Source organism: Stenotrophomonas sp. SMYL41, from assembly GCF_036319965.1.
Lineage (GTDB): Bacteria > Pseudomonadota > Gammaproteobacteria > Xanthomonadales > Xanthomonadaceae > Stenotrophomonas > Stenotrophomonas maltophilia_R.
The window spans coordinates 54,182-108,646 of sequence record NZ_JAWIRX010000015.1; the positions used below are offsets into that span (position 1 = coordinate 54,182).

The 54,465-nt window shown below is 61.4% G+C and carries 56 protein-coding genes, 1 other RNA gene and 1 pseudogene (2 of these 58 only partly in view); 36 read left to right on the forward strand and 22 right to left on the reverse strand.

The window, feature by feature from the left end:
* The 4 genes from V3B30_RS16630 to V3B30_RS16645 all read left to right on the forward strand — a co-directional run.
* Window positions 1-656: the 3' end of a metallophosphoesterase family protein gene (locus tag V3B30_RS16630; RefSeq protein WP_262083951.1), read on the forward strand. It extends 694 nt beyond the left edge of the window; the window shows 656 of its 1,350 coding nt (coding positions 695-1,350); its start codon lies off the left edge, out of view; it ends in the stop codon at window positions 654-656.
* A gap of 10 nt (window positions 657-666) precedes the next feature.
* On the forward strand, window positions 667-1,281 hold the full coding sequence (locus tag V3B30_RS16635) for an inorganic diphosphatase (protein WP_262083911.1): 615 nt from the start codon (window positions 667-669) through the stop codon (window positions 1,279-1,281).
* Window positions 1,282-1,370: 89 nt separating this feature from the next.
* On the forward strand, window positions 1,371-2,786 hold the full coding sequence (locus tag V3B30_RS16640) for a deoxyribodipyrimidine photo-lyase (RefSeq protein ID WP_262083910.1): 1,416 nt from the start codon (window positions 1,371-1,373) through the stop codon (window positions 2,784-2,786).
* Window positions 2,787-2,926: 140 nt separating this feature from the next.
* Window positions 2,927-3,622 (forward strand): OmpA family lipoprotein, encoded by a 696-nt coding sequence (locus V3B30_RS16645; RefSeq protein WP_010484399.1) that lies wholly within the window; start codon window positions 2,927-2,929, stop codon window positions 3,620-3,622.
* Between the two features lie 201 nt (window positions 3,623-3,823).
* On the opposite strand, the gene V3B30_RS16650 is transcribed toward V3B30_RS16645, so the two are convergent.
* Window positions 3,824-4,855: a LysR family transcriptional regulator gene (locus V3B30_RS16650; RefSeq protein ID WP_005409107.1), complete on the reverse strand. Its 1,032-nt coding sequence runs from the start codon at window positions 4,853-4,855 to the stop codon at window positions 3,824-3,826.
* Window positions 4,856-5,002: 147 nt separating this feature from the next.
* Here V3B30_RS16650 and V3B30_RS16655 point away from each other — a divergent pair, with 147 nt between their 5' ends.
* The 6 genes from V3B30_RS16655 to V3B30_RS16680 all read left to right on the forward strand — a co-directional run bounded on the left by V3B30_RS16655 (window position 5,003) and on the right by V3B30_RS16680 (window position 12,832).
* Window positions 5,003-5,230 carry a hypothetical protein gene (locus V3B30_RS16655; protein WP_262083909.1) on the forward strand — a complete coding sequence of 76 codons (228 nt, stop codon included), beginning with the start codon at window positions 5,003-5,005 and terminating at the stop codon, window positions 5,228-5,230.
* Entirely contained in the window at window positions 5,227-5,997 is a 771-nt protein-coding gene (locus tag V3B30_RS16660) for an SDR family NAD(P)-dependent oxidoreductase (protein ID WP_262083908.1), read from the forward strand. Before V3B30_RS16655 ends, V3B30_RS16660 begins: the two co-directional genes overlap by 4 nt.
* Window positions 5,998-6,088: 91 nt before the next feature.
* Window positions 6,089-7,315 carry an efflux RND transporter periplasmic adaptor subunit gene (locus V3B30_RS16665; RefSeq protein ID WP_262083907.1) on the forward strand — a complete coding sequence of 409 codons (1,227 nt, stop codon included), beginning with the start codon at window positions 6,089-6,091 and terminating at the stop codon, window positions 7,313-7,315.
* A gap of 127 nt (window positions 7,316-7,442) precedes the next feature.
* A complete protein-coding gene (locus tag V3B30_RS16670) occupies window positions 7,443-10,613 on the forward strand; it encodes a multidrug efflux RND transporter permease subunit (protein ID WP_100471985.1) in 3,171 nt (1,056 codons plus the stop codon).
* 66 nt (window positions 10,614-10,679) lie between these two features.
* Window positions 10,680-11,417, forward strand: coding sequence for an SDR family oxidoreductase (locus tag V3B30_RS16675; RefSeq protein ID WP_014036829.1), 738 nt, complete (start codon window positions 10,680-10,682; stop codon window positions 11,415-11,417).
* Entirely contained in the window at window positions 11,411-12,832 is a 1,422-nt protein-coding gene (locus V3B30_RS16680; protein WP_100471986.1) for an efflux transporter outer membrane subunit, read from the forward strand. Before V3B30_RS16675 ends, V3B30_RS16680 begins: the two co-directional genes overlap by 7 nt.
* 41 nt (window positions 12,833-12,873) lie before the next feature.
* Here V3B30_RS16680 and V3B30_RS16685 read toward each other — a convergent pair whose 3' ends face one another.
* Window positions 12,874-13,251, reverse strand: a complete 378-nt coding sequence (locus tag V3B30_RS16685; RefSeq protein WP_100471987.1) for a VOC family protein — start codon at window positions 13,249-13,251, stop codon at window positions 12,874-12,876.
* Window positions 13,252-13,393: 142 nt separating this feature from the next.
* Between V3B30_RS16685 and V3B30_RS16690 the strand changes: the two genes are divergently transcribed.
* Window positions 13,394-13,657, forward strand: coding sequence for a hypothetical protein (locus V3B30_RS16690; protein WP_049414598.1), 264 nt, complete (start codon window positions 13,394-13,396; stop codon window positions 13,655-13,657).
* Between the two features lie 19 nt (window positions 13,658-13,676).
* Here the strand turns inward: V3B30_RS16690 and V3B30_RS16695 are convergent, their stop codons facing one another.
* The 4 genes and pseudogenes from V3B30_RS16695 to hchA all read right to left on the reverse strand — a co-directional run bounded on the left by V3B30_RS16695 (window position 13,677) and on the right by hchA (window position 16,146).
* Complete coding sequence (locus tag V3B30_RS16695) at window positions 13,677-14,531, reverse strand: endonuclease/exonuclease/phosphatase family protein (protein WP_262083906.1); 855 nt, start codon at window positions 14,529-14,531, stop codon at window positions 13,677-13,679.
* Window positions 14,532-14,679: 148 nt separating this feature from the next.
* Window positions 14,680-14,922 carry a hypothetical protein gene (locus V3B30_RS16700; RefSeq protein WP_100475184.1) on the reverse strand — a complete coding sequence of 81 codons (243 nt, stop codon included), beginning with the start codon at window positions 14,920-14,922 and terminating at the stop codon, window positions 14,680-14,682.
* Between the two features lie 206 nt (window positions 14,923-15,128).
* Window positions 15,129-15,269, reverse strand: a pseudogene (locus V3B30_RS16705) (LuxR family transcriptional regulator); the annotation flags it as partial.
* Between the two features lie 4 nt (window positions 15,270-15,273).
* The gene (gene hchA, locus V3B30_RS16710) at window positions 15,274-16,146 is read right to left on the reverse strand and encodes a glyoxalase III HchA (RefSeq protein WP_262083905.1); all 873 of its coding nucleotides are present in this window, start codon (window positions 16,144-16,146) and stop codon (window positions 15,274-15,276) included.
* Window positions 16,147-16,525: 379 nt separating this feature from the next.
* Here hchA and V3B30_RS16715 point away from each other — a divergent pair, with 379 nt between their 5' ends.
* Window positions 16,526-17,749, forward strand: coding sequence for a cytochrome P450 (locus V3B30_RS16715; protein WP_262083904.1), 1,224 nt, complete (start codon window positions 16,526-16,528; stop codon window positions 17,747-17,749).
* Window positions 17,750-17,767: 18 nt separating this feature from the next.
* Here V3B30_RS16715 and V3B30_RS16720 read toward each other — a convergent pair whose 3' ends face one another.
* A complete protein-coding gene (locus V3B30_RS16720) occupies window positions 17,768-19,789 on the reverse strand; it encodes an alpha/beta fold hydrolase (protein WP_262083903.1) in 2,022 nt (673 codons plus the stop codon).
* A 146-nt stretch (window positions 19,790-19,935) separates the two neighbouring features.
* Between V3B30_RS16720 and V3B30_RS16725 the strand changes: the two genes are divergently transcribed.
* On the forward strand, window positions 19,936-20,397 hold the full coding sequence (locus V3B30_RS16725; protein ID WP_100471992.1) for an isoprenylcysteine carboxylmethyltransferase family protein: 462 nt from the start codon (window positions 19,936-19,938) through the stop codon (window positions 20,395-20,397).
* Between the two features lie 14 nt (window positions 20,398-20,411).
* On the opposite strand, the gene V3B30_RS16730 is transcribed toward V3B30_RS16725, so the two are convergent.
* Window positions 20,412-20,894: a hypothetical protein gene (locus tag V3B30_RS16730; protein WP_262083902.1), complete on the reverse strand. Its 483-nt coding sequence runs from the start codon at window positions 20,892-20,894 to the stop codon at window positions 20,412-20,414.
* A 27-nt stretch (window positions 20,895-20,921) separates the two neighbouring features.
* A complete protein-coding gene (locus tag V3B30_RS16735; RefSeq protein ID WP_075076051.1) occupies window positions 20,922-21,368 on the reverse strand; it encodes a lipoprotein in 447 nt (148 codons plus the stop codon).
* 346 nt (window positions 21,369-21,714) lie between these two features.
* On the opposite strand from V3B30_RS16735, the gene V3B30_RS16740 reads away from it, so the two are divergent.
* The 5 genes from V3B30_RS16740 to V3B30_RS16760 all read left to right on the forward strand — a co-directional run bounded on the left by V3B30_RS16740 (window position 21,715) and on the right by V3B30_RS16760 (window position 25,223).
* Complete coding sequence (locus tag V3B30_RS16740; RefSeq protein ID WP_262083901.1) at window positions 21,715-22,728, forward strand: hypothetical protein; 1,014 nt, start codon at window positions 21,715-21,717, stop codon at window positions 22,726-22,728.
* A 36-nt stretch (window positions 22,729-22,764) separates the two neighbouring features.
* Window positions 22,765-23,037 (forward strand): hypothetical protein, encoded by a 273-nt coding sequence (locus tag V3B30_RS16745; protein WP_262083900.1) that lies wholly within the window; start codon window positions 22,765-22,767, stop codon window positions 23,035-23,037.
* 11 nt (window positions 23,038-23,048) lie between these two features.
* A complete protein-coding gene (locus V3B30_RS16750; protein ID WP_262083899.1) occupies window positions 23,049-23,882 on the forward strand; it encodes an abortive infection family protein in 834 nt (277 codons plus the stop codon).
* Between the two features lie 9 nt (window positions 23,883-23,891).
* Window positions 23,892-24,692 (forward strand): hypothetical protein, encoded by an 801-nt coding sequence (locus tag V3B30_RS16755; RefSeq protein WP_262083898.1) that lies wholly within the window; start codon window positions 23,892-23,894, stop codon window positions 24,690-24,692.
* 237 nt (window positions 24,693-24,929) lie between these two features.
* Window positions 24,930-25,223 carry a hypothetical protein gene (locus tag V3B30_RS16760; protein WP_074726086.1) on the forward strand — a complete coding sequence of 98 codons (294 nt, stop codon included), beginning with the start codon at window positions 24,930-24,932 and terminating at the stop codon, window positions 25,221-25,223.
* Window positions 25,224-25,820: 597 nt separating this feature from the next.
* Here the strand turns inward: V3B30_RS16760 and V3B30_RS16765 are convergent.
* The 4 genes from V3B30_RS16765 to V3B30_RS16780 all read right to left on the reverse strand — a co-directional run bounded on the left by V3B30_RS16765 (window position 25,821) and on the right by V3B30_RS16780 (window position 31,073).
* Window positions 25,821-26,591 (reverse strand): NYN domain-containing protein, encoded by a 771-nt coding sequence (locus tag V3B30_RS16765; RefSeq protein WP_262083897.1) that lies wholly within the window; start codon window positions 26,589-26,591, stop codon window positions 25,821-25,823.
* A 51-nt stretch (window positions 26,592-26,642) separates the two neighbouring features.
* Window positions 26,643-28,208, reverse strand: a complete 1,566-nt coding sequence (locus tag V3B30_RS16770; protein WP_262083896.1) for a DUF4365 domain-containing protein — start codon at window positions 28,206-28,208, stop codon at window positions 26,643-26,645.
* Between the two features lie 56 nt (window positions 28,209-28,264).
* Window positions 28,265-29,662: a site-specific integrase gene (locus V3B30_RS16775; RefSeq protein ID WP_262083895.1), complete on the reverse strand. Its 1,398-nt coding sequence runs from the start codon at window positions 29,660-29,662 to the stop codon at window positions 28,265-28,267.
* Window positions 29,663-30,041: 379 nt separating this feature from the next.
* Complete coding sequence (locus V3B30_RS16780) at window positions 30,042-31,073, reverse strand: ankyrin repeat domain-containing protein (RefSeq protein WP_262083894.1); 1,032 nt, start codon at window positions 31,071-31,073, stop codon at window positions 30,042-30,044.
* Window positions 31,074-31,297: 224 nt separating this feature from the next.
* On the opposite strand from V3B30_RS16780, the gene V3B30_RS16785 reads away from it, so the two are divergent.
* The 4 genes from V3B30_RS16785 to V3B30_RS16800 all read left to right on the forward strand — a co-directional run bounded on the left by V3B30_RS16785 (window position 31,298) and on the right by V3B30_RS16800 (window position 36,767).
* Window positions 31,298-31,687 (forward strand): H-NS family nucleoid-associated regulatory protein, encoded by a 390-nt coding sequence (locus V3B30_RS16785; RefSeq protein ID WP_262083893.1) that lies wholly within the window; start codon window positions 31,298-31,300, stop codon window positions 31,685-31,687.
* A 130-nt stretch (window positions 31,688-31,817) separates the two neighbouring features.
* On the forward strand, window positions 31,818-32,939 hold the full coding sequence (locus V3B30_RS16790) for a DUF4062 domain-containing protein (RefSeq protein ID WP_262083892.1): 1,122 nt from the start codon (window positions 31,818-31,820) through the stop codon (window positions 32,937-32,939).
* A gap of 87 nt (window positions 32,940-33,026) precedes the next feature.
* Window positions 33,027-34,199: a hypothetical protein gene (locus tag V3B30_RS16795; RefSeq protein WP_329809757.1), complete on the forward strand. Its 1,173-nt coding sequence runs from the start codon at window positions 33,027-33,029 to the stop codon at window positions 34,197-34,199.
* A 165-nt stretch (window positions 34,200-34,364) separates the two neighbouring features.
* Window positions 34,365-36,767: a UvrD-helicase domain-containing protein gene (locus V3B30_RS16800; protein WP_262083890.1), complete on the forward strand. Its 2,403-nt coding sequence runs from the start codon at window positions 34,365-34,367 to the stop codon at window positions 36,765-36,767.
* Between the two features lie 194 nt (window positions 36,768-36,961).
* Here V3B30_RS16800 and V3B30_RS16805 read toward each other — a convergent pair whose 3' ends face one another.
* The gene (locus V3B30_RS16805) at window positions 36,962-37,294 is read right to left on the reverse strand and encodes a helix-turn-helix transcriptional regulator (protein ID WP_164222068.1); all 333 of its coding nucleotides are present in this window, start codon (window positions 37,292-37,294) and stop codon (window positions 36,962-36,964) included.
* Between the two features lie 117 nt (window positions 37,295-37,411).
* Between V3B30_RS16805 and V3B30_RS16810 the strand changes: the two genes are divergently transcribed.
* The 6 genes from V3B30_RS16810 to V3B30_RS16835 all read left to right on the forward strand — a co-directional run bounded on the left by V3B30_RS16810 (window position 37,412) and on the right by V3B30_RS16835 (window position 42,163).
* Window positions 37,412-37,870, forward strand: a complete 459-nt coding sequence (locus tag V3B30_RS16810; RefSeq protein ID WP_262083889.1) for a hypothetical protein — start codon at window positions 37,412-37,414, stop codon at window positions 37,868-37,870.
* 13 nt (window positions 37,871-37,883) lie between these two features.
* Window positions 37,884-38,183 carry a hypothetical protein gene (locus tag V3B30_RS16815; RefSeq protein WP_208043997.1) on the forward strand — a complete coding sequence of 100 codons (300 nt, stop codon included), beginning with the start codon at window positions 37,884-37,886 and terminating at the stop codon, window positions 38,181-38,183.
* Between the two features lie 34 nt (window positions 38,184-38,217).
* Complete coding sequence (locus V3B30_RS16820; RefSeq protein ID WP_262083888.1) at window positions 38,218-38,739, forward strand: hypothetical protein; 522 nt, start codon at window positions 38,218-38,220, stop codon at window positions 38,737-38,739.
* Between the two features lie 430 nt (window positions 38,740-39,169).
* The gene (locus V3B30_RS16825) at window positions 39,170-39,847 is read left to right on the forward strand and encodes a DUF5343 domain-containing protein (protein ID WP_262083887.1); all 678 of its coding nucleotides are present in this window, start codon (window positions 39,170-39,172) and stop codon (window positions 39,845-39,847) included.
* Complete coding sequence (locus V3B30_RS16830) at window positions 39,844-40,428, forward strand: Swt1 family HEPN domain-containing protein (protein WP_262083886.1); 585 nt, start codon at window positions 39,844-39,846, stop codon at window positions 40,426-40,428. Before V3B30_RS16825 ends, V3B30_RS16830 begins: the two co-directional genes overlap by 4 nt.
* 163 nt (window positions 40,429-40,591) lie before the next feature.
* Window positions 40,592-42,163, forward strand: a complete 1,572-nt coding sequence (locus tag V3B30_RS16835; protein WP_262083885.1) for a MobA/MobL family protein — start codon at window positions 40,592-40,594, stop codon at window positions 42,161-42,163.
* 485 nt (window positions 42,164-42,648) lie between these two features.
* On the opposite strand, the gene V3B30_RS16840 is transcribed toward V3B30_RS16835, so the two are convergent.
* The 3 genes from V3B30_RS16840 to V3B30_RS16850 all read right to left on the reverse strand — a co-directional run bounded on the left by V3B30_RS16840 (window position 42,649) and on the right by V3B30_RS16850 (window position 45,031).
* Window positions 42,649-44,073 carry a site-specific integrase gene (locus V3B30_RS16840; RefSeq protein WP_329809758.1) on the reverse strand — a complete coding sequence of 475 codons (1,425 nt, stop codon included), beginning with the start codon at window positions 44,071-44,073 and terminating at the stop codon, window positions 42,649-42,651.
* A gap of 300 nt (window positions 44,074-44,373) precedes the next feature.
* Window positions 44,374-44,727, reverse strand: a transfer-messenger RNA (tmRNA) gene (gene ssrA, locus V3B30_RS16845).
* A 133-nt stretch (window positions 44,728-44,860) separates the two neighbouring features.
* Window positions 44,861-45,031, reverse strand: a complete 171-nt coding sequence (locus tag V3B30_RS16850; protein WP_329809759.1) for a hypothetical protein — start codon at window positions 45,029-45,031, stop codon at window positions 44,861-44,863.
* A 119-nt stretch (window positions 45,032-45,150) separates the two neighbouring features.
* Between V3B30_RS16850 and V3B30_RS16855 the strand changes: the two genes are divergently transcribed.
* From V3B30_RS16855 to V3B30_RS16870, 4 genes are all read left to right on the forward strand, one after another.
* Window positions 45,151-45,459, forward strand: coding sequence for a hypothetical protein (locus V3B30_RS16855; RefSeq protein WP_262083883.1), 309 nt, complete (start codon window positions 45,151-45,153; stop codon window positions 45,457-45,459).
* A complete protein-coding gene (locus tag V3B30_RS16860) occupies window positions 45,456-46,334 on the forward strand; it encodes a hypothetical protein (RefSeq protein ID WP_262083882.1) in 879 nt (292 codons plus the stop codon). The genes V3B30_RS16855 and V3B30_RS16860 overlap by 4 nt, the downstream gene beginning before the upstream one ends.
* A gap of 741 nt (window positions 46,335-47,075) precedes the next feature.
* Window positions 47,076-47,507, forward strand: a complete 432-nt coding sequence (locus tag V3B30_RS16865) for a GNAT family N-acetyltransferase (protein WP_262083881.1) — start codon at window positions 47,076-47,078, stop codon at window positions 47,505-47,507.
* 128 nt (window positions 47,508-47,635) lie between these two features.
* Entirely contained in the window at window positions 47,636-48,208 is a 573-nt protein-coding gene (locus V3B30_RS16870) for a hypothetical protein (protein WP_262083880.1), read from the forward strand.
* A 28-nt stretch (window positions 48,209-48,236) separates the two neighbouring features.
* Here V3B30_RS16870 and V3B30_RS16875 read toward each other — a convergent pair whose 3' ends face one another.
* Together V3B30_RS16875 and smpB are read right to left on the reverse strand one after the other, a co-directional pair.
* On the reverse strand, window positions 48,237-48,668 hold the full coding sequence (locus V3B30_RS16875) for a GNAT family N-acetyltransferase (RefSeq protein ID WP_100471996.1): 432 nt from the start codon (window positions 48,666-48,668) through the stop codon (window positions 48,237-48,239).
* Window positions 48,665-49,168, reverse strand: a complete 504-nt coding sequence (gene smpB, locus V3B30_RS16880; protein WP_005409231.1) for an SsrA-binding protein SmpB — start codon at window positions 49,166-49,168, stop codon at window positions 48,665-48,667. Before smpB ends, V3B30_RS16875 begins: the two co-directional genes overlap by 4 nt.
* A gap of 57 nt (window positions 49,169-49,225) precedes the next feature.
* Here smpB and V3B30_RS16885 point away from each other — a divergent pair, with 57 nt between their 5' ends.
* Together V3B30_RS16885 and V3B30_RS16890 are read left to right on the forward strand one after the other, a co-directional pair.
* Entirely contained in the window at window positions 49,226-49,651 is a 426-nt protein-coding gene (locus tag V3B30_RS16885) for a type II toxin-antitoxin system RatA family toxin (RefSeq protein WP_087922269.1), read from the forward strand.
* Window positions 49,652-49,654: 3 nt separating this feature from the next.
* Window positions 49,655-49,912 (forward strand): RnfH family protein, encoded by a 258-nt coding sequence (locus V3B30_RS16890; RefSeq protein WP_087922270.1) that lies wholly within the window; start codon window positions 49,655-49,657, stop codon window positions 49,910-49,912.
* Between the two features lie 34 nt (window positions 49,913-49,946).
* Here V3B30_RS16890 and bamE read toward each other — a convergent pair whose 3' ends face one another.
* The gene (gene bamE / locus V3B30_RS16895; protein WP_005409234.1) at window positions 49,947-50,339 is read right to left on the reverse strand and encodes an outer membrane protein assembly factor BamE; all 393 of its coding nucleotides are present in this window, start codon (window positions 50,337-50,339) and stop codon (window positions 49,947-49,949) included.
* A gap of 103 nt (window positions 50,340-50,442) precedes the next feature.
* Between bamE and fur the strand changes: the two genes are divergently transcribed.
* A complete protein-coding gene (fur, locus tag V3B30_RS16900; RefSeq protein ID WP_005409235.1) occupies window positions 50,443-50,850 on the forward strand; it encodes a ferric iron uptake transcriptional regulator in 408 nt (135 codons plus the stop codon).
* Window positions 50,851-50,913: 63 nt separating this feature from the next.
* On the opposite strand, the gene V3B30_RS16905 is transcribed toward fur, so the two are convergent.
* The gene (locus V3B30_RS16905) at window positions 50,914-52,179 is read right to left on the reverse strand and encodes an SGNH/GDSL hydrolase family protein (RefSeq protein WP_262083879.1); all 1,266 of its coding nucleotides are present in this window, start codon (window positions 52,177-52,179) and stop codon (window positions 50,914-50,916) included.
* A 97-nt stretch (window positions 52,180-52,276) separates the two neighbouring features.
* On the opposite strand from V3B30_RS16905, the gene V3B30_RS16910 reads away from it, so the two are divergent.
* Complete coding sequence (locus V3B30_RS16910; RefSeq protein ID WP_262083878.1) at window positions 52,277-53,194, forward strand: LysR family transcriptional regulator; 918 nt, start codon at window positions 52,277-52,279, stop codon at window positions 53,192-53,194.
* Window positions 53,195-53,278: 84 nt separating this feature from the next.
* Here V3B30_RS16910 and recN read toward each other — a convergent pair whose 3' ends face one another.
* Window positions 53,279-54,465, reverse strand: the 3' portion of a protein-coding gene (gene recN / locus V3B30_RS16915) for a DNA repair protein RecN (RefSeq protein ID WP_262083877.1). Its footprint extends 475 nt past the window's final position; 1,187 of the gene's 1,662 nt are visible here — the last part of the coding sequence; the start codon falls outside the window, past its right edge; its stop codon occupies window positions 53,279-53,281.

Sequence of the window (54,465 nt, forward strand, 5' to 3'; positions counted from 1 at the left end):
TGGGCAAGCATTGGCCGGTGACGTTCGCGCTGCCTGGCAATGGCGCCAACGCCGCGCAGCAGACCAGCTACTGGTTCGATGCGCAGGGCGTGCGCGTGGCCGTGGTCGATGGCACCTCGGCGCTCGATCTCGGCACGGCCAAGGCGCAGGCACAGTGGCTGGACAGGGTACTGACCGGCAACCCGCAGCCGTGGACCATCGTGCTGCTGCACCAGCCGTTCTACTCGCCGCGCGAAGGCCGCGAGAACGCTGCGCTGCGTGACGTGCTGCTGCCGGTGGTACGCCGCCACAACGTCGATCTGGTGCTGCAGGGCCACGATCACACCTACGGCCGTCGTGGCGAAGGACGGGCCGCGACGCCGCAGTACGTGGTGACCGTGGCAGGTCCGAAGCAGTACCGCCTTTCCGACGAAGCGCGCAGGACGATGGATCCGGTAGCCGAGGACACCCAGCTGTTCCAGGTGTTGAACATCGACCCGCAGCACCTGCGCTATGAAGCACGCACGGTGACCGGTCGTCTGTACGACGCCTTCGAACTGCGCCGCGACGCCAAGGGCGCAAAGCAGCGCACGGAACTGACCGAGGGCCGCATCGCACCGCGCGACTGCCCGCGTGCGCAGACCGCCAAGGGTCGCGCCGACCGCTGCTGGGAATGACGAGATGCCAATGACCACGCCCCGACGCATCCTTCCTCTCGCTGCCATCGGCGCGGCCCTGCTGTTGCTGGCCAGTGCGGTAACGGCCGCCGATACCGTGCTGCATCCGTTCCTGGTCGCCCAGCCGAAGCAGGCCCCGCAGGAGGTGAATCTGGCGGTGGAGATTCCGGCAGGCAGCTTCACCAAGTACGAGATCAAGGAGGACGGCCTGGTGCACGTGGATCGCTTCCAGTCGATGCCGGTGGCCTATCCGGCCAACTACGGCTCGATGCCGCGCACCCTGGCCGGTGACAACGATCCGCTGGATGCGTTGGTGCTGACCCGCGAACCCCTGCACCCAGGCGTGATCGTGCGCTTCCGGCCGATCGGTTACCTGAAGATGATCGATGGAGGCGAGCACGACGAGAAGATCATCGGCGTCCCGACCGACAAGGTGGACCCGACTTACGCCAACATCCGCGACCTGGCGGATCTGCCGGAGGTCGAGCGCCAGCGCATCGAGGCGTTCTTCCGGGTCTACAAGGACCTGCCGGCCGGTCGCAATCCGGTGCAGCTCAACGGTTGGGGCAACGCCGCCGAGGCGCGTGCGCTGATCAGTGAAGCGATGCAGCGGTTCAAACAGTAGATACACGCCACGCGTGGATGGCCTGGCGCGCGCATCTCCTTCACCGCCGCTGGCTATCATGTCCGCCTTCCACAACGAAGGCGGTGCATGTGTCGGTAGCGTTGGTGTGGTTCCGCCGTGATCTGCGGCTGCAGGACAATCCGGCCCTGCAGGACGCGCTGGACGCGGGCCACGATGTGGTGCCGGTCTACGTCCACGCGCCGCACGAGGAGGGCGAGTGGGTACCCGGCGCGGCCTCGGATGCGTGGCGGCATCGCTCACTGGGCGCATTGGATGCCGACCTGCGCGTGCGTGGTTCTTCGCTGGTGCTGCGCAGTGGTGACAGCCTGCCGACGCTGCAGTTGCTGATCGAGCAGACCGGCGCCGAGGCGGTGTACTGGAACCGCAAGTACGAGCCGGCCACCCAGCCACGCGACGCCACCATCAAGCGCACGCTGCGCGAGGTCGGCATCGACGCGCAGAGCTGCAATGGCAGCCTGCTGTTCGAGCCGTGGGATATCGCCACCCAGCAGGGCCAGCCGTACAAGGTGTTCACGCCGTACTGGCGCAACGTGCTCAGCCACTGGCGCCTGCCCGCATTGCAGGCCGCGCCGAAGGCACTGGCGGCGCACACGGTCGGCAGCCTCGCATTGGATGATCTCCAGCTGGTACCGGCGCTGGGCTGGGATGCCGGGTTCTGGGAGCACTGGCAGCCGGGCGAGGCCGGTGCGCTGGAGGCACTGTCCGTGTTCGAGGATGGCGCGTTGCGCGGTTACCGCGAGCAGCGCGACCTGCCGGATCGCGTGGGCACCTCGCGGATGTCGCCGCACCTGCATTTCGGCGAGATCGCACCATGGCGCATCGCCCATGTGCTGGAGGGCTTGCGTAGTGCGGGCACCGACGCCGACATCGACGGCTATCTGCGCCAGCTCGGCTGGCGTGATTTCGCCCATCACCTGCTGCATCACTTCCCGAAGACGCCGACCGAGAACCTCAACCCGCGCTTTGACCGCTTCCCGTGGGCCACGCCGGGGGCCGCGCAGCTGCTGGACTGGCAGCGCGGCAACACCGGCGTACCGATCGTTGATGCCGGCCTGCGCGAGCTGTGGCACACCGGCTACATGCACAACCGGGTGCGGATGATCGTGGCCAGCTACCTGTGCAAGCACCTGCGCGCGCACTGGCTGCATGGCGCGCGCTGGTTCTGGGACACCCTGGTCGATGCCGACCTGGCCAACAACACGATGGGCTGGCAATGGGTGGCCGGGACCGGTGCCGATGCCGCGCCGTACTTCCGCGTGTTCAACCCGGTCACGCAGGCCGAGAAGTTCGACCCGCAGGCCCGCTACATCAGTCGCTGGGTACCGGAGCTGGCGGCGCTGCCGGTGAAGGCACGCTTCGCGCCGTGGCAGCATCCGCTGCTGCTGGCAGCGCATGCCCCGGGCTATCCGCGTACGCCGATGGTGGATCTGGCCGCCGGCCGCGATGCAGCATTGGCTGCTTACCGTCAGTCCGGAGCAGGGTAAAGCGGGGGTTGAGCGATCCAGTCAGTTAGCTGAACGAGGCCCTGTCGCCGCGCTGGATCATCATCCCGACATCGCATTGGGCTGTTTATCCTCTCTGCGCCCGCAAGCCGCCGGCCCGACCGGAAACCAAGGAGAACCACATGATCCGCAACACCACCCGCAACGTCGCACTGGCCCTGATGAGTGCGGCCGTCCTGTCGGCCTGCGCCACTGGCGGCTCCTACGTGCAGAGTGACCAGTACGGCAACCCGACCGAGCAGCAGAACCGCACCGGCCGCAATGCGCTGATCGGTACCGCCATCGGCGTGGCCGCCGGCCTGCTGACCGGCGACAGCGCCACCGAGCGCCGCCAGCACGCGCTGATCGGTGCCGGTATCGGCGCACTCAGCGGCGCCGCCGTCGGCCAGTACCAGGATCGCCAGGAACGCGCACTGCGCGAGCGCACCGCCAACACGGGTATCGATGTGCAGCGCCAGGGCGACAACATCATGCTGAACCTGCCGGACGGCATCACCTTCGACTTCGGCAAGTCCACCCTGAAGCCGCAGTTCTACGGCTCGCTCAATGGCGTGGCCGGCACGCTGCGTGACTACAACCAGACCATGATCGAAGTGGTCGGCCACACCGACAGCATCGGTAGCGACGCGGTCAACAACCGCCTGTCGAAGGAACGCGCCGACTCGGTCGCGCAGTACCTGATCGGCCAGGGCGTGCAGAGCGTGCGCATCGAAACGCTGGGCGCCGGCAAGTCCTACCCGATTGCCGACAACAGCACCGATGCGGGCCGCGCCAAGAACCGCCGCGTCGAGATCCGCGTGATTCCGCTCAAGCAGTAACGCGTGGCGTTACTGCTTGAGCCGGTCCGGCCATCGGCCGGAACGAAAATGCCGCCCTTGCAGGCGGCATTTTTGTAGGTGCCGAGCGTTGCTCGGCACGCCGATGGCGCTCCCCGGTCGCTGCTTCTCCGAACGGTGCCGACAAAGGTCGGCGCGGTCCCAAAAGCGAAGTCGAGTATGGCTCGACGCTACAAAATCCGGTTACGCCGCCGAAGCGGCTACCTTTTCCAGGATCCGCTTGCCGCTGCTCTCCAGCGCGGCGTCTTCCTTTTCCTTCTGCTGCTGCGCCAGCTTTGCGCCCGGGCACTGCGCCAGCATGTAATTGGCGTCGAAGTTGAGCTTCTCGACCAGGAAATCGACGAACGCACGTACCTTCGGCGAAACCAGGCGGCCGCCGGCGAACACGGCATTGAAGTCCACCTCCGGCCCGGTCCAGCCAGCCAGAACGCGGCGCACCATGCCCGACTCGACAAACGGCTTGGCCATCACGTCACCGGTCAGCAGCAGGCCTTCGCCACACACCAATGCACCATTCAAGGCAGACATGTCATTGGCGGTCATCAGCGGGGTGACCGGGAAGTCACGCAGCTCACCACCGTTCTCGCCCAGCTGCCAGGTGAAGCGAGGCGAATTGCCGGTGTGATACGGCTTGCGCATCGCCAGGATGCGATGGAACTGCAGTTCTTCCGGATGCAGCGGCTCGCCATAGCGCTCGATGTAGGCCGGGCTGGCGAACACCTGCGTGCGCAGGCTGCCGAGCTTGCGCGCGACCAGGTTGGAATCGGGCAGGGCACCGACACGCAGCGCGAGGTCCGCTTCGCCGGCTATCAGGTCCAGCTTCTCGTTGCCCATATGCATGTCCAGGCGGATCTCCGGATACTGCGCATGGAACTGGCCCAGCAGCGGGGCGATCCAGGTGATGCCGATCGAATAAGGCACGGTGAACCGCAGCCAGCCACGCGGGCCGGACTGCAACTGGCTCACTGCGCTCTCGGCTTCTTCAAGCTCGCGTGCGATGCGTTGGCAATGTTCGTGATAGATCGAACCCGCTTCGGTCAGGCCGAGGCGGCGGGTGGTCCGGTGCAGCAGACGCGCACCCAGGCGCGTTTCCAGCTCCTGCACCTTGCGGCTGACCGTGGTCTTGGGCAGGCCGAGCGATTTGGCAGCGGCAATGAAACTGCCTTGCTCGACCACTTTGACGAAGATCAGCGTCTCGTTGAGATCGTGGGACATGGTCTGGGATCCTGGACGTCGGGGATGGGACAATCGTGACAGAACGATTGGACCGGGAGCGGGATGATTATTCCCCTTAATCAGGACTAATCAAGTAAAGGTTTGAGGTCTATCGTGGCGCCATTCGTTATTTGGAGCCCGTCCGCCATGAGCCTGCGCAACATTCTTGCCCGTCTCCGGAACGCCGGCCAGAACACCCTGGACCTGGCAATGACCGTTGAAGTCCGCCCGAGTTCCTTGGTACACAAGGACTTCCGTGAGTTTACCGCGCCCATGCGTCAGCAGCGTGGCGGTGCCATCCGCCTGGTGGCGCACAAGGGTGACCGGCTGCGTCGAATCGGGACTATCCCGGATTTGGGAGGAAATGTCCCGTGAATGGGATGCTGACGCCCGAAGTCCTGGTCCTCGGCGGCACCGGTGCCGTCGGCCAGGGCGTGGTTGGCGCATTGCTGGAAGCCGGCAGCCCGGTGCTGGTGGTCGGCCGCGATCCGGGCCGGCTGGCGGCGCTGCACGAGCAGTTCGCCGACGAGCCGGGTCTGGAGACGCTGCTGGGTTCGCTCAGCGATGACGGCTCGGCGCGCGCCCTGGCCGAACGCATCGCGCATCGCCCGCGACCGCTGGCAGCGGTGATCGCGGCAATGGGCGGCCCTTACCGCCGCGGCCGCGTAACCGACCGCAACGGTGATGAACTGCTGGGCGCGATGCAGGCCGATCTGATGCCGCATGTGCACGCAGTGCGTCATCTGCTGCCGCTGTTGCAGGACAACGTGCATGCGCGCCGCTACGTGATGATCGGCAGCCCGGCCAACGCCAAGCCATGGGCGGGCTACGGCGAGACCTCGATCACCACTGCCGCGCTGCGCATGTACGCGCAGGTGGTGCACCAGGAAGCGCAGGCGATCGGCGTGCGCGCGCAGATGCTGGAGGTCTGCAGCCCAGTGTGCACCCCGGCCAACGCAGCCAACGCCTGCATCGAGTGGCCCAGCTCGCTGCTGGTCGGCCGTCGCGTTGTCTCGCTGCTTGATGGGTGCCGTGACAACCGCGCCATCGTCCGTTGCGACAGCAGTGATGCCGAACTGCCACGCGGCCTGCTGCACCTGGAAATTCCTCCGCTTTGGCGCGGCACCGCGGGCGTCGCTTGACCTCGACCATGGTTGAGGTCGCAGTATGCGCCGCCGATTTTTGCAACACGTTCTCATATAGCTGTACCACCCCTCCGTACGGATGCATGCCATGACTTCCCCCAATACCACCCCACATCGTTTCGGCCATCGCATCGCGATGGTCGGTGTGTCGATCCTCGCCGCGGCCGTGCTTGCGGCCTGCAGCGGCGGCCATGCCGAAGAAGCCGGTGCTCCGCCGCCGCCGCAGGTCAGCGCCGCGCCGGTGCTGGTCAAGCAGGTCAGCCAGTGGGACGAGTTCAGCGGCCGCGTCGAAGCGGTACAGAGCGTTGAACTGCGCCCGCGCGTGTCCGGCTACATCGACAAGGTCAACTACGTCGAAGGCCAGGAAGTGAAGAAGGGCGAAGTGCTCTTCACCATCGATGCGCGCAGCTACCAGGCCGAATACGATCGTGCCGCCGCCGAGTTGGCCCGCGCCCGCACCCAGGCCACCCTTGCCCGCAGCGAGTCCGAGCGGGCCAAGCGGCTGTCCGAGCAGCAGGCGATCTCAACCGAGACCGCCGAGCAGCGTCGCGCCGCCGCCGACCAGTCCGGTGCCGCCGTGCAGGCGGCGCAGGCTGCACTGGACGCGGCCCGCCTCAACCTGGAGTTCACCAAGGTGCGTGCACCGATCGACGGCCGCGCCGGTCGTGCGATGGTCACCGCCGGCAACCTGGTCACCGCCGGCGACAGCGCCAGCGTGCTGACCACGCTGGTCTCGCTGGATACCGTGTTCGTCTACTTCGATGCCGACGAAAGCACCTTCCTGCGCTACGCACAGATGGCGCGCAAGGGCGAGCGCCCGAGCGAGCGAGACAGCGAATTGCCGGTGAAGGTCGGCCTGTCGGGCGAAGAGGGCTACCCGCATGCGGGCAAGGTCGACTTCCTCGACAACCAGGTGGCGCGCAGCACCGGCACCATCCGCGTCCGCGCGCTGCTGGACAACGCCGACCGCCAGTTCACCCCGGGCCTGTTCGCCCGCGTGCAGCTGCTCGGCAGCGGACAGTTCCAGGCCCTGCTGATCGACGACAAGGCCGTGCTGACCGACCAGGACCGCAAGTACGTGTACGTGGTCGACAAGGATGGCAAGGCCCAGCGCCGCGACATCCATCTTGGCCGTACCGCTGAAGGCCTGCGCATCGTCGAGCACGGCCTGGCCGCCGGTGACAAGGTGATCATCGACGGCGTGCAGAAGGTCTTCATGCCGGGCATGCCGGTGCAGGCCAAGGCCGTGGCGATGCAGCCACAGGCTGCGCCGCCCGCACCGGGCCGCGATGCCACCGCTGCGCTGAACCACTGATCCGCCGTCTCCTGATCCGCGTCCCCGCTTAGCTGCCGGCGCCAGCGGCAGCCTTCCCTGCCTTCGTCATCCCGGCGAGGGGCAGGGTGGCTGTTGCCCGCCGAACGCCTTTCCCAGGAATTCCTCCATGGACTTTTCCCGTTTCTTCATCGACAGGCCGATCTTCGCGGCGGTGCTGTCGATCGTGATCTTCGCCGCAGGCCTGATCACGATCCCGATCCTGCCGATCAGCGAGTACCCGGAAGTGGTGCCGCCGTCGGTGGTCGTGCGCACGGTGTATCCGGGCGCCAACCCCAAGGTCATTGCCGAGACCGTCGCCACCCCGCTTGAAGAGGCGATCAACGGCGTCGAAGGCATGATGTACCTGAAGTCGGTTGCCGGCTCGGACGGTGTGCTGCAGATGACCGTCACCTTCCGCCCGGGCACCGACCCGGATGCGGCGGCGGTGAAGGTGCAGAACCGCGTGGCGCAGGCGCAGGCGCGCCTGCCCGAAGACGTGCGCCGGCAGGGCGTGACCACGCAGAAGCAGTCGCCGACCTTCCTGATGGTGGTGCACCTGACCTCGCCGCAAGGCAAGTACGACACCCTGTACCTGCGCAACTACGCCCGCCTGCACGTCAAGGACGCGCTGGCCCGTATCCCGGGCGTGGGTGATGCACAGATCTTCGGTGGCGGTGACTACGCCATGCGCGCCTGGCTGGACCCGGACAAGGTGGCTTCGCGCGGCCTGACCGCCAGCGACGTGGTGCGCGCGATGCGTGAGCAGAACGTGCAGGTTTCGGCCGGCCAGCTCGGTGCCGAACCGTTGCCGAACAGCCAGTTCCTGACCCTGATCAACGCCCAGGGCCGCCTGAAGACCGAAAAGGAGTTCGGCGACATCGTGCTCAAGAGCGGCACCGATGGCGAGATCGTGCGCCTGGCCGACGTGGCCCGCCTGGAGCTGGGGGCCGGCGACTACACCCTGCGCTCGCAGCTGGACGGCAAGAACGCGGTCGGTATCGGTATCTTCCAGTCGCCCGGTGCCAATGCACTGGAGATCCGTGACCAGGTCATCTCGACGATGGACGAGATGCAGAAGACCATGCCCGCCGACGTGAAGTACGAAGCGGTGTATGACACCACCATCTTCGTGCGCGACTCGATCAAGGCCGTGGTCTCCACGCTGCTGGAAGCCATCGCGCTGGTGGTGCTGGTGGTGATCCTGTTCCTGCAGACCTGGCGTGCGTCGATCATTCCGTTGATCGCGGTGCCGGTGTCGGTGGTGGGTACTTTCGCCGCGCTGTACCTGCTGGGCTTCTCGATCAACACGCTGAGCCTGTTCGGCCTGGTGCTGGCGATCGGCATCGTGGTCGACGACGCGATCGTGGTGGTGGAGAACGTCGAGCGCAACATCGAGGAAGGCCTGTCGCCCACTGCGGCGGCACACCAGGCCATGCGCGAGGTCTCTGGCCCGATCGTGGCGATCGCGCTGGTGCTGTGTGCGGTGTTCGTACCCATGGCCTTCCTGTCCGGTGTTACCGGCCAGTTCTACAAGCAGTTCGCGGTCACCATCGCCATCTCCACGGTGATCTCGGCGATCAACTCGCTGACCCTGTCGCCGGCCCTGGCCGCGCGCCTGCTGAAGGCCCACGGCGCTCCGAAGGACGGCCCGAGCCGCCTGATCGACCGCCTGTTCGGCTGGGTGTTCCGTCCGTTCAACCGCTTCTTCAAGTCCAGCTCGGAGAAGTACGAGCGTGGCGTGGCCCGCATCCTCGGCCGTCGCGGCGCGGTGTTCGTGGTCTACGCGATCCTGCTGGTCGGTACCGGGGTGATCTTCAAGCTGGTGCCGCCGGGTTTCATCCCGACCCAGGACAAGCTGTACCTGATCGCTGGCGTGAAGCTTCCGGAGGGTTCGTCGATCGCGCGTACCGATGAAATGCTGCGCAAGGTCGCCAAGATCGCCCAGGAAACCGACGGCGTGGCCCACACCATCTCGTTCCCGGGTTTGAACGCGCTGCAGTTCACCAATACGCCGAACACCGGTGTGGCGTTCATTCCGCTCAAGCCGTTCGCCGAGCGCCATGGCCGTACCGCCGCGCAGATCAATGCCGAGATCAACCAGAAGATCGCTGGCCTGCAGGAGGGCTTCGCCTTCGCGATGATGCCGCCGCCGATCCTCGGCCTGGGCAACGGCAACGGCTACCAGATGTTCATCGAGGACCGTGGCAACCTGGGTTACGGCGCGCTGCAGAATGCCGTGCAGGCGATGCAGGGCACCGTTGCGCAGACGCCAGGCATGGCCTTCCCGATTTCCAGCTACCAGGCCAATGTGCCGCAGCTGGATGCCGAGGTCGACCGCGTCAAGGCCAAGGCACAGGGCGTGCAGCTGACCGAACTGTTCGACACACTGCAGACCTACCTCGGCTCTGCCTACGTCAACGACTTCAACCAGTTCGGTCGTACCTGGCAGGTGATCGCGCAGGCGGACGGTCCGTACCGCGAAACGGTCGAGGATATCGGCAAGCTGCGCACCCGCAACGACCGCGGCGAGATGGTGCCGATCGGTTCGATGGTCACCATCAAGCAGACCTTCGGCCCGGACCCGGTGCTGCGCTTCAATGGCTATCCGGCGGCTGACCTGGCCGGTGAAGCCGACCCGCGCCTGCTGTCTTCGGCCGAGGCGATGAACAAGCTGACCGAGATCGCCGGCAAGGTGCTGCCGGTAGGCATGACCACGGAATGGACCGACCTGAGCTACCAGCAGGCAACCCAGGGCAAGGCCGCCTTCATCGTGTTCCCGGTGGCGATCATGCTGGCCTTCCTGGTGCTGGCCGCGCTGTACGAGAGCTGGTCGCTGCCGCTGGCGGTGATCCTGATCGTGCCGATGACCCTGCTGTCCGCACTGTTCGGCGTGTGGCTGACCGGTGGCGACAACAACGTGTTCGTGCAGGTCGGCCTGGTGGTGCTGATGGGCCTGGCGTGCAAGAACGCGATCCTGATCGTCGAATTCGCCAGAGAGCTGGAGATGGGCGGCAAGGGAATCGTTGAGTCCGCGCTGGAAGCCTGCCGCCTGCGTCTGCGCCCGATCGTGATGACCTCCATCGCGTTCATCGCCGGCACCGTACCGCTGGTGCTGTCGCACGGCGCGGGTGCCGAGGTGCGCTCGGTAACGGGTATCACGGTGTTTGCTGGCATGCTGGGCGTGACCCTGTTCGGCCTGTTCCTCACCCCGGTGTTCTACGTGGCCCTGCGCAAGTTCGTCACCCGCAACGGTGGTGGCCAGCTGGTGCAGCACGGCGAGCCGACCATCCATCACTGACATGGAACTCCACCGGCACCGGTCCCCCAACCGGTGTCGGATTTCCCCCTCCAAAGGCATGACTCCATGAACACCCATCAGAACAAGATTGCACTGGTCACTGGTGCCACCCGCGGTATCGGCGCCGAGACCGTGCGCCAGCTGGCACAGGCCGGCGTGCACACGCTGCTGGCCGGCCGCAAGCGCGAGACCACCGTGGAGCAGGCACTGAAGCTGCAGGCCGAGGGCCTGCCAGTGGAAGCGCTGCAGCTGGACGTCACCGACGGTGCCAGCATCGCCGAGGCCGTGCAGCAGGTGCGCGAGCGCCATGGCCGCCTCGACATCCTGGTCAACAATGCCGGCGTGCTGCTGGAAAACCCGGCGCAGCGGCCGTCCGAGCAGTCGCTGGACACCTGGCGCCGCACCTTCGACACCAACGTCTATGCGCTGGTGGCGGTGACCCAGGCATTCCTGCCGCTGCTGCAGCAGGCCAAGGCCGGCCGTATCGTGAATGTCTCCAGCATCCTCGGCTCGCAGACCCTGCATGCCGATCCGGCGTCCGGCATCTACGACATGAAGGTTCCGGCCTACAACGCCTCCAAGGCAGCGGTGAACAGCTGGACCCTTGCGTTGGCGCACGAACTGCGCAGCACGCAGATCAAGGTCAACACCGTGCATCCGGGCTACGTGAAAACCGACATGAACGGCGGCCACGGCGAAATCGAGATCGCCGAGGGCGCGCGTTCCAGCGTACAGATGGCACTGATCGGCCATGAAGGCCCGAACGGCAGCTTCACCTACCTGGGCGAGGTGCTGCCATGGTGATCCGCACGTTGGCGATGGCCGTCTCCAGCCTGGTGCTGGCAGGCTGTGTCAGCGTCGGCCCGAACTACAAGGCCCCGGTGCAGGAGCCGGTGGTCCTCCAGGGCGCACAACAGCCGGTCTTCAGTACCACCTCGCCGGTGGCCAGCTGGTGGGCGCAGTTCGACGATCCGGTGCTGGAACAGCTGGTGCATGGCGCACTGTCGGACAACCTGGACCTGCGCGTGGCCGTGGCCCGCGTCAGCCAGGCCCGCGCGGTGTTCGTCGAAAGCCGCTTCGACCAGGCGCCGCACATCACCGCAGGCGGCAGCTACGATCGTCGCAAGCAACCCGATCCGCAGCTGGGTGGGCAGCGGGTGTTCAGTGAAAGCTACCAGCTCGGCTTCGACGCCGGCTGGGAGCTGGATCTGTTCGGCCGCAAGCGCCGTGCTGCCGAAGCCGCGCGTGCAGACCTCGGTGCCGAGCAGGCCAACCTGGCCGATGCGCAGGTACTGGTCGCCGCCGAAGTGGCGCGCAACTACTTCGAGCTGCGCGGTACGCAGAAGCGCATCGCGGTGGCCCAGCACACGCTGGAGAACCTGCGCGATACGCAGAAGCTGACCGAGGCGCGCTGGGAACTGGGCGCTGGCAGCGAGCTGGATGTACAGAGCAGCCGTGCCCGCCTGAAGGCGATCGAGGCTGACATCCCGTTGCTGGAAGTAGCCGAGACGCAGTCGCGCAACCGCTTGGCAGTGCTGTTGGGCCAGCGTCCGGAAGTGCTGACCGACATGCTCGCGCCGCATGACGTACCGGCCTTCGCCAAGGCATTGCCGCTGGGCGATACCCGCGAACTGCTGCGCCAGCGCGCCGACGTGCGCGTGGCCGAGCGTCGCCTGGCTGCCGCGACCGCGCGCGTGGGCGTGGCCACTGCGGACCTGTTCCCGCGGTTGTCGTTGTCTGGCTTCGTTGGTTTCCTGGGCGGCGATGCCAGTGGCCTGGTCAATGGCAACAACAAGGCCTGGTCGCTGACCCCGTCATTGAGCTGGGCGGCGCTCGACTTCGGTACCGTGCGTGCACGCCTGCGTGCCAGCAAGGCGGAAGCCGAAGGGGTGGCGGCACAGTACGAGCAGGCAGTACTGCTGGCCCTGGAAGACACCGAGAACGCGCTGACCCGTTATTCCAAGCAGCAGGCGCGGCTGGCGATCGTGGTCGAGCAGGCGCAGGCGGCCCGGCGTGCCGAATCGCTGGCACAGATCCGCTATCGCGAGGGATCGGAGGACTTCCTGACCCTGCTGGATGCGCAGCGCACGCAGCTGGCGGCCGATGACGCATTGGCGGCGGCCGAGTCCGAAGTCAATGTCAGCGTGGTGGGTGTGTACAAGGCGTTGGGCGGCTGGGGGCAATCACCGCAGCAACCGAGCGTGGCGCAGGTGCAGTAACCGTAGGGGGCGGAGGCAGTGGCTTCCGTCCCCTTTTTCTTTCAGGGCCAGTGATTGGCCGGCACCTCGCGCTCGCGCATGCGCACGATGCAGAAGCGATGGCCGGTCGGTGCTTCCATCACCCACCAGCGTTTGACGAAGCCTATCCGGCGCGCGCCGAGCTTTTCCAGGCGATCGGCCTCGGCATCGATGTCGTCGCTCTCGATATCCAGGTGCACCCGTGACGGGTGGTCGACCCGCTGGACTTCCACGTTCAAGCCTGCCGGTGCACCCAGCAGGTCGGCATATTCGGCGCTCCCTTCGACATGCGCCGCCTGCGCCTGCAGGCCCAGCGCGGCGGCCCAGAAGCGGGCGCCTTCGTCGGCGGGAAGGTCCTGGCAGTCGATGATGAATCCGGCCAGCCGGCTCTGGTGTGCCATGTCCAGCTCCACAGTGCGGGGAATATGCGGCAGGGTAACGCGGCGCGTTCCGCGAACATCTTCACGTCTGTGACGTTTCTGACTCTGCCGAAACTGGAGCCCGCCGTGTAACTAGTGGGTCAGGCACTTGGGAGAACAGGCGATGGCGGACGGAAGGCGGGATACCCAACGGATGTTGTTCGGCGATCCGGGCCCACCGGGGGCGGGGCTGTCGGTGGCGGTCGTGGTGCTGCTGGTGCTGGCGACGATGGCCGCCGCCGTCGGTTTCCTGCGGCTGCAGGATTCGATGCTGGGGCTGGGCCTGATCGGCGTGGCCGTGTTCCTGGCGATCGGGGCCCGCATCTGCCAGGCACGCGATCAGCACCAGGCGCTGTATCGCCTGCTGTCGCGGCAGCCGCCGCTGTAGCTGCGGCTGCCGTGATGGTTCAGTGCTTGGGCCAGTCCAGTTCGACCACCAGCGGGAAATGATCCGAGGGCAGCACGCCATCGATTCGGCGGTCATCGGTCAGGAAGCTGCGCGCATGGAAGCCACGCACCAGCACCCAGTCCAGCTGCCCGGTGGCCTTGCCGGTGAACCCGTGGAAGGTCAGCCGCGGGCCCTGCGGGGCCTTCACCTGGGTACGGGTGTCCTGCAGCATGCGGGTGAACGCCTTGTAGGTGTCACCGCCGGGCTCGCTGTTGAAGTCACCGGTCAGCACCACCGGCAGATCCGCAGGTAGGCGCGTCACGCGCTTGCCGATCAGTTCGGCAGCCTTCACCCGGCGTGGTTCGTCCTCGTCGCGGTAGGGCAGGTGGGTATCCATGAAATAGAAGCGGCGGCCGTCGTCGATGCGGCGGAACAGCGCCCAGGTGACCATGCGTGGATACAGGTTGCCCCAGGTGATGCTGCCCGGCACATCGGGTGTGTCGGACAGCCAGAAGTTGCCTGACTCCTCGATCGCCAGCACCTTGGCGTCGTAGAACACGCCCATGTGCTCGTCGCCGCTGCCACCGCGGCGGCCCTCGCCAAACCAGCGATAGCCGGGCAAGTGTTCGGACAGGTAGTCGGCCTGTTCCTTCACCAGTTCCTGGGTGCCGATCACCGCCGGGTGCGCATCGAGGATGACCTTGACCATCGCGTCGCGGCGATCGGGCCAGCGCTTGCCCGGTTCGGTATCAGCCGGAGTGCGGACGTTGAACGACATCACTTTCAGTGGCGCCGGTGTAGCGGCCCAGGCGACGGCGGGTAGAGCAAGCGCCAACAGCGCGCACAGCGCAGGGCGGCGGAAACGCGACAACATCGTGGAATCCCTCCATTCCATGAAAACGGTTTCACGGAGCATGCCATGGAAGGCGAGGGCAGCGGTATGCCGGGATGGGCGGCTGGGAGATGCCGGGCGGGCGGTGAAGGCGCCGCCCGGCGGATCGCGCGGGCGATCAGGAGACCACTCAGTCGGCAGGCAGGTACCACTGGCCATTCTGGTCAATCCAGTACACCTGGATGTAGGAAGTGCCGTCCTCGTTGAAGTACGTCACTTCGCAACGCTGATGGTAATGGGGCCCCATCTTGACCGGGACGCAGTTCGTGTTCTCCGGACCACCTCCACCACCGCTGGCGGCGGCCTGGGATGGGATGGAGAAAGCTCCCACGGCAAACATCAGCGCGGCCATCGTTGCCAGTTGCAGTTTCATAAGCATCATCCTTGCTTTCTGCAATCGCGCACATGCGCATTGCGTGTGTAACACGCGAATCAGACTGCCGGAAGTGCCCCGCCCTGATCAGTCTTCGATCTCGCCGCGTCGGCTGGCAGCGCATATCGCCTGCGCGCTGGTCGCCACACCCGGACACTGGCGTGCGTGACGCAGAGGCTTCAATCCGTGCGGGCCATCGCCGCGTCGCGCTCCAGCCAGGTTCCGGTGGCGAACACCAGCAGGCGGTCGTAGCCCAGTGGCGATGCAGCGTTGCGCAGCACGCTGCCGACCGCGGCCAGTGACCGCGCCTGTTCCAGTTCCAGCAGCGCGGGCACCGGCGCAGTCATTGGCTCAGCGCCCGGCCAGCGCGTCGAGCAGCGTGCGCGCGGCCAGCTTGCCCAGCGCATTGCCGGCCAGCGGACTGTCGCCGGTCAGCAGCAGGCGATCCTGCAGCACGCTGCCATCGATCCCCTCATTGACGATCTGCACGCCCTGCTGGGCCAGGCGTTCACCGAAGAACCAACGCAGCTGCCCCGGCATATAGCCGATCTCCGGTGTCTGCCGGTCCATCGCGTCGGGGAAGGCACAGATGCGATAGCCGCGGAACAGCGAGCTACCTCCGGCTTCATCGACACCCGCCGCCAGCAGCGCTGCCGGGCCATGGCACAGCGTGATGATGTGGCGCTGCGCGGCCATGGCCCATTGCAGCGCGGATTTCACTGCCGTGCTCTCAGGCAGGCCGATCAGCGCGCCGTGGCCACCGGGAATGAAGATGGCGGCATAGTCCGAGTCGGCTCCCAGGCCAGCCACCACCTCGTCCAGCTGCAACGGCTGGCGGAAGCGCCCCTCATAGCGTTCGTACAGCGCGCCGATCTCGCGGTCCTCGCGCGGGAAGGCCCACCATTCGAACTTGACGGCGTTGCCGGACAGCGTCGCCACGTCGATATCGAAGCCGGCCTTGTCCAGGTGGTACATCGGCAGCAGGGTTTCCACCGGATGGTTGCCGGTGGAGAACAGATGGCTATTGGCGGTCGGCAGATAACGCTCATCGGCAGCGATCATCAGCACCTTCCAGCGGCCGTCGCGGCGTGCATCCGGATACTCGGCGCCGGACAGGTTGCTCTGCGGCGAGGTGAACTGCGACAGCGAGTACGGCGACGGGAAGAACGCATCGCGCTCGGCCGGATCGGGGCTGGGCTGGCGGCTGGGCTCTTGCCTGTTCATGCGGACCTCCGTTGGGGGAAAGTGAGCCCAGCATAGGAGGCCGCGTGCGCAGGCGCGATGAGGGATTCCCCTCAATGGACCACCACCTCGATGTTGCATCGCGGCACCGACCCGGTTGGACAGCGGGATTATGTCGTGTTATCTAGCCGGTGCCGGGATAATCCCGGCATAACCACACAGCAAGCAAAGGAATGAAAATGAAAAGATTCGCCCGAGCATTGCGCGTCACTCTGAATATCCATCCGAACGAGAAGAGCAGTGTGTGGAATACCTGGCCGCTCTGGGTCGAGTTCTGATCCCGCGGGGGCGCCCCGCGATTGAGCGGTAGCAAGACGAAGGGACTCGTCTTTCGAGTCCCTTCCTGCCGGAGACGCACTGCATGCAAGGGATGTCGAATGAGGGCAGCGCCATCGCTGCCGAGCGCTTGGCTGCGCGCGTGGAGCGCGAAGGCCCGGTGCTGAAACTGGAAACCGGCGGTATCGGGGTGTTCTGCCCGGAGCTGGCCGGCAAGGTCGACAAGGAGAATTCCGAGCACCTGTACGTGGTTGAATCGCTGGCGGACCTGTTCCGGCGGCACGAACGCGTGCGCTGGACCGAAGTACGCAGCCTGATCGCCACGCGCAGTGCCGAACTCACCGGCGCACAGAATCTTGAAGCGCTGCAGTCGCGCATGCGGCAGGCATTGGACGCACTGTGCGGGCGGGCGCTGGATGCCACGCCCGCGGTGTGGAAGGTGATGGCCCATCCGTTGATCCCGATGGTGATCGAAGGCCTCGATGCGCGCGGCACCGCGGCCATCGAGCGCGCCCTGCACCTGCGCTACACGACCCAGGTCGAGCAGGTCATCCATCGGCGCCACCTGCTGCGCAATTTCCTTATCGGTCGTGGCGAATCACGGGCGATCGCAGCCGAACTCAAGCGCCGGGTCCGAAGCGGGCGTTCGGCGCTGGACTACGCACAATCATTGCTGACCCTGCGCGAACGCATCGGGCTGGACAAGGTCACCTACCTGGTCACCGTGCAGCTGATCGCCATTTCCGGCGTGCCCGGCATGATGGCTGCCTGCCTGCTGCTGGCGATGCAGATGCATCCGCACTGGCTTCAGCGCATCGAGGAGGAATTCGCGCCGCTCTCGGACGCGGAGATCCACGCATTGCCGATGGCCAGGATTCCCTGCACCACGCGCTTCCTGAAGGAAGTGATGCGGCTGTACTCCACGCCCTTCAACAACCGTCGCGTGGCGGCCTGCGATCTGAAGGTGGAAGGGCAGGCCATTGCCGAAGGCACGGTGTTCGAGCTCAGTTCGTTCATCCAGCATCGTTCGGCGAAGTACTGGGATGACCCGCTGCAGTTCGATCCCGATCGCTGGCTGCCCGAGCGGCGCAAGCGCACCGCCGGCATCTATGTGCCTTATGGCTTTCCCACGCGTTCCTGCGTTGGATCGGCGGTGGGCAATGCACAGCTGGTAATGCTGTGTGCGCTGTTGGCGCGCGAGTTCCGTTTCACCCCCAGTGCCGACTACCGGCCCGAGGTGCGCATGGAGGGCTTCGCGATCCCGGGGGCGCTGCACGGCACGTTCTCGCGGCGCACGGCAGGTGCCTGATCTGTCGGGGCCGGCGGCTTACTTTCCCGTTCGTCCGTGTTCCTGCATGTCCTCATGCAGGATCCGCCGCAGCTCGACGATGGCTGGCGTGGCTTCCTGCACGCTGTGCCCGGACACGATCACTTTCTCCGATTCCGCGTGCGGCAGGTGCGAGCTCCAATAGGGCACCAGCCCGTCGTCGGTCTCTTCCAGCGGGCCATCGGCCTTGGCGCGGGCGATGATCGAGTGGTAGCGCACCTTCGGAGCCATCGGCAGGTCGGCCACGGCGCGGACGAACGGGTCGTCCTTGTCCAGGTTCTGGATGCTGTTCATCTGGTAGCCGTGCTTGCCGTCATTGCGATCGATCTTGCCGTCGTTGGCGATAGTGGCCACGTCCTCCAGTACGGTCAGTGGCAGCCGTACCAGGCGCCCGATCCAGCGGCCCAGGCGGGTGCCCGCCACGTCGGTACCGCGGTGCGGCGTGGCGATGAACACCACGCGCGACACTTCCGGCTCCGGCAGGAAGGTCAGCACCGGTGCGCCCTTGGTCCGCAGCAGTTCACGCTGTGCCGGCGTCATCTGTGCAGTCGCCAGCAGGGTCTCTACCAGATGATCGCCGGAAGAGGAGATCATCAGCCGCGCGATCACCCCGCCCATGCTGTGCCCGACCAGCACCATGTCATGCGAGGCCTGCGCCTTGCCGCTGGGGTCGAAGTGCTTGAATACCTCGGCCAGCGTGTGGCGCATGGCATCGTGGCTCATCGCGATGGGCATGTTGGTCGGGTAATAGAACTGCCAGACCTGGAAGTCCTGGCGGATCTCGTCGTCGCGCATCAGTTCGTTGGCGACGTTGACCCAGGCCTCCGGACTGCTGGCCAGGCCATGGATCATCAGCAGCACGCGGCGGTTCGGGTCGTAGGGCTGCATCATGTACAGATGCGGCGTGTCGATGCCACCCTTGCCACCAAACAACGAGCGCAGCGACTGGTGGCTGAAGTTGGAGCGTGCCAGCCACAGTGCATAGCCGGCAGTGAAGTTGGCCGCCAGTGGCACCTGCTGGCCGTGCAGGGTCACTTCCGAGATCTGGTAGGGATCGTGGATCTCCAGTTCCGGCTCGTCGTCATGCAGCACTTCCCACAGATTCTTTCCCGAGAAGCGCAACAGCACCGTCATCGAAGGCGAAGGCATCTCGCTCCAGCTCTGGGTGGCCGAGGTGCTTGCCTGCGCGGTGGATGTCGTTGCTGAAGGCGTGGTGGCCACGCTGCCGGCCGGGTCATCCATCACCGCTACCAGTTCGGCGCCGAAGCCATCGCGTCGATGCACGCTGCGCAGCGTGCCGGTGAACGACAGCGAGGCGGCCGGCACCAGTTCGGTCGGGGTGCGCGTGTCCAGCGGCGATGCTTCGCCTGAAGGCGCCAGCACGAAGGTCCAGCGGCCCAGCTGGAAATGGCTGGCCTGGCCGTGCACGCGCCCGGTGGCATAGGCGTTGTACAGCTGCACCGAGGCTTCCTGTACCGCCAGGTTGTAGTAGTCGCGCACCTGGGTCTGGCGGTCTTCGAAACCGCGCTGGTTGGCGGTGCGTTCGGTGAAGAACAGATAGGCATAGGCCTGGCGCGCGACCTGCATCCAGGCGTCCAGACGCGGCTGGAAGTCGGCATCCAGCTCGGTGATCGCAGTCTTGGCGCGGCCGGATGCCGAGTACTCGCGCTTCGGCGCCGGCAGGGTCATCGCATACTGCAGCCACAGCTCGGCCAGGCTGGAGCGCTTGTCTTCCTCGCGCACCACGATGCTGCCTTCCATCGCCTCGATGCAGGCCAGGCCCGGCTTGGCGCAGACGCCTTCGTCGAGGCCGGCCACCCGCAGGGTCTCCGTGGTTGCCGCGCTGAGCTTGCCGGAGGTGAGGATGTCACCGCGCTTGAGCGCGATGTACTGGCCGGGCGTGACCGAGGCGACCTGCACCGACGGCCCGAACTGGCGCAGCGTCGCGCAGCCGCCCAGGGTGAGCAGAACGGTGATGATGAGGGTCGTGCGGCCGATGAAGCCCAAGCCCGTGGTAGCCATACGATGCTCCTGCGCGGTGGCGCCACTCTAGCGGCCGTCCTGTCAAAGCGGAATAGACCGGGCGTTCGGTCTGGGCCGGGCCGCCGTGGGCGATTCAGGCGTTCCCGTGTGACACTGCGGTGAATGGTAGGAACACGGTGATCGCGATGGCCTGGCTGGAAACCCGCATTCCCCCGCCCGTGCTGATGCTGCTGTGCGCCGCTGCAGGCTTTGCAGCACGCTGGCTGCTGCCGGGATTCCACCTTCGGGTGCCGGTGCCGGTTCTACTGGCAGGCGTGACGATGATCCTTGGAGTGGTGCTCAACCTGCTGCCCAAGCTGTCCTTCCGGCGCGCCGGTACCACCGTCAATCCTCTGCGGCCTTCGGCGTCGAGCGTGCTGGTTACCAGCGGAATCTACCGCCGCACGCGGAATCCGATGTATCTGGGCCAGGCGCTGGTCCTGTTCGGGGCCATGGTGTACCTGCAGAATCTGATCGCGCTGCTGGCGGTGCCGCTGTTCCTGGTATGCATCACCCGTCTGCAGATCCTGCCGGAGGAGCGGGCACTGATGGCCCGCTTTCCCGAGGCGTACGCGCAGTACCGCCATCGCGTGCCGCGCTGGCTGTAGCGTGGGCTACGCCATCAGCGGCTGATCTGGCACTTCACCGCAGCCGAATAGCCCTCGTAGTCGTCGCCCGCGATCACGTGCAGGGTGTGGCGCTTGTCGATGCGCTTCACGTACGACGGTTCTTCGGTATTGGCCTGCTCGTTGACCTCGGTCACCGACCAGGCCCTGGCCAAGCGCTTGGAATCGACACCGTTCAAGTACACGAAGAGGCTCTTCTCGCCCTCGGCTACGTTTACATCGGCACTGGCGACCGTGCCGCCAAACAGCGCGACCGGCTTGTCCTCCGGCTCGAACGTGCCGCCCGGCTTCTTGGCCAGGCCGGCTGCCTGCAGCGCGTCGATGGCTTCGGCCGCACTGAAATTCGAACCGGCCTTGCAGGCCAGCAGCGCTTCCAGCGTGGCGGTGCCGGGCGGCGCGATGGCTGGGGCCGCAGCGTGCGCGGCTGGGGCTGCGGCGAGGGCGGCGAGGAGCAGGGACATCGTGAGGCCAGCTTTCATGGCAGATCCTTCTGATGGGGGCAGGAGTCAGAACGCCGGTTCGATCACCGGGAACTCTTCAGCGGAGGAGTAGAGGCGATAGGCCTGTGTGGCGCCGGCGCGGACGTTGATTTCGGTCGAGCGCCGGCGGGAATTGTTGGTCTTCTCCGACTGCAGCACGCCGCACAGGCCCCGCCCCTGGACAGGCGTGGCGGTCAGTACGTGGCGCCCCTCGGCCAGGACAAGGGACAGGCGCTCGGCGGGGTCGAGATGTGCGGCCATCTTGCCGTCGACCATGACGCCCATGTAGCAGCCGCTGCCCACGAATCCAACGTCGCGGGTGACCGTGATGGTGCCCGTGGGTTCACCCTGGGCGTCGATCGGGAAAATGCGTGCGGCCGGAGCGTCCTTGATCTGCTCGGGGGATGCCTGCTTGGTAGGCATGCAGCCGGACAATGCGGCAATCAGCAGGGCAGGGACGAGCAGCTTCTTCATCACAGTTCTTCCTTGGCGGAGATCGGGGTCTCGATGGCCGGAATGATGCAATGAAAAGGGTTTGGAGTTACAGCCTTCCAGACGGGCAGGCACAAAAAAGCCGGAACCCCATCGACAGGAGATCCGGCTTCTTGCGGCCTCGACAGGCCATACAGATGGTGGAGGTGGGCGGAGAGGTCTCAAAAGACCTATAACTCACTGATTCCACTAGTCATCTTGGGGTGGCGGGCGTAAGCGCGACGATACCTCAAACGATACATGATCGTAGATTGGTCGGGTGGCGCAGCGCAAGCGTTAGGCATCGGCGATACTGAGAACTACGCCAATACATCTGCAAGGACGCTATGTGAGCACTCAGATTCCTCCCCGGGTTCGAGAGGCGCTGGAACAAGCCAGAGCCGCCAAGCTCGCCCGAACTGCTCCTGATGAGGCCTTCTCTGACCTGCTGACGCACGAGGTCAATAACGACTGGCTGGGATCGATGCAGGCGACCAACGATCAAATTGCCAACGCGATGCGTCGGTGGTTCTTGCAACGCTACTGCGATCCCGCCATGGAGACCCCGTATAGCAGCGACATGGGGGACTACTTTTATGTGAATGGAGGCCCTTACGATGCTCACGATGAGTTATACGACCGCTTCCAGGGGCTAGTGGAAGATGGACTCATTGAGGCAGTCGCCGATGATCTTGTATCGGACCAGGGGTTGTACTGGGCACCTACCCAGCTCACCTACTACAGGCCAGATGAGGATGTTTTCGTTGATGATCGGAACGAGCCGACCGTCAGATTGGAAGGCCGCTTAAGTGATATCAATGCGGTCTTGGGCTTAGGTGGTGATGCGTTCGCAGAGGTGACTGCGAGAAATCTGGTATTCGCATCGGTCATCAGTTCTCTGGAGACATTTCTGTGGGAGACCCTTGTCTACTGGGTGGATCACGATGAAGGCGTGGTAAGGCGTTTGATAACTGATCATCCGCACTTCCGAAATGAAGACGTGAAGCTCCATACCATTTTGGATATCAGCGATCCAATTGGGTTTGCAAGAACGAAAATTCGCTCCCACATGCAGACGACTGTGTGGCATCGCTGGGACAAGGTCGCGTCGCTATACCAGTTCGCCTTCAAAATTCGTATTCCTAGCGTGGAGGGGTTCACTGAGGCAATCAAGATCCGTCATGACATAGTTCATCGAAGCGGCCAGACGGTCGAGGGCGTTGAGCACGCTGTAACAGTTGATGCGATCTCGAATCTCTCCGCTCAGGTTCTGGACTTCGCGAACGAGATGGACCGCAAGATTGCCGATGCGATGGCACCCCCAGCTGAGGAAGAGGAACCGTCTGCGGAAGAGGAGTTCTAATTCGTGTCGCTCCCAAAGATCAGAATGCGCACTAGAGTGCTGCACGGACTCGCTCTTCTTGTCGTCGGGCCGTGGCTTGCATGGCTGTTGTTTGGTCTGCTGGTTCGGTTTGAGCAGTCGCCAGCATCTCTAGGCACGATCCCCTTTACTTGGGCCTACTACTTGGGAATCACAGCGATCCCGATGCTCTTGGGGCTGATTCTTATCGGCTTCGTGCGGCCCTTGTTCGGATGGGTCATCTACGCGCTGGGGAGTGCATTCATGCTCTACGGACAGGTGACATTGTCTATGACGCCAACCGCCTACTGACAGAGATTGCTATGTTGAAAGAATTTCCCAAGCCGCTAGCGGCAACAGTCGGTGACGTTGTGGGTTCTTACTACTACAGTCATCGGCGCCTGGAGACCATGCTGTATGAGGCGGGCGCGTCCGGGGACGTTCCGGAAGGCAACTGCGTCGATAAGGTGACGAATTGGCTGGTCAGAGAGGGTAGGGAGGACGTATCTAGGTCCTTCTCCATCCTGGGCAACCTCATCGAAGACATCATGGATGGCGAGGTCCCGTCTTGGGAGCCAGAGAAGAAGCTTAACGCTCGTAAGCGGATCACTGATGCCCTAGCACGCTACCAGTTGTCTTACGGTTTCGGTGGCCGCATTCTCGGGGCGCACTCGGTCACTGCTCCGAGCAAGGCGTTCGGCGAAGCGCTAAAGGAGTTCTCTGTCTCTGAAGTTGAAGAGGAGTTCGAGCGCGCCGTCAGGTTCATTGAATCCGACCCAGCCGCAGCGGTTACGGCGGCGTGTGCGATTGTTGAGGCACTGTGCAAGCACTACATCGCTACAGAGGGCCTTGAACTACCTTCAAATCAGACTGTCAAGCCGCTTTGGGTAGTGGTCGCCAAGCACCTCAAACTGTCGCCTGAGCAGCTGGAAGATGATGACCTCAAGAGAGTTCTCGCAGGGCTTAGCTCGATCATCGATGGCATCGGTGCCTTCCGAACTCATGCTGGTAGTGCCCACGGGCAGCACAAACGCACATATAAGGTCGCTCCGCGTCATGCTCGGCTAGTTGTCCACTCAGCGCACTCACTGTGCTTGTTTGTTGTGGAGACCTGGAAGGACCGCAAGAAGAGCGATACAGGCAGGCTGAAGGCTTAGGGCGGAGCTATGGGGATCGTTGGCTTTCTGAAATCGCTTGTGGGGGCAAGGCGTCCTGCCGCTCCCCAAGGTCAGGTGCCGCAAGAGGCTGGCTACAAGGCGCTCGAAATCACGCCAAGCGATGACGTGTTCAATTGCTACGACGCCGTATTCGACCAAGCGATGGCGAAGGTGTCGGGTCTCCCTGCGGAAGACGTAGACGCCATCAAGGATTACATCATGGCTGTTGAAGGCGGCTTCTTGAATGCTCACGGATACTACGAGCACGTGTGGGAAAATTACTTCGCAGCCCGTTCTTGGCGATGGCTTGAGCATGAGGAGTGGTTGTCCATTTTCTCTGAACTGGGTCGCTTCCCGCTCAACTTTCCTCAGCCCGTGCCGTCTCAGCGGCCATCCGTTTCTTCATTGCTACAGCGGATGAAGGTTGCTGACTTGAAGCTACTGTGTAAGTGCTGCTCAGTGAGTTTCAACTCAAAGACTAACAAGGCCCAGCTGATTGGGATGCTGGAACTGATTCCAAATATAGAGAAGCAGCCGCAGCTTCAGGCCATCGCGTCTCAGCTCAACTCTGAGGCGAGGCGGCCCCTCTACTCTCTACTTATGCGGACAATCCAGTTCCGGGCAATGAGCCTGCACAACAAGAGAAGATCTCAGGCTATTGGAGTGACAGAGTTCAGGGTCATGCACACTTTCGAGCAGGATAGAGAGTTTGTGGAGTTGGCTTGGAGGAGAGTGCCAGATGGACTTCCCCCTTTGTTTCCGGGCGACATGAGCGGACTACGCTCCGTAATCCCATCATTTGATAGCTAAGCTCTGCAGCCCTAAGGATGCCCGAAAGAACTCTGCGGGGCTCTTTACTGCACTTTTCAATTGCTGGTGTTACTTGATTTACGATGACAAAGCATGGGGTCTTCGGTGGAATCTATTTATCTCTAAAGAATCTAGCTTCCTGGCCGATATGATGATCGGTGGTTTGGTCTATCTCGCCAGATCAAATAACTTGCAAAGATGGAATGCTGAATTTTTCAACAAAAGGGAATGGTCCGAATGTGGAAAAAAAGCGACGCAGTTGGTCTTATTGGGGTTGCAGCGGTCGTCTCCGCCGTGCTGTGGATTGTCTGTCCTGTCATAAACAATCCGGCGCTTAGTTTAGGATTGCGCATCGGCATCGGCTTAGCGTTCGTGATAGCGATTACATTTATTGCTGATAGCATTTACCTAAGCGTTATGCAGGTGGGTAGGACGTTAATCAAGATGCGAACAACCTTAATTTCTATTTATATCGCCATCCTCCTGGTTGGATTTGGCGTTTCCAGATTGCTTGTTCTCTTGGGATGGTGAATCTAGTTTCTTTTTAAAAGTGAGATACAGTAGAAGTGCATAAATAACTATGGCGAGTGTAATCATTAACATAAATTAATTCCGTGCTTTTAATTTGAAATATAAATAGCACGGTTTTGATTTAAGTAAAGTGGTGCTCTATCGCCGCTTATCGCTCTTTGTATTTTGTGTGTATGCTCGATCTGCAGCTGAATTTGAACTGATTCGGAGCATTTGAATCCAAGGGGAAATATGAAAAGGATTCCACTGACTGTAGCCGCAGGCTTCGCTCTGGTTGCCTCTTTTGCCGTTTCGGCTCAGAGCCATGCGGTGAAGGGGCACTATCGCTCGGACGGTACCTACGTCCAGCCTCACCACCGTAGCAATGCGAATTCCACCAAGCTGGACAACTACAGCACCCAAGGAAATTACAATCCCTACAACGGGAAGTCCGGGACTGTAGATCCTTACAAGCCAACGCAGAGCAATCCATACGGTAGCCCCTACAACCAGCCGAGGACGCAACAGCGTCGATCTGGTTACGGCTACTGAAGTCTAGGGCCCCGCAGATGCTGGGCCTTTTTTGGGCAATTCGCCAAACGGCAGTGGTGGCTCGCGTCAGGCTGTCTCTGGCTTAGGCGCCAGGCTCACCGACCACTGCCCATTCTCTTCCTGCTTGAGCGACAGGAGATCGTAGGTCTTCACCATGTTGAGAAGACCGGAATGCCCATAGATGCCAGGCGAGAAGCCGGAATCTGCTCGCTTCAGATAGGAGCCTAAGGAGTTGAGGCTAACCTTGCCCTCCGGGGTGCTACCGGCAAGCAGTGAAACAGCCTCGATGACGAACCGAGGGCGACGCTTCGGGAGCGGGGCGCTTCCTGTGGTCTTGGCTTCATTAGTGTGGTCAGCAGGGTGCGGCGGGTCCTGAAGATCTGGCGGCTCTGGCGATGAGGCTTCTTGGGCGGACCACTCGAAGAACTGATCACAGGCATTGCGCAAAGCATCGGGGGTCTTTGCTTCGCCTACGATCAGAACCGTGGCGCCGCGCTCACGGAGCTTTCGGCAGAGATAGGCAAAGTCCGAGTCGCTGGTGACCAAGCAGAAGATGTCTGCGCGCTGATCGAAGAGCGCCTCCAGTGCATCCAAGGCCAGGGCGATATCGGAGGTGTTCTTCTTCGCTGCATATTGGAACTGAAGACATGGAGTGAAGGCCTGGCGAACCAGGGCCTCTTGCCAAGAGTTGCCCAAGGTGGTGCGATTGCCGTAGCCGCGCCGAAGCGTTACGCGTCCGACCTGTGCGGCCATGAGGAGCGCGAAATCCACGATTTCGGGAGCAACGTTGTCGCAGTCAATCATTACTGCGACGGTCGATTCTTGCGGTTGAGCCATGTTGATTTCCTTATCGCGTAGGGCATATGTGGTGCGACAGCTTGCTGCTGACTACGTCTTCCGCCGAATGATATGGTGCCCGGCTGCATCATGCTTCTTGTAGCTAACCCAAGCTTGCCCATTGCTACCTTTGACAATCTTGAGCTTCTTGGGGTCTGCGGTGCCTTCAAAGGCATAGCCAGTCATATGGATCTCGACTGGGAAGTGACCGAGCGCCTTCCCAGCCACATCCAGTTGCCAATGTGTCTGAATGAGAAATTCGCCAGGAACAGTTATGAACTTGCGCGCCTCGGGGCCCACTGAATCGACTTCCATAGTATTAAGGGTAACGGATCTCTGTACGCCCCTCAGAAGATCGAAGCCAAAGTCGATATCCTGGAAGTCCTCTTCGGAGAACACGTCTGATTTTTCGAGTATGACGGGGGAGTTGAGGGCGCGACAAATCATATGGAGTCTGCTCAGGCTTCTGATGCGCTGGAACACAGGAAGCATCTGACCGATGGGTGACACAGCAGGGTGCAGTGGCTGGCGGATCCCATTGAAGTCCAAAGTCAGCATCATTGCGTCCTCGGCAGCAATCTGGTCGGCCCACGTTGCTAGAGGGGCGAGCGTATCAATCTCCTTTAGCGCGACGCCGTGTATCGCGGAGCCCCTGATGCTAAGGTTGATTTCTGCCTTCAATGATGTCTCTACAACCGTGCACCGAATGATGATCGTCAATGGTGATGGGAGAGACTCATTCGTAATGCCTGCTCCTGCGGTGCCGTTGAATAGCTCAGCAGCTAAGCTCACTTCCTGCGCCAAGACGGAATATTCCTGGCCTGGACATACGAGGACATGGCCTTGGGTGGCTGCTTTCGTCTTCATGGTGAGCTTGCCATGAGCAAGTAGCGGCTTCATTTGATCCTGGAAGCCGGGGAGAGGCGCAAGCTTGAAGTCTTTTACATCAAATGTGCGTGGGAGGCCATACAGATATGCGTCTCGGACCAGGGCTATGTTCTCGGCCGTTCCGACTGGTGTGAAGGATAGGTCCAACCGAGAAAGCCCCTTCGAGAGCTCCTGCACTTTCTGAGTCTTGCTTTCGCCCGAACCCGGGGGCGCTCTTCGGGCGCTGCGCTTTGCTAGATCAATAGATGGCTGATTTCCGATGGATAGCGGATCTCGGGTTTGAAGAATAGGCTCTACGATGTCCCACAGATAGCGTTCAAAGCCTTCACGGTCACTGAGGACCTTTGAATGGTCGAACGTGACCACGCCTTTGCCATCGCCGATCAGCTTTTCTTGATTGCCCTTCGCCCACTCTTGAGCGTGAACCCAATAGATGGAACGGTCCGGTGTCACCCTCAAAATGAAGACTGGCAGCACATTATTCGCATACTGCCGCAATCTGTTTTTGGAAACTTGAGCGGTGAGGCGGCTTCCTCTGGGGTCGACAGAGGTCCCTTTCACTTGTGCTAGAAAGTGAATGCCGTGGTAGACAGTGTGATCGGGAGTGATGCAGAGGTCGTAACCGATGTCTATCTGATCGTGTCCAACATTCCAATCCCACTCTAAGAAGGCTTGTTCTACTGCAAGCTCTGCTTGTCGACCAGTCTTCTGAGATTTAGGGAAGTTCATCGGCTAGAACGAAAGGGGCTGCAAGGATGACAGCCTACCACTGACTTTCGGACACATCATGGATAGAACCTCTTCTTGTCCTTCAAGCAGCGCTTGAACTGCCCTTTGGCATAGACCGGAAGCACTACCGCAGGCCTGTATTTCTCCAAAGTCTCTATCTGTTTCCTCCGCATTACGACGGGCTTTTTGTGGAAGTAAGCCTCGTGAAGCACCGGCACGCGCTTGCTGACAGAGTGGCCGGTGATCAGAGCAATGTCTTCGTCAGGGACGTTCTGATGGTGAAGCTCTGTAGCGATGGTGTGTCTGAAGGCATGGAACCCGACACCTCTAGGAAAGCCAAGGTCTTTCATGTAACGGCTGAACTGGCTGAGCGCTGCCAAGCTGTAGCGAGCATTGGTCTCACCGGTCTTACGGTTCACGCCAGCGGACAGGTGTGGGAAAAGGCGAGGGTGGCCGCACTCTCTGATGTCATCCATGAAGTCTAGGAAGCCTGCGTCCAACAGGGGCTTCGGGATGGGGATCGTTCGGATAGATGCCTTGCCTTTTAGGCTTTGCCGACTCCTAAGCCGGGTCCGGTGCGCTAGGTCAGGGTCTACGGTCTTCTGAATGCGGATACACCAAATATCGCTCTCTTGGACGATGTCTGCGACTTTTAGCTGAGCGACCTCGTTGATGCGGGCACCTGTATACAGACCGATCATGGGGAGCCACCATCGGTGGGGATACTTGCTTGCCCAAGGAGTGAACGTCTTTGGGTCGAAGATGCGCCTTAGGTCTTCCTCATCAAATAGGCGCTCAGGCTTGTTGGGATCGGTGACCAGGTCTTTCTTGATCTCCGCGAACGCAGCCATGGGGGACGCTTCAATGGCTTTCGTCTTGACCAGCTGATTGAAGAAGGAGACCAGGAAGCGTCGATGACGTTCAAGCGTTGCAGGGGCAAGCTGAGGAACATCTAGCTCTTTGCCGCAGGCAATGGCTTCGTCATAGCTGATCCCTCGATAGGCGGGGTCAGAGAAGAGGCCTGGAGGTGACCAGCGCATGAGGTCCCAGAGTCGGTAGATGTGCGGGTGGTCAATGCGCGAGACGGGGATGTCGCCGCAGGTCATCTGGAGAAGGCGCAGGGTTCGGGCCGTGGAGTCGATGGTCTCCTGGGCGAGGCAGCGGCGTTCCCGGTCCCCCAGGTAGTCCTTGATCTCTACTGACAGAAGGCGGGCAGGGTGACCTGCAGAGAGTGGCTCAAGGTAGCGCGTGCCTGCGGCATTGATGCGAGAGCGTCGAGAGCGCTCCATAGCCGCGTTGAGGATTTCTTGCGCGTGGATGGCCGCTTCGCGTCCGGTGATGACCAGCTCATCAATCCGGAAGCGCCCGATCTTGACGCCTTTCAGGTGCAGCGTGTCATCGGCGTCTGGATTGAAAGGGAAGTCTTGAAGGAAGTTCTTTACTGTTTTTGGCATTGCGCTGTCTCCGGGGATGATGGGAGCAGTGCTAAGGCCTGGCTTTGATTCGTCAAACGAGATCTAGAGGGTTGGAGCGTTGCTTAGGCATTCGCCGGAACGTAGAAATTAACGCGAATACTTTTTTTGGAAATTGGTGCGGTGTGCCTTGCGAGGCGCTGTGGCGTAACGGTTTGCCTTTGGTTGCCGCTTATGTCTTGCAGTCATTTGTGTACTGTACGATTTTGAGGGTGCTTACGCCTAAGCGTGCTTTCTTACAGAATAGGCATTTAGAATTTGTGATTGTGCTCTCAAAAATATCTTCAAGATCATTCCTGTCGCCAAGCTTGGATCCTCTTCGAGCAAGTGCTAATCGCCCACCCCTATGCGGGCTTGGGGATCAGAGTCTCTGGTTTCTTTTGATTTCTCTACCGATTGCCCTAGGGGTGTCCATATCAAGCGCACTGCACTGCGCTTCAGCTGCTATCCGATTTATTTCCTGCCTAAAGGCTGCTTTGCTTTCCATGCCGTAGATGCGGGACTCCGCCTCCATTGCGTCAGCATGAGGAAGAAGCGCGGCAAGCACGGCGTCCTTGCCCTCGGTAAATGCGCCAACTATTGCAGCAGTGCAATCAGCCCGCGAGACGAACGAGATCAGCCGCTTGACCACGTCAATGTGTCCCGCTTTGGCGGCTTCACATATCGCATTCAAACCACATCTTCTGGGCCGTCCAGCGCGTTCGATCTCAGGGATAAGCAGATCAACTACTGATGCATGCCCGTTCCTGGCAGCTAGATCCAAGCCAAGGGTGTAGGTGTCGCCTGGATCTGGCAGCCGAGCTTTTAGTAGGATCTTTAGAACGGGTATATGCCCGAGAGCCGCCACGGTTGGGAAGACTTGAGTCGCACAGATGATGGATGAGGATACCGGTAGCAGCAACTTGACTATCCCCGCGTGGCCGCTCCGCGCTGCTGCGCTAAGGGCGCTGCTTTGGCGTGCCTTAGGGTCGCTCAGGGGAACAAGAAGGCGGACAACATCAGCATGCCCTGCCTTTGCTGCCTCCTCTAGCGCTTCTGAGTCGTCAGCCAGTGGATCGGTCACCGGTAACAGCGCTAACACAGTTTCAATACTGCCACTTTTCGCGGCATTGACCAGCACCAGGGATTGCTCGCCTGCTGGAGTCGGATCGGATAGGGGTATAAGCTTCTGAACGACCGAAGCCATGCCTCTCTTGGCAGCGTAAACCAAAGGGTAGGCTGTCTTCCTGGGAACTAGCTTGGGAAGGAGCGAGTCTATAACGTGTTCGCGATCCAATGAGATGGCATAGGAAACTGCTTCCCAGGCGAACTCTGATGGCATGTTTGACATCTCAATTAGTGATAGCACCATTGAGATGTCGCCCGTTTGTACCGCTTTGTCCAGCTCGTTCAATTTGTTCAATTCATACGCTCCGCCACAAAGGCTAAGGCCGGTCCCTAGCTTGTCAAACGGAGATGTTGTCCCTCTTCGCTTCTGCTCTGTGAAAAGAGGGTGGCAACTGGCTTGTGCCCGGCTGCGGGAGGCGATAGCGTATAGGGCATGGTGCTACTGGCGTTTCCTAATATCGCCATAGGCCATTGTTTCATCTCATCGCACTTATCTCGGGTTTTTTAAGAATGACCAAGCCGTCACTCGATTCCATTGCCTCCGCTAAAGCCAAGCTTGCTGAAGAGCTGCGCAAGCTTGAGGAGCAGGAGGTTCAGCTTCTCCAGGAACAAGCCGCTGATGCCTTCGCAGAGGTCGCCAGCCTCGTTTCTCAGTACGGTAAGAGCTTTAGCTCAAAGCAGCGCGCCGAACTCGTAACAATGTTGGGAGCTGATGTGCCCAAGAGGGGGGCTGCGGCGAAGAAGGAAGTGGCACCCAAGTATTGGCTTCCCCACACCGGCGAGACTTGGACCGGTCGGGGCAGGACCCCTCGTGCTTTCGCTGCCTGGGAAGGGACCTCCGCTTACACAACTTGGAAGGCTTCCCATCCCAACGAGAAGTTCCCCGCGTTTCCCGGATAAATCATCCAAGCAGGGGCAGCCTGGCGCCCCTGCTGTCTCATCTTGGGAGACCACCGGATCGTCTAATTGGGCCTTGGCTCTTGGTCCGGCTTAACGCTGGCGCTCAACCGTCGTAGCTGGGGGTGTCGAGATGCAGGTTTTCATTAGTTCGTTGATTTCTGGGATGGAAGCCGAACGAGCCGCCGTGAAGCGTGCCGTCGAGAGGCTGGGGCATGCTCCCATCATGGCGGAGGACTTCGGCGCTAGGCCTAGCTCTCCGCAAGTTGCTTGCCTTGGCGGAGTGCGAGAGTCCGATCTTGTGATCCTGATCTTGGGGCCTCGCTACGGTGTGCCCCAAGCGGGCGGGGTCTCGGCCACTCACGAAGAGATTCTGGAAGCGCGAAACCGGAAGCCTATCCTTGTCTTCCTGCAGGCAGGTGTGGAGCCGGAGGACAGCCAAGTTGCTTTGATCAATGAAGTCGGAGGTTGGGAGGGAGGCCTCTTCCGACAGGAATTTGCGTCCCCAGAGGACTTGGAGGACAAGGTGACCCGCGCCATTCATCGGCACGAGCTGGCGCATGCCGTAGCGCCACTGAATCCTGAAGAGTTGAAGGCTAGGGCGACTAGGCTCCTTCCTGCGCTGGAGAGGGGATATGGGGCGAACACGCTCCAGCTGGCAATAGCCAGCGGTCCCGTCTCAGCCATCCTTCGACCTGCAGAGATGGAGGCCCCGTCCCTGATTGCGGAGATGCAGCAGAGCGCACTCTTTGGCAGTCACCCAATCTTCGATAGGGCGGCCGGTAGCCGATCTCGGTTGGAGGGTGAAGCGCTCGTTGTGGACCAGGAGGACGGCCATAGGTCTGCGGCATCGGTACGCCTTTGGCCAAACGGTGATCTGTTGATCAGCCTTCCGGTGCCGCCTCCCACGCGTGGGATGGGGCTGCCCGTGGTGTTGGAAGAAGACGTAGCTAGCAAACTGGCCAGCGCCGTTGGATATGCGGCATGGCTGCTTTCGCGGATCGATCCAACTGAGAGAATCACCCACATCGTGCCAGCCGTTAGGCTCAGTGGGGATGGTGGCGGTGCTTGGCGCACCAGGGCTGAGCATGACGCTAGCCCTAATTCGGGGCAGTTCCCATGGCGACAAGGTGAGCATGAGGAGCCTGTATTCCTGTCTCCCGCGCATCAAGTCAGGCACGTGCTGTCGATGGATGCACGTCGAGTGATCGAGGACTTTGTCGTTCTGCTGAGGCGACGCTGGAATCAAAACTGATCAAGCATCATCTTCAACTGTGTTGGAGTTGGGGTTCGGGTAGCAAACTTGGAATTTCGCGCTGATGGGGGGGCAATAGGGATGTCTGTGGAACTGATCTTGGATCGGCAAGCCTATAGGCACTATGCCCCTAGCGAGTTGCATGATCACTTTGCTGCTTTTGACAGATTGCTCGCGTCAGCGGTTCGCCGGGATCGCAGCACGGCAACGCTGGTGGCCAACCCGTTCCATCTATTTTCTGCGAAGAAGCGATATCCAGTCATCCACCTTGTGGCTATGAAAGACAGGGAACGATGGCGCTATTTCCAGCTTCCATTTGAAACCTACGCAATCAAAGAAGGGCACCGCTTTGTCAGCGAGGATGGGGCTTCAACGAAGGCGATAGCTCAACCCCAATTCTGTTTTGAAGTTGTAGCTGACCCTTCTCTCAACGTCTTTGAAACGATGAGAGGTCGGTCCTATGCCTCGGCAGATGAGTTGCGCGCCGACGCTGAACTTATGCGAAAGTTCAACGAAGGCGGGAAAGATGTTGCGATTCCCTCAGTGTTGCTCACAGCTCCTATTGCACTGCTTAGGCGAGGAGTCGCCGGGCGTTTCTTGCAACAAAAATACACGCTCTATCAACATATCTTCGGCTCTGGGGCGGAATACCCCAATGATGGCCCATTCTATATAGGCATCACATCACGAGACTGGAAGAAGCGTTGGAGGGAGCACTGGGCCGCTATACAGCGTGGTTCAGGTCACAAGTTTCACAGGGTTTACCGAGAAAGGATTGCGGAGCGCGCCTTGACCTATGTCCATCACAAGGTGATGGGTGTGGCGCCTAGCCTTGACCAGATACAAGACCTGGAGGAGACCTTCGTACAAGGCCACTGGGACGACGAGCGCCTGTTGAACATGATTCCTGGCGGCAAAGCAGGTATTGCCTATCTTCATCGGCACCGAATGCTTGATGAGCAGGTTAGGCCTACTCCTGACAGGGTCGAGGGGGCCTTGGAGGAGTGGGCGAAAGACCATCCTCGAAAAGGGAGTCCGGCGCCATGGATTGCTGAGGCTTGGCAGAGGCCTGAATACGCGTCACAGGTGATCTGCGGTCGAGATGACAGATTGAATGTTGACCAGGTGCTTCAGATCAGGCTTCTGGCCTCAGGCGGTGTTTCGGCCGACGATATTTCTAAACAAATTGGTGCCAAGCGGGAGCAGGTCGAAAGAGTAGTCAAGGGAAAATCGTATGCGAGAGTCATGCCTCAACCTTAGGTCGCACAATAGTATCAATCCTGTCCTGCGATTAGATTGCACGCGCCGGGGCCTGTGCGCCAATTGTTCGGCGCCTCCGTCCAGTTTGCGTCATAAAAATGCCGGTGTTGGGCGCCTTCTTTGATTCTGGTAGTGTGACTAGCTGTCAAGAAGTGTTGGATCTCTATGCCGCCTTTCTCTCAGGAAATTCTCCCCAAATTTAAACGTTGGGGAACGAGTCTTCTTGCCTTAATAATTCGCGAACACATTGACAAGCTGCAGGGCGAAGCTAGGCGTCTAGGCTTCAGGAATGGATATGAAGATGGGCATTCCTCGGGCTACAAGAAGGGTTTTGAGGAAGGCCAACTGATCTATCGAGTGGAGGACTTGCCTGCGCCTGCACCGAAGCCGGTCGATCAAGGCCTGTATGGGCCGTTTCCGTTCGATGTTGGCCCCGTCGAGGCGGCGATGCGAGCCGAGGTGGCTGCAGCAGTCAAAGCAAAGGTGGTGAGTCCGCCAACAGACGAGCAGTGGGATATGATTTTGGCCGATCACCCGGCTACTTGTATCTCGGCAGGGGCCGGATCGGGTAAATCAACCACCCTAGTTTTAAGGGTGGTCTTCATGCTGGTTCATTTGCAGATTCCTGAGGAGCAGCTTACCGTCATTTCCTTCACGAAAGCATCCTGCGCTGACTTGTGCAGGTCGCTGGTGAAGGTGATGCGTCATTGGGGGCGCAATGTTGACGATGAGTGGGCTAAGAATCGCGTCAGGACATTCCACTCCGTCTTGTATGGTCTAGCGTCTGTTCCTTTCCCTGGGCGCCAGTTCTTCGACTTCTATAATGGTGGAAAGGCGGGCGACGGACCTGTCGATGAGTTTTCAGTTGACAACCCAATAGGCGCTTCAAAACTAAACGACGCTCAGTCGAGCGTGTTGAGAGAGGCCTATATTTCCCTATTTAATGATGACGATATCTTTCGAGAGAAAATTCTGTCGATCTTGAAGAGTGAACTGGCTGTAAGGCGCTCAGATCGTGACGGAGAAGATCTCAAAGACTATCAGCTCTCATACGCCAGCGAGCGTGACTACCAAGTTCGCCGATTGGTCGAATCTGCGTGGGCGGTAGATGGCTGGCCATTCGACGGGGTCGAGACGGGTGACTTTAAGATCAAGGCCAGCATTGGAAAAAACAGCATATATGCTGATGGGCGCGAAGCCGCGACTGGAATTCCAATTGTGCTGGATATTCACCACTCTGTGGACACCAAGGGTCGTGAAGCGCTGGTAGGAAAGAAGCCTGTATCCATATCCCTTGCCGTTAACAGCAAGCTTAAGATAATTTCAAGATATGCCGAAACCCCTTATATCTTGCTTAGATCACACGAGGATGTCGCCGCGTTCCAGCTTCGGCAAAAGTGGCTGACGATATCCGGAGCTAACGATAAGTTGGGTGATGCGCCGATCTTCCCTCTGAAGATTCAAGGGGAGCTGTCGTCGCTCCAGATTTTCGAGGCGCTGTATGCCCAAGGCTCGTTCATTGAGAGCCACGGATTCGAGGTCGCCGAATTGATCGCCAAACTTCCTGCTCCTCAGGTCGCTGGAGTCACCGCTGACTTCATTGGCGCCTTGGCACGCTTTTGGCCACATCTGCGGCGCTGCATGGAAGATTCTCGCCTGCACACGTTTAATCAAGTCTTTTTAGCAATGACTAGAGAAGCTAGTTCGATTAGGTTTTCTCCGTCAAAGATGCAGTCCATGCGTCATCTGCTGATCGATGAGTTCCAGGACATTTCTCCTCAGATTGCCGCATGGATAAAGGCCATGCAGAGAAGGATCTTGGCTGACAATGTGGGGCTTCCTGTAAGCATCATGGCAATCGGCGATGACTGGCAGTCCATCTATGGGTGGCGGGGCAGCTCGCCTCAGCTGTTCATTGACTTCCAGAAGTATTTCCCCGCCCACTCCCAATTGGGTCCAGCCCCACAACTTAAGTTCACCGCCAATTTTCGCTCTATCGACCAGATCATCCGGGACTCGGAACGGCTCATTAGCAAGGTCACTTCAAAGGTGGAGAAGATCTGTCGGGCACAGATCACCACGAGTGAAGGAGATCACGGTGTCAAGTTGATTGAGTATGGTAAGCCTAAGGCGCGAACCACCGATAAAGAGGCGCTCGATCACCTTGTGAAAGCGGTCGGTGCACAGTATGCGCTTGCGCTGAAGATGAAGAGCAAGCACAAAGATCACCTGATTGTAATGACGCGATCCGGCGAGATATCTAAGGCGCTTCGCAGCGCCTTTAAGCCAAAGGACTACCCTGGATTAGCCATCAGTACATATCATAAAGCTAAAGGCCTAGAGGCTGATGTTGCCTTCATGATCGATGATTGCAGGGCGGGCAGCCCGCATCCTCTTCGCAACCTAATTTATAGGGTCAGCGGAATGTATCCCGGCTACAGCTACGATGATGCGTGCGCGGATGAGGCGCTGCGGCTCGCTTACGTCGGAATAACGAGGGGGCGCCGCAGAGTTGTTTGGCACGTGAGAAAGGCTGAGCCTGACGGAAGCGCGGTGAACTTTAGGTAATTTCAGCGCTGGCGAAACTGTTAGAGGAGCGGCCCGTTCCCTCGCTTCGGTGGGGACGGGTCTTTTTTCTTGCCAATGCTTGCCCACCAAATAGCTAGGCGAATACGGGTTTTGGAAATGAAGCTTCGCAAGCGTTCCCGTCTCGTTCCCTGATGTAGCACCATAAATTCCTCTGCTCTAAGGTTTCTTGCGGCTTACTTATTCGCTAGAGCCTTCAACAGTTGCAAGGCCTTTGCTTGTTTGGGACCGTCTAGTTGCGATAGCACTAGGATTGCCTCAGCCACAACATCCGATGCCGCCACGAAGTAGGCCGCAGGAAGGTCCAGAAGCTCCGCGAGCTTCTCGATGGTCTCCAGGTCTGGCTTGTGCATCCCTCGTTCATATCGGCTGATTCGAGGCGCCGTCGTGTTTGAGTCATCCACACCCATGAGCATTTCGCCTAGCTGAGCTTGGGTCCAGCCTTTGGCGACGCGTGCTGCGCGTAGGCGATGACCGAGGGCTGTGGGCGTGGGCTGAGGAGCGGGCATCCGGCAGAAACAAACACGTTGACTCTCCAGAGTTTGACCGCATAAGCTTAGCCGGTCATTTGCGTTCAACGCAAAATTGAACTTGGAGGCTGTCGTATGGATATGAGGTGCTGGGCAGTGGTGGGTCTCCTGGCGTGCGCTGCTTCTGCTGGGGCAGCGCCCAGCCTGTCGTGCCAGCTGCAGAGCGGCCAGTTCAAGGCGGGTGGGGGAGGAAAGCCCAAGGTCTCCGCTTTCATCTGGGCCACGGGTCATGGCTCCGCAACGCCAACTGGCCCCATCCGAACCAGGATCGGCCGCATCGACCCTGGAGAAGGCCGGGACTACAAGCGCGCTATCAAGCTGGATGGCAAGCCCATTCTGCTGCCTCCGGAAGCGCATAGCGTGGTTGGCTTCGGCAAGGTCTACGACTTCGGGGGAGTCGTTGCCTTGGCTTACCTCGGTGAGCGTGAGGAGGACTCGTCCGCCCGGCCTAGCCAGATCGTCGTGGTCATCAACAAGGCCGGGTCAGTGATCGATAGCGAAGTCCTGCCTGGCACTGCAACGAATCCCGGCAATCACTGCCTACTCATCGACTGATCGAGGAACACATATGAAGAAGCTTTGGATGGTTTCCGCCGCTGCGCTGCTGGCTGCTTGCTCTGGTGGTCCTGGTAGTGGCGATGTTGAGAAGGCGCTGACGGTGTATTTCAAGGAAGCGACGGGAACGACGATGACGTTTGAGCACTTGAAGGTAGGAGACTGCGTGCGTGGGGACAGTCCCGGTTACGCGTGCAGTGTCACTGGAACGGCCCGCTACCAGATCGGCACTCGCATTGAGCAGCAGCAGCTCGTTGGCACGTTCGTTATCGACAAAGTTGGCGGCAACTGGACTGTTGTAGACCGTCGCTGAATTCAAGCCCGCAAACCAAAGCTAGGAAGCTTGTATGTGGACCTTGTTCAAGGTAATCCGCTGGATCATCACCGGTCTCACGCTTTGGTGGCTGTGCGGTGCCGTGTTCGAAGACGGCACGACGGCTGACGGAGCAGTCTTCGGGCTGATGCTGTTTGGACAGCTGGTCTTTTGGCCCCTTGCGCTGCTGTGGGGCTTGCCGTGGCTGTTCCGTCGCCGAACGCCCAAACTGAAGAAGCATAGGCCTGAAGAGTTCGAGCCCACGGTATCCCATGATCACATTGCCTTGGACGTTGGCAGGGACACTATCTGGTTTCGAGACCCCGTGAAGGGCGAGCGCTATCTGAGGCGGTCTGAAGTGCTCGCCATCCGCACTGGGGAATACAACTACAAAGGCGTAGTCACTCATCGCCTAGAAGTCCAGGTGCGGGACGTTGTTCACCCGCTCTGGCTGGTTCCTTTCGTGCGCCACTCTGATCGTTGGCTCAAAAGCACATCTGTCAACGAGGCCGAAAGGGAAGAGTGGTTCGCCAGGATGAGGGCTTGGCTTACTTAGCCTAAATGATCGGACTCGCTGAGCGGCTGCTCTGGGGGTGCTAGACGAGCTGCTAGCTGAGTTGGTCCGCAGATGAGCCGCCAGCTCTTATCCGTATGCCTTCCTTGGGCATCACCCACTGAAGGATTTGCCCACTAGCTACAACTCTTGGGCGTAGCCGTGCGTCGACCTCAGGCGAATCGGAACTCCATTATCATGCCGAGGGGGCAATTCTTGGCGGCAGACCGCAATCGCGGGGCAGGGCTGGCTGCCTCTCCGAGACCACTGGGCACGGCAACACACTGCGATCTTGCGCTAGCTTGCCGTGCGTAGTGACCTAATGATAATTTCACTAGAGATGCATCCCGGTGCTGGCGGGCAGCTAGTTTTTTTGAACCGGCCGACCGGGTTGTGATGGTTTCTAAGAATTTTCATGAGGGGGATGATTGCTATGGCTTCTGATTCTGCTGCTTCCGCTGCTCCCGAGAAAGAAAAGGCTGCGAGGCGAAAAATTCCTGGTGGGCTTCCTTACACCTCAAGTCCAGGGGTACTCAAGCGAGTGCTTGAGAAAATACCTCATTCTGAGAAGCCGGGTGTATTCAATACCGATTTCTTGGCTACCGTTCTTGGTGCATCTGGAGGTGCGGCTAGGCCTATTGTTCCGATTCTCAAAGCTGCTGGTTTGTTGAATCAGTCAGGTGCGCCCACTGAGCTTTACTCTCAGTTTCAAACTGAAGCAGGTCGTCCCGCCGCAGCAATTCAAGCTATGAAGAATGGATTTTCAGAGATATTTAGAAGAAATCAGTATGCGCATCGTACTGATGAGGCCGCGCTAGCTGATATTGTTGTTGCGGTTACGGGGCTGCCTAAGAAGGACGGGGTTGTAAGATATATAACTAATACATTTCAGGTGTTTCAAGAGTTCTGTAAAGGATATCGTGAGGAATCGACGCCTGAAGCTGAGCAGGAAGTTGGAGATAGAGAGGTTTCTTCGTCTTTGACATCATCTCTTACTGCTTCGAGGTCAATGCAGTTGGCCTACAATATTAATGTGGTGTTGCCTGAAACAACGAATGTTGAGGTGTATAACGTAATATTTAGAAGTCTAAAGGCGAATCTCCTGTCATGAGCGAGCACACTGTTGAGTTGTTTGTGTTGAAGTGTGCCGTGATCCAGGCTGGATTGAATTCGGAAGCGGCTTCCGTCAATATGAACCATCCACCAATTGAGGCTGACGATAGGTTGGAGCCGTTTATACGCCAGTTCGATTCTAGAAATAGGATGAATGCGTCTAGGATGTCTCGCTACTACGAGCTCTTTTACCTGCTGGAAAACGACATTCGACGACTTATTGTGGACACCATGGAGGCTGCTCACGGTCAAGGGTGGTGGGATACGAATGTGCCACAAGGTGTACTGGATGAGGTTCGGAAGAATCGTACTCGGGAAGCTAGTGCGGCTGTTACAAGTCGATCTGACGATAATATTGATTACACGACATTCGGCCAGCTTGGTGACATTATTCGCGAAAACTGGACGGATTTTGCTGGCATGCTTAGCAACCAGCAGGCCGTGAGCCGAGTAATGGCGGGGTTAAACATGCTACGAGGCACCATTGCTCACTGTGGGGTGCTGGCTGAGGATGAGGTCGATAGGCTGAAGTTGGCTATAAGGGATTGGTTCCGGGTGCTAGAGGGGCCTCGAAACTGAGGTTTTTGGCTCCGCTCTCTTTGAAGCAAGAGCGCACTTAGGCATTGCCCTGCGGGCAATGCGTGCGCAAGAGGCTGTGCCCCTTGACCCCCTGGAAAAGCGCTTGCCAAAGCCTAAATCGTAGGCATAAAGGCAAGTGCGGGGGCCAGAACAAGGAGCATCAATGGCCATCTATCACACAAGAGTAAAGACCTTCAGCCGTGCCCAGGGGCACGCATCCACCGCCGCCGCTGCCTACAGGGCGGGGCTGCTCATCATCGATGAGCGAACGGGGCTTCGACACGATTACCGAAAGCGCGGCGGGGTCGTTGAGACCCGTTGCCTCGCTCCCGACGACGCTCCCGACTGGGCTTTCGACCCCCGACAACTCTGGCCTGCAGCCGAGGCTTCGGAGCGCCGAAAAGATGCCACGGTCGCTAGAGAGTTCGAGGTGGCCTTGCCACACGAATTGAGCAATGAGCAGCGTTCAGACCTGGCAGCCGAAATATCGCGCTGTCTGGTCCAGCGTTACAGGTTCGCTGTCCAATCCAGCGTCCATGAGCCGCAAACGGCAGATGGCCTTAACTATCACGTCCACATCTTGGCTACGACTAGGCGGGTGGACGCAGAGGGGCTGAAGGACAAGACCAGAGAATTAGACGGCGGCCCTTCGGGTCGAGGAGAAGTCGAATGGATCCGCGCGATGGTGGGTGAAGCCATCAATGCTCACCTGGCCGCAGCCGGTGTCTCGGCACGTGTCGATCACCGCAGCTTAAAAGATCAGGCCGCTCAGGCTGCAGAGCAAGGGGATGAGCTTACGGCAGCGGAGCTTTCCCGTGCTCCAGGACTTCACATGGGCAAAGACGCCACTGCCTTGCATCGCCGAGGTATGGATACCGATCTTAAGCAGGGCAATGACGGAATCGCTCGCGATAACAATGCTGCTTGGGATCGTGCCGTCGCTGACCTGGCAGAGCAGGGCAGGTTGATGGAACCCGCATCCGATCAAGCCGTGCCGGTTGGCTCGCGCCAGGTTCCACTGGGCCCCGCCACGCAACCAATGCTGTCTCCTGGTGGAGAGATTCGTCTGGGTAACGTGGCCAGGGAAGTCATGCCGGTTGAGGCGGTTGCCGATGAAGGGGCGCGGCAACCTCAGGCCACACCATCCAAGCAGGCCCTGAAGGAAGTGTTGGAGATGTGGGCCGAGGCGTGGATTGAGGCGCTGCGAGATCGGCTTAGATTTACGCGCAGGTTGCTCCGCAGCAGTGCTGCTCTGATATCCACTCATGTCGCAGCGCCCAGGCTCCGTGGGGACTTGGAAGAGCTGCTCGTAAGACTGAAGAAGTTGAAGCGGGACGCACTGCGCTTCAAGCGTAGGCTGAAAGCTGAAGACCGTGCCCAGCGCGTATTGGCCCAAGCAGAATTTGCCTTGGAGAGCTTCGAAAGCCAGAACCCACGTCCAGGGATCCTGAATCGCTCAGACTGGTCGCGGCGTCGGGCGCGCCGTGTCAGGGCTGTCGAGCTGGGGCGCGAGGAGTATCAACGCTCTCACGAAGCCACTGGCCCTAAGGCTCAGGAAGACTACAACCGTCAGACAGATGAGTCCCTCTCACAGCTGGAAAACTGGAGTGAAGTGTTGCTTCGGAGATATCCGGTGTTGGTGGACGCGCCCACTGACGCTCCCGCAGCGACTATTCCTGCTGATGCCTTGCTGGCAATGAAGCAGAGCAAGGAGCCTGGTGCCCGGTTGCACTGACCGACAAGCGAAGGCCCCGGCGAGCCGGGGCTTCAGCCAACCTCGTTTCGAAGACTCAGTGGTAGGTAGGTCCGCGAGTGGGCTTAGACACTGCGCCACGGCGCTCTGAAATCATGTCGCTGAGCTGCACCTGGTCGCGTTCTACCACGGCTTCTCTGACCCTAACAGCAGGTTTCAGTGTGTGGTCGTCAGCAGGAGGCTTGGGGTGCATGCATCGGTTGATCAGCTCGTCGGCGATTTCGAGGGCATGGATGATGTCCTCTATGCGATCCTGGGTGTCTCGTGTCCGGTCTTGGGCAATCAAAGGGCATAGCACTCGACTAGCGATAGCTAGCTTTCTTTCTAAGGGCATATGAAGCTCCTAACGTGGGGGAGCTTCCATAAAACCACCATTTGCGTTGATCGCAAGGCTCCGGCCCCGAATCTTGAGCGCCAAGAGCGGTTGATGGCGTTGCCTAATCATTGTCGCCTCGATTCCCCGGGTGCTACGACGCCTTTGATGGCTTCCTCACGCGACTTGCTGGCGTCGTTGAGTGCGCGCTTTTGGCAAGAGCGACCGCTTTTCGTTCACGTGCAGCTGCATTGACCGCCCTCCGCTTCGCTCTGAGTTGCGCTTGCCTGAGAGACTGCGCTGCCTCTCCCGGCTGATAGACCGGCAGACCTTCGGGAACGGGGAGAAGCGCTACCGCGTCTGCGCGCGATCGGAGCGTGGGCACATCTACGTAGGTTCCGAGCTCGCCGGGCATATGCGCCTTGTGCCCCGTAATGGCAGCGGCAATAGAGCTAAGCACCCCCGCATAGAGAAGCCGGGTGCTCGCAGTATGTCGGAACGAGTGGAAGCCCATGCCGGGCTGCATCATGCCCAAGCCAACAAGATAGGCGCGGAACTGATCTCCGAGGGCATCCCCGTAGCCTGCTTTCTTGTGCCAAGGCAGGTGAGGAAACAGACGCTCATGGCCTGCATCCATTACATCGCGGGCATAGGTGAGAATTCCAGCATCCAAGAGGCGGGGATGTAGTGGAATGAAGCGCAGCGAGTTGGCGTTCTTCAGCTTCTGGTCGCGATGGACGGCACGGATGTGGATCCCCCAGATGCCGTTCACTTCTGCAACATCTTCCGCATAAAGCTGGCCAACTTCGTTGACCCGGGCCCCGGTGCCTGCCGCCAGCAGCACGCCCCAGTAGCGATCAGGGCGCCCTTTAGCCCAAGGCAGGAAATTCTCAGGGTCAAAGATCTTGTTGATCTCTTCAATCGTGAACTGGCGGCGGGGCAGGGCTGCCACTGATTGTGCCGAGTTCTGCCTTTTGATCCCGTCCAAGGGCGAGCGCGCGATGATGCCGCTGGCCACTTGGGCGTTAAAGAAGCTGGCAAGGCGGTCTCGGTGCTTTCCGAGGGTCCGATCTGAGAGGCCAGAAACAACGATGCCCTTATCTCTCTGCTGCCTGACCTTGGCGATGATCTGTGGTGCAGTCAGCTCTTTGTAGTCACTCTTCTTCCTGGCATTGCTTGGCCAGTCATGGAGTCCTGTCAGAAACGCTCTGACTTGAGCTTCCCCGACCTTCGACATCAGCAGGTCAGGTCCTGCAACTTCCTGGAAGATGATGAGGGTGTTCTCACTATCTAGAAGATTGCCGGGAGAGGTCTTGGCATTCCTCAGGTCCGCCAGATACAGGGCGATGCGGTCGGATAGCGTGAAATCTGCGTGGGTGGTTCGATTGGGCAGTCCTACATCCGAGAGCCCAGGCAACGCCAAGCCTCTGATCGTTTCCAGAAGTGCTTGAGCATCTTCTCGCCCATTGACGTTCAGACCGGTGAGCCTGGTCCCATTCGGCAGCTGGATGTTTCCGGTCCACTGGTTGATGGAGCCGTTGACGACTTTCAGCAGGTCCTCTCTATCCTTGTCATCCATGCGGCTAACCCTCCAGCGCTCGAATGCTTCGGAGAGTGCCACAGCCACGCGGGCCGCGACGAGGCGGGCAAGGTCAACAGCGGACGGGGGAAGGCGGCGGACCAAGAAGCGTGAGCCGATAGCCTCACGCAGGTCTACAGGAACAAGAAAGCGGACATGAAGTCCGTTAGGTCGGCGTAGAAGATAGGGCTTAGGCAAGGGGCGATACCTCAAAAGATCCTTTTGGAAAGATCGTTTTTCGGTATCGCGCCCTGCCAAAACCCAACAGAATCAGCAAGATACAGCTGAACTGCTTACAGATGGTGGAGGTGGGCGGAATTGAACCGCCGTCCGAAGGCACTCCATCCCCAGCACTACATGCTTAGCTCACCGTTGGATCTCGTCCCCGAACAGCACGGTGCGCAAAGCGCATCCGGGAACCAGCCTGTTGTGTTCTAGTGCCGGACTGACAGGCAGCCATCCAGCGCGATTCCATGATAGTGACTCTACACCGCGAGCATGGACACAAGCGGTTTCGAGGCTTAGGCCTTAAGCGGCCAGAGCGTAGTTGTCGTCGTTGGCAACTAGAGTTTTGCAGCTGGATTTACGAGGAAAGCTACCCCCTCGGCATGCGCCAGGCGACTTCACAACCCCCGTCGAAACCAATGCACCCCCGGTTTCTTCAAGTATTGCAAGGCTTTCAGGCCCTTGGTTGACCAAATGTTGACCAAGAACCCGCCTAACGATGCGAATGTTACGGCAATCTTCCTGAACAGTCACGCGCGGCCAGGGCTGGCGCCGGATCCGTTCAGTCGCCGCTGCCGTCCAGCAGCAGGCTGCGCGGCAGGGGTGCGGTCAGCGGCTTCCAGACCGCCGCGGCCTTGGCGCCGGCATCGGGGACCATTGAAGGGATCCACCGGCCGTACTTCTTGGCGGTGATCGTCCAGTCGCGGTGCCCCATCTGCCTGGCCACCCACATGACGTTCTCGCACTGACATGCGGGATCGGCTATGTAAATGGAGTTCCGCAAGCCGTATGTTGGATCGATGAGGGATCCGGTGGCGGTGGAGGGGGGGCGGCGGAGGTGGCCAAGGAGAAGTGGGCGGAGGTGACGGTGGCGGAACTGATGGCGGCGGGGTATGGGTCACGGTGCCGGGCTACCCCAATGTGCGGCTAAACCTCATCAAGAAAGAGGTGCGGGAATACACCCTTGGCTGTAGTGACGAACCTATTCTTCGCCAACGGGCGATGCAGGTGGTCGTGATCAAGAAGCCATTGGCGGCCATTAAGGATGCCAAGGATACGTATACGTTGAAGCTGATGGCGACGGGCGAAAGCCAGAAGTTCTGGCGCACCAACGCAACTAGCTCCTTGCAGATGTCAGAAATCTCGGAGTGCGGAAAATGAAAACAAAGATCATTGGCGCGGCCTCTCTGGTCGTAGTTGCTTCGATTATTGGTGGAGTTGTATACCGGTCAGGTCAAGCCGATACCCGCTTGGTGGGCGGCGATGCGCCAGCGCGCGAGGCTACCCATTCAGGTACGCAGCGAGACGTGATGACGCTGGAAAGCACACGGTCACTTCCAGGCAAGGTCGGGGAGCGTGGTCCGCTTGATGGAGTTGAGCGGTTTGGTCAGCTACTTGATAGGCTCAAGTCAGGCAGCATCGCTCCGGCCCAGCGCGCGCAATATCTTCTGACAGCAGCTCAGATCTGTGAGGGCGCGAGGGAGGGACGGTTGGGCAAGCGCACGGACGAGGCCAGTAGAACGTATGCCCAGTACACCAAGACGTTTTGTTCGGACTTCTCCGGCAGCTCGAATGAATTTGCATTGGAGCTATTGAAGTATCCGGATAGCGACGTCGTAATAGCTCGCGAGTTGGCAAGCAGCGTGCCTCTTGAACGGGATACGGCCATTGCTGCCCAAGACATCGTTCTCAAGTCGCAGAATCCAGACGCTGTCTATAACGCTGCGGCCGCTTTGGCGTCAGGAACTTGGGCGTTCGGGGTTGAGGTTGCTCAAAACCCGCAGGAGCGTTCAATGCTGCGTGTGGCGCAGTGGCTAGCGTCCCAGAGGCTGGCTTGTGATCTGTCAGGTGGTTGCGGCGCTGGAGGCATGACCTCGATGGTTGAATGCGCCTCGTACGGAATCTGCACGCCTGGGATGACGGTCACTGAAGTGTTTGCACGCACCCAACCCGAGGCCAGGCTTGATCTCGCTGATCGGCTGTACGCGAGATTGCTTGAGGTGAGGTCCGAGCTCGTCGCTAATTCTGCAGGCTAGTCGAGGACGCGGGTGCTGGAAGGGACGGGTCAACTGGCCCGCCCCTTTTGGTTTGCTGAATCTGCTGATTTGATCAGTTCGTCAAATCGTTCAGGCAGCTTTGCCAGCTTCAAAAGCTGGCAGGAAAGCTGGCAACTTGCTGCCAATCTATGCCCATTCCTGACCATGCGGCAGTCATGAACGAAAAAGCCCATCAAACTAAAAAATTGATGGGTTTAATTATCTCTGTGTACTGGAAAGCGGCGCGAATGGCGTGACAGGGAGAATGCCCCCCGGTTTCTACAGAGCTGCAAGGTACATGGCCAATTCCGTGTCGCCACCGGCAGGGCCTGCCCGACAATGCGAATGATGCGGCAATCTTTTTGGACAGCCGCGTATGGTCCGGGATTGAGGTGACAATGTATCCCCTGCCTCGCGGCAGGTCGTCCTCCACGGCTGCGTGCCACTTGGCGCCCTGCCGTGCCTGGTCGACACGTTCGAATCCGGGGGGGGCTTCCCCAGGATTGCCCGATGGCCGTTTTCATCAGTTCCGGCAGGACGCGATTGCGATGGATAGGGTTGCTGGCCGTGAGTGGCCTGGCACTGTAGGCAGGCGCTGTCGCGGCTGCTGATTCCCCGCGCGCGTCGGTGGGAGGGCGTAGGGCCCCTCACTGGAGGTGCATCAGCGTTGGATGCTGCGGGCGGCGCGAGCACGGGTGATAGCATCGAGACTTCCGATCTGCAGCTTTATGGAAGGAAGCCATGTCGCTTGAAATCGCCGTAACGGATGAGCCCAGCGACGAGGCGCTGGACCTGATCGGCAGTGGCCTGGACCAGTTCAATCTGGACGCCGCCGGGTATGCAGATCGACGCACGCTGGCGGTACTGGTCACCGATCCAGCCAGTGGCAGGGTGGTGGGAGGCCTTACCGGGCGGACTTCGCTGGGCCTGTGGTTCGTGGATCTGTTTCATCTACCACCGGCATATCGCGGCAACGGGCTGGGCTCGCGCGTGCTGAAGGCTGCGGAAGATGAGGCGCGCCGGCGCGGTTGTCGTTCCGGAGTGCTCTACACCATCAGTTTCCAGGCGCCGGACTTCTATGTGAAACAGGGATGGGCCGTGCTCGGTGAAGTGCCATGCGATCCGCCGGGGACGCGCAGGATTTTCCTCAGCAAGGATCTGACGCGGGCGTGAACCGCGCGGGCGGTCAATTTGCAACGTGTTGCAGTGCGTTGGCCATAGCGGATTGGTAACTTCATTGGCACGAATTTGCGACACACTGAAGACCACCATCCGAACCAGGACAGACACGGAGACTGTGGGTGACCGAGGCAAGCCAACAACGCAGCCTGCGACAGCTGGTCGGACCCGTCGGGGCCGACTACCAGCGGCGGGCCCTGCCCCCCGGCTGGGTCTGGGCCGTGCTGGGCGTGTTGCTGGCGGCCACCTGGTTGAGCGAGCTGCCGGCCACGGCGGCCGCGGCCCTGGTGGCCAGTGCGGTGGTGGTGCATTGGCCGCAGCGCGGCCGTACCCACTGGCTGGGTTGGCGCCTACCGGCACTGGCAGTGATGGCGGCCCTGCTGTGGGGGCCAGAGGTGCTGTCGCAGTGGTTTGAACACGGCCTGGCCGTGGTCCTGATGTCGCTGGCCAGTCTCAGCATCGGTGTGCATGTCTGGCAGTCGCGGCAGCTGGCGCGGCAGTTGCAGGGCGCTGCCGATTCGCTGGATGACGCCCAGCTGCTGGCCCTGTTGCCGGCCGACGCGGCCCGGATGGCGCAGCGGTGGCGCGCCGGCGATGACCGTCATGCGCCGGAACTGGCGGTGGTGATGCACCTGGCCGTGATGCACGCGGCGCTGGCACCACGCATGCGCGGGCAGGGCGTGCTGGCAGGCTGACCGGCAGGCAGCTCCAGCGCCGTCGCGATTACGAGACTGGCAGCTGTTTGCGCAGGTAGATGCGCTCGTGCCCGGGTGGGCAATCGGGCAGCCGCCCATAGACGGTGTAGCCCTGCCGCAGGTAGAAGGCTTCTGCCTGCCAGTCGAAGGTGTCCAGCATCACGTTGAGGGCGCCCTGCTGGCGTGCGGTGGCTTCTGCCTCCGCCAGCAGCCACTGGCCGATGCCTTGCCCGCGCAGTTCCGGATCCACCCACAGCACGTGCACCTGCAGCCAGCCGGCACAGACATCCGCCAGCACGCCACCGCGCAGCGCGCCGTGCTGGTCATGCCAGGCCAGGCGGATTGGAATCTCATCGAACGCATCGCCGCCGTGGGCCTGGTTGAAGGCCAGCAGGCGCGCGCACAACGTGCGCGTTTCATCGGCGCTGGCAGTCACCATGGCGCCGATGGGGGTGGTCATGCGTCGCGGTTGCCGCGACGCATCACACGCTGCTTCTCGATCGCCCAGTCGCGGTCCTTGGCGGCATCGCGCTTGTCGTGGGTCTGCTTGCCCTTGGCCAGCGCCACTTCCAGCTTGATCTTGTTCTTGCTCCAGTACATCGCGGTGGGCACGATCGTGTAGCCATCGCGCTCGACCTTGCCGACCAGCTTGTCGATCTCGCTCCGGTGCAGCAGCAGCTTGCGCTCGCGCCGGTCATTGGCCACCACGTGGGTCGAGGCCTGGATCAACGGCGTGATCTGCGCGCCGATCAGGAAGATCTCGCCGTGCTTCACATAGGCGTAGGCGTCGATGATGTTGCCGCGGCCGGCGCGGATCGACTTCACCTCCCAGCCCTGCAGGGCCAGGCCGGCCTCGAAGCGCTCTTCGATGTGGTACTCGTGGCGGGCACGCTTGTTCAACGCGATGGTTTTGTTGGCCGTCGCGCTCTTTGCTTTATCCTTGCCGCTGTTCTTGCTCATTTCCGTATTGTCTCCGATTCGGGCCCGCCCGGTCGATTGCCGAAACGTCCTGTATTCATGCCTACTATCCGCCGCAGCGCCCTGGTCGAACACTCGGCCGCACGCATGTTCGACCTGGTCAACGACGTCCAGGCCTATCCGCGCCGCTTCCGCTGGTGCTCGGCTGCCCAGATCCTGGAGCAGGGCGAGGACCGCCTGGTGGCACGCCTGGACCTGGGCCTGGGCTCGTTCAGCACCTGGTTCCAGACCGAGAACACCCTGCAGCGCCCGCACAGCATCGACATGCAGCTGCGCGATGGCCCGTTCAAGCAGCTGCACGGCCGCTGGGAATTCCATGCGCTGGCCGAGGATGCCTGCAAGGTCACCCTCACCTTGGAGTTCGAACCCAGCTCGCGCCTGCTCGGTCCGGCCCTGGCGATCGGCTTCCAGGGACTGGCCGATCGGATGGTCAACGATTTCGTCCGCGTCGCCGACGAGGCCTGAGCGATGATCGAGGTCGAGGTAGTGCTGGCCTGGCCGCAGCGCGTGTTGGCGCGCCGCTTGCAGCTGGAAGAGGGGGCGACCGTGGCCGACGCCATCGCCGCTGCTGCATTGGAAGGCAGTGCTGACTGTCCGGCTGCAGCCGTGCATGGCGTGCTGGCACGTCCACAGCAGGTGCTGCTGGAGGGTGACCGCATCGAGCTGCTGCGCCCGTTGCTGGCCGACCCCAAAGACAACCGCCGGCGTCGCGCGCTCGGCGGTTGATCCCGGCAACCCGTCCTTGCGGACGGGCAGGGGCTCAGCGGCCCTTCTTCTTCTTGTCCTTCGGCAGGTTGCGGCCGAACTGGCGCACCGTCTGCTGGGCCAGGGCCTTGTCGTTGCCCGGGAAGTAGTCACCTTCCCAACGGGTCACGGTGTCGTTCTCGAAGAACACCACGAAGTTCTTCACTTCGGTACGGCCGAGGCGGTTCACGCGCTGGCTGGAGGTGTAGTCCCAGCGTTGGGCATGGAACGGGTCGGGAATGGACGGGGTGCCCAGCAGCGCGGTGACCTGCTGCTTGCTCTGCCCGACCTGCAGCTTGGCCACGGCATCTTCCCGGATCAGGTTGCCCTGATAGATGGGTTGCTTGTAGATGATGCCGCACCCGGTGGTGGACAGGGCGACGGCGGCGACCAACAGGAGATTGCGCATCGGGACTGGCGGTTGGGGAAATCAAACCGATGATACACTCCCGGCGTGCCACCGCGACCCAATCCGAGGCAGCTGGCGCTAAATCGCCAATGAACGGAGACCTATGGAAACCCACGACCTGCGTAAAGTCGGCCTGAAGGTGACCCATCCGCGGATGCGGATCCTGGCGCTGCTCGAGCAGCGCAATGCCCAGCACCACATGACCGCCGAAGACATCTACCGCCAGCTGCTGGAGCATGGCGACGAGATCGGCCTGGCCACGGTGTACCGGGTGCTGACCCAGTTCGAGGCCGCCGGCCTCGTGCTCAAGCACAATTTCGAAGGTGGCCAGGCCGTCTACGAGCTGGACCGTGGTGGCCATCACGATCACATGGTCGACGTCGACAGCGGCAAGATCATCGAGTTCGAAAGCCACGAGATCGAGGAGCTGCAGCGCAAGATCGCAGCCGACCACGGTTACGAGCTGGAAGAGCATTCGCTGGTGCTGTACGTGCGCAAGAAGCGCAAGTAAGCGTTCCAGCCAGCTGGATGCGACCAAACCCCGGGCTTGCCCGGGGTTTTTCGTTGGGTGGGGTCAGATCCCTTTCCCAGGGGAAAGGGATCTGACCCCAGGGGTTTCGGATGCGCCCATCACCACCTCCAGATCCACCGCCTCGGCCATGGCCCGGTTACCCGCATCGCCCGGATGCAGGTGGTCGCCGGAGTCGTAGGCGGCGGCCATCCGTGACGGATCGGCCGGGTCGCGCAGCGCCGCATCCAGGTCGATCACCGCGTCGAACGGGCTGTCGCTGCGCAGCCAGACATTGAGCTGTTGGCGCAGGGCCTCCTTGTCCGGCTGGTAGTAGTCGTCCAGCGGCGTGCCGGGCAGGGCGCCGGCGAACGGCGTCAGGGTGGCGCCGAGGATGCGTAGACCCCGCCGATGGGCCCGTTCGGCCAGGGCGCGATAGCCGGCCTGCAGTTCGGCCAGGCTGGGCCGGGGCTGCGCGCGGGCAAAGGCGGTGCCGGGCCAGCTGATGTCGTTGATGCCGATCAGCACGATCACACTGGCCACGCCGGGCTGATCCAGTGCGTCGCGCTGCAGGCGGGCCAGAACCGACTCGCCCATGCCGTCGCGCAGCAGCCGGCCGCCGGAGATGCCGGCGTTGACCACCGCGACGCCCCGCGGTGCCAGGCGTGCAGCCAGGTGGTCGGTCCAGCGCTGGTCCTGGTCGAGGCTGGCGGTGGCGCCGTCGGTGATCGAATCGCCGATCACCACCACACTGCGCGCGCTGGCGGCGGCCTCGACCTCGATCCCGGTCAGGAACAGGCGTGCGGTCGTGGAACTGGCACCCTGAAGGTCGCGCGCGCGGGTCTGGTTGCCGCTGGCGATCCAGCTGGTCTGGCGCCCCTCCCAATGGAAGGTCTGCAATGGCATAGGCCCCGGCACAAAGACATTGACCTGCAACGCCTGGCGGTCTTCCGTGGCCATCGCCAGTGGATCGCTCAACCGTTCCTGACCGGGGCCGATCAGCACCCCGGGCTGGCCGTCGAAGCTGAGCGGCTGCGGGGAGGCGCCTGCGTGTGCGGCCACGCTGGCCGCCCCGATCCGCAGCGGCTGAGTGCCGTAGGCATTGCTCAGCCGCACCCGCAGCCGGGGCCCGCCCAGGCTGATGCGCGCAGTCTGGCGGAAGGTCTGGTCCTGCAGGGTGGCCGGAACCAGGGTCGGGAACAGGAAATCGGCGCCCCAGACCGGTTGCGGGCTGGCCTGCCAGCTGGCGACCCAGTGCGGGGCCGGAGCGGCACTGGCGGCGCTGGACAGGGCGATCAAGGCGGTCGCGGTGAGCTGGCTGAAGCGGTTCATCGGGCAATCCCGGGAGGAGGGAGTGCCATGGTGATTCTCCATCCATCTGTGAACTAGACTGCGCATGGATAATAACCTGTGAACTGGATTCACCAACATGGCGCGACCCGACATCAACCGATCCGGCGAACTGGAAGTGTTCGTGCGGGTGATCGAGACCGGTGGTTTTTCCGCTGCGGCCCGCACCCTGGACATGACGCCTTCGGCGGTAAGCAAGCTTGTGGCCCGGCTGGAGCATCGGCTGGGTACGCGCCTGCTGCAACGCTCCACCCGCCAGCTGCAGCTGACCCCGGAAGGCTGCGCGTTCTACGAACGTGGCCTGCGCGTTCTCGCCGACCTGGAGGAGGCCGAGCGTTGTGCCAGTGCCCATGCCGAGCCGCGCGGACGGCTGCGGGTCAACTCCAACGTGCCGTTCGGCCAGCATTTCCTGTTGCCGCTGCTCCCGGCGTTCCTGGAGCGCAACCCGCAGGTAGGCGTGGACCTGACCCTCAACGACGAGGTGATCGACCTGCTTGAGCAGCGCACCGACGTGGCGGTGCGGGCCGGCCCGCTGAAGAGCTCCAGCCTGGTGGCGCGGCGGCTCGGTGCGACGCGGATGATGATCGTGGCTGCGCCCGCCTACGCGCTGCGGCACGGGTTGCCGCGCACTGCCGAGGAGCTGCAGTCGCACAACCGGCTGGACATCGGCCATGCGCGCGCGATGCAGGGCTGGCCGCTGTTGCAGGACGGTCGCGAACGCATGCTGCTGCCCAGTGGCAATGCGCGCGCCAGCAACGGCGACGCGCTGCGCCAGCTGGTGCTGGCTGGGCTGGGCATGGCGCGGCTGGCAGCATTCCAGGTGCAACAGGATATTGCCGACGGGCGCTTGCTGCCGGTGCTGGAGGACGCCAACCCCGGTGACCTTGAAGAGGTGCACGCGGTGTTCCTGGGGCAGGGCGGCTACCTGCCGCTGCGGGTGCGTGCCTTCCTTGATTTCCTGGTGGAAACGGTGGACCTGGCGCGGCCACTGGGGTAAAGCAGGTAATGCCGGCCAGCGGCCGGCACTACCGCGCGGGTGCGTTGTAGATCCACGCCATGCGTGGAAGAACGCGTGCGGGCGTCAGACCTGCAGCAGCTTGCGGGCGGCGGCGCGCGCTTCCTTGCTCACTTCCACGCCGCCGAGCATGCGCGCCAGCTCTTCCTCACGCGCCTTGCTGTCCAGCTTTTCCACTGCGCTCTGGGTCATGCCTTCCACCGGGGCCTTGCTGACCCGGTAGTGGGCATGGCCCTTGGAGGCGACCTGCGGCAGGTGGGTCACGCACAGCACCTGGCGCTTCTCGCCAAGGGCGCGCAGCTTCTGGCCGACGATGTCCGCCACCGCGCCACCGATGCCGGAGTCGACTTCGTCGAACACCATGGTCGGCACCGCATCCAGATCCAGCGCGGCTACTTCGATGGCCAGCGAGATGCGCGACAGTTCGCCACCCGAGGCCACCTTGCGCAGGGCGCGTGGCGGCTGGCCGGCGTTGGCCGCCACCAGGAATTCCACGCGCTCGGCACCCTGCGGGTCGGGCTTGCCGGCGTCCTGCGGTTCCAGCTCGATCAGGAACTGGCCGCCGCCCATGCCCAGCTCGGCGATGATCCCGGTGGTGGTGGCCGACAGCTCGGCTGCGGCCTTGCGGCGGCTCTCACTGAGCACCTCGGCCTGCAGGCGCCAGGCCGCCGCGGCCTTGTCGATCTCGCCAGCCAGGCGCTGCAGTCGCTCGTCGGCGCCGCGCAGCTGCTCCACCTCGGCGTGCATGCGCTCGCGCTGCGCGCCCAGCTCGTCCATCGGCACGTGGTGCTTGCGGGCCAGATCATGCAGGCGGCCGAGGCGGCGCTCGTTCTCCTCGAACTGTTCCGGATCGGCGTCGAGGTCGTCATGCACGCGGTCCAGCAGCGACAGGGCTTCGTGCAGCTGGATCGAGGCGTTCTCGATCAGGCCGTCCACCTCGCCCAGGCGCGGGTCGTGTTCGATCAGGCGCGACAGTTCGTGGCGCACCTGCTGCAGCAGGTCCAGCGCGGAACTGCCGTCGTCGCCGTTGAGCTGGTTGCTGGCCGCCTGGCAGGCGCTCAGCAGGGCGCTGGCGTGGGCCTGGCGCCGGTGGCTGGCACCGAGTGCGACGATCGACTCCGGTTCCAGGTCCTCGCGGTCCAGTTCGCGCAGCTGGTGCTCCAGGAAGCCGATCCGGTCACTGACGTCGCCCTGCTGCGACAGCGCCAGCGATTCATCGACCAGCGCCTGCCAGGCCGCGGCGGCGCGGCGTA

What these genes read in the sequence shown, in the direction of transcription:
- V3B30_RS16735 (WP_075076051.1), bottom strand. Translation starts at nt 21,368, where the DNA reads ATGAAGAAGCTGCTCGTCCCTGCCCTGCTGATTGCCGCATTGTCCGGC.
- V3B30_RS16665 (WP_262083907.1), top strand. Translation starts at nt 6,089, where the DNA reads ATGACTTCCCCCAATACCACCCCACATCGTTTCGGCCATCGCATCGCG.
- V3B30_RS16695 (WP_262083906.1), bottom strand. Translation starts at nt 14,531, where the DNA reads ATGTTGTCGCGTTTCCGCCGCCCTGCGCTGTGCGCGCTGTTGGCGCTT.
- V3B30_RS16720 (WP_262083903.1), bottom strand. Translation starts at nt 19,789, where the DNA reads ATGGCTACCACGGGCTTGGGCTTCATCGGCCGCACGACCCTCATCATC.
- V3B30_RS16825 (WP_262083887.1), top strand. Translation starts at nt 39,170, where the DNA reads ATGGCTTCTGATTCTGCTGCTTCCGCTGCTCCCGAGAAAGAAAAGGCT.
- V3B30_RS16715 (WP_262083904.1), top strand. Translation starts at nt 16,526, where the DNA reads ATGCAAGGGATGTCGAATGAGGGCAGCGCCATCGCTGCCGAGCGCTTG.
- V3B30_RS16730 (WP_262083902.1), bottom strand. Translation starts at nt 20,894, where the DNA reads ATGAAAGCTGGCCTCACGATGTCCCTGCTCCTCGCCGCCCTCGCCGCA.
- V3B30_RS16905 (WP_262083879.1), bottom strand. Translation starts at nt 52,179, where the DNA reads ATGAACCGCTTCAGCCAGCTCACCGCGACCGCCTTGATCGCCCTGTCC.
- bamE (WP_005409234.1), bottom strand. Translation starts at nt 50,339, where the DNA reads ATGCGCAATCTCCTGTTGGTCGCCGCCGTCGCCCTGTCCACCACCGGG.
- V3B30_RS16820 (WP_262083888.1), top strand. Translation starts at nt 38,218, where the DNA reads ATGTGGACCTTGTTCAAGGTAATCCGCTGGATCATCACCGGTCTCACG.
- V3B30_RS16770 (WP_262083896.1), bottom strand. Translation starts at nt 28,208, where the DNA reads ATGAACTTCCCTAAATCTCAGAAGACTGGTCGACAAGCAGAGCTTGCA.
- V3B30_RS16835 (WP_262083885.1), top strand. Translation starts at nt 40,592, where the DNA reads ATGGCCATCTATCACACAAGAGTAAAGACCTTCAGCCGTGCCCAGGGG.
- V3B30_RS16840 (WP_329809758.1), bottom strand. Translation starts at nt 44,073, where the DNA reads ATGGATGACAAGGATAGAGAGGACCTGCTGAAAGTCGTCAACGGCTCC.
- V3B30_RS16850 (WP_329809759.1), bottom strand. Translation starts at nt 45,031, where the DNA reads ATGTGGGTGGCCAGGCAGATGGGGCACCGCGACTGGACGATCACCGCC.
- V3B30_RS16830 (WP_262083886.1), top strand. Translation starts at nt 39,844, where the DNA reads ATGAGCGAGCACACTGTTGAGTTGTTTGTGTTGAAGTGTGCCGTGATC.
- V3B30_RS16785 (WP_262083893.1), top strand. Translation starts at nt 31,298, where the DNA reads ATGACCAAGCCGTCACTCGATTCCATTGCCTCCGCTAAAGCCAAGCTT.
- V3B30_RS16765 (WP_262083897.1), bottom strand. Translation starts at nt 26,591, where the DNA reads ATGGCTCAACCGCAAGAATCGACCGTCGCAGTAATGATTGACTGCGAC.
- V3B30_RS16815 (WP_208043997.1), top strand. Translation starts at nt 37,884, where the DNA reads ATGAAGAAGCTTTGGATGGTTTCCGCCGCTGCGCTGCTGGCTGCTTGC.
- V3B30_RS16875 (WP_100471996.1), bottom strand. Translation starts at nt 48,668, where the DNA reads ATGACCACCCCCATCGGCGCCATGGTGACTGCCAGCGCCGATGAAACG.
- V3B30_RS16910 (WP_262083878.1), top strand. Translation starts at nt 52,277, where the DNA reads ATGGCGCGACCCGACATCAACCGATCCGGCGAACTGGAAGTGTTCGTG.
- smpB (WP_005409231.1), bottom strand. Translation starts at nt 49,168, where the DNA reads ATGAGCAAGAACAGCGGCAAGGATAAAGCAAAGAGCGCGACGGCCAAC.
- V3B30_RS16760 (WP_074726086.1), top strand. Translation starts at nt 24,930, where the DNA reads ATGTGGAAAAAAAGCGACGCAGTTGGTCTTATTGGGGTTGCAGCGGTC.
- hchA (WP_262083905.1), bottom strand. Translation starts at nt 16,146, where the DNA reads ATGAACAGGCAAGAGCCCAGCCGCCAGCCCAGCCCCGATCCGGCCGAG.
- V3B30_RS16655 (WP_262083909.1), top strand. Translation starts at nt 5,003, where the DNA reads ATGAGCCTGCGCAACATTCTTGCCCGTCTCCGGAACGCCGGCCAGAAC.
- V3B30_RS16805 (WP_164222068.1), bottom strand. Translation starts at nt 37,294, where the DNA reads ATGCCCGCTCCTCAGCCCACGCCCACAGCCCTCGGTCATCGCCTACGC.
- V3B30_RS16790 (WP_262083892.1), top strand. Translation starts at nt 31,818, where the DNA reads ATGCAGGTTTTCATTAGTTCGTTGATTTCTGGGATGGAAGCCGAACGA.
- V3B30_RS16685 (WP_100471987.1), bottom strand. Translation starts at nt 13,251, where the DNA reads ATGGCACACCAGAGCCGGCTGGCCGGATTCATCATCGACTGCCAGGAC.
- V3B30_RS16675 (WP_014036829.1), top strand. Translation starts at nt 10,680, where the DNA reads ATGAACACCCATCAGAACAAGATTGCACTGGTCACTGGTGCCACCCGC.
- V3B30_RS16800 (WP_262083890.1), top strand. Translation starts at nt 34,365, where the DNA reads ATGCCGCCTTTCTCTCAGGAAATTCTCCCCAAATTTAAACGTTGGGGA.
- V3B30_RS16885 (WP_087922269.1), top strand. Translation starts at nt 49,226, where the DNA reads ATGCCTACTATCCGCCGCAGCGCCCTGGTCGAACACTCGGCCGCACGC.
- V3B30_RS16860 (WP_262083882.1), top strand. Translation starts at nt 45,456, where the DNA reads ATGAAAACAAAGATCATTGGCGCGGCCTCTCTGGTCGTAGTTGCTTCG.
- V3B30_RS16690 (WP_049414598.1), top strand. Translation starts at nt 13,394, where the DNA reads ATGGCGGACGGAAGGCGGGATACCCAACGGATGTTGTTCGGCGATCCG.
- V3B30_RS16755 (WP_262083898.1), top strand. Translation starts at nt 23,892, where the DNA reads ATGGGGATCGTTGGCTTTCTGAAATCGCTTGTGGGGGCAAGGCGTCCT.
- V3B30_RS16700 (WP_100475184.1), bottom strand. Translation starts at nt 14,922, where the DNA reads ATGAAACTGCAACTGGCAACGATGGCCGCGCTGATGTTTGCCGTGGGA.
- V3B30_RS16775 (WP_262083895.1), bottom strand. Translation starts at nt 29,662, where the DNA reads ATGCCAAAAACAGTAAAGAACTTCCTTCAAGACTTCCCTTTCAATCCA.
- V3B30_RS16650 (WP_005409107.1), bottom strand. Translation starts at nt 4,855, where the DNA reads ATGTCCCACGATCTCAACGAGACGCTGATCTTCGTCAAAGTGGTCGAG.
- V3B30_RS16725 (WP_100471992.1), top strand. Translation starts at nt 19,936, where the DNA reads ATGGCCTGGCTGGAAACCCGCATTCCCCCGCCCGTGCTGATGCTGCTG.
- V3B30_RS16890 (WP_087922270.1), top strand. Translation starts at nt 49,655, where the DNA reads ATGATCGAGGTCGAGGTAGTGCTGGCCTGGCCGCAGCGCGTGTTGGCG.
- V3B30_RS16680 (WP_100471986.1), top strand. Translation starts at nt 11,411, where the DNA reads ATGGTGATCCGCACGTTGGCGATGGCCGTCTCCAGCCTGGTGCTGGCA.
- fur (WP_005409235.1), top strand. Translation starts at nt 50,443, where the DNA reads ATGGAAACCCACGACCTGCGTAAAGTCGGCCTGAAGGTGACCCATCCG.
- V3B30_RS16750 (WP_262083899.1), top strand. Translation starts at nt 23,049, where the DNA reads ATGTTGAAAGAATTTCCCAAGCCGCTAGCGGCAACAGTCGGTGACGTT.
- V3B30_RS16670 (WP_100471985.1), top strand. Translation starts at nt 7,443, where the DNA reads ATGGACTTTTCCCGTTTCTTCATCGACAGGCCGATCTTCGCGGCGGTG.
- V3B30_RS16645 (WP_010484399.1), top strand. Translation starts at nt 2,927, where the DNA reads ATGATCCGCAACACCACCCGCAACGTCGCACTGGCCCTGATGAGTGCG.
- V3B30_RS16635 (WP_262083911.1), top strand. Translation starts at nt 667, where the DNA reads ATGACCACGCCCCGACGCATCCTTCCTCTCGCTGCCATCGGCGCGGCC.
- V3B30_RS16865 (WP_262083881.1), top strand. Translation starts at nt 47,076, where the DNA reads ATGTCGCTTGAAATCGCCGTAACGGATGAGCCCAGCGACGAGGCGCTG.